Here is a 56963-nt window from a genome sequence, read left to right as displayed (position 1 = left end):
TATTGCCGATGACATTAGATGGCGTTTCTGTGCAAGAAATGAACAAACGCGTACAAGAAATCGCAGAGAAATTAAATATTACAGATATATTGAATAAAAGAACGTTTGAAATATCAGGAGGCCAAGCTCAAAGAACAGCAATTGCTCGTGCAATTGTTCATAAGCCGCAATTATTACTTGCAGATGAACCAACAGGGAATTTAGATTCTAAATCTTCAAATGATGTAATGGAGATGTTAGATACTCTAAATAAGGAAGAAAAAGCTACGATGATGTTAGTGACTCATGATCCGTATGCAGCGAGTTTTTGCAGCCGAGTAATTTTTATTAAAGATGGTCAACTATATAACGAAATTTATCGTGGTGAAAGCAGGCAAGCATTTTATCAAAAGATTATGGATGTCCTTTCTTTGTTAGGAGGGAAAAGGCATGACTTTTCGTCAATTCGCATTTAATAATATTTTTCGTAATAAGCGTACATATGCTGCCCATTTTTTAAGTAGTGCATTTTCTATAATGATTTTCTTTACGTATGCTCTTTTATTATTCCATCCTGATTTACAGGGGGAGTTGAAATCGACAAGTAAAACAATAAGTACATTTGGTACATTAGGATTTGAAGTTTCTCAAGGTTTGATTTTTGTCTTTTCATTCTTCTTCATTCTATATTCAGTGAGTTCGTTTTTAAAAACGCGTAAGAAAGAATTTGGCATTTTAATGATGCAAGGTATGTCAATGAGACAGCTTAAGAAGTTATTGTTAATTGAAAATATGTTAATTGGACTTGGTTCGATTTGTATTGGGATTCTTATCGGCCTCGTATTTTCTAAACTAGTTTTATTAATAAGTGCCAGTGTATTAATGATTGGTAACGGCTTACCTTTTTATATGCCAGTGAAGGCGGTATTATTAACTGGCATCACGTTTCTATTCTTATTTTTAATTGTTTCGCTAGTTACTTTTAAAATGATAAAAGTAACAGAACTTGTGGAACTTATTCAAGCAGGGGAAAAGCCAAAGCCTGAACCGAAATCGTCAATTTTATTATCAATTTTTTCTTTATTTAGTATAGGATATGGCTATATTTTAGTATTTCGCTTTATCCCAAGTTATAGTTTTATTACGCTCGGAATGGGTGTGCTCCTAGTAATTATAGGAACGTACTTTTTATATACACAGTGTAGTGTTTATATATTGCATCTTGTGAAAAGGAGTGAATCTTTCTTTTTAAAGAGAACCAATATATTAACATTTTCAGAATTAATATACCGTATGAAAGATAATGCAACAATGTTTTTTATAGTATCTATTATTTCAGCAGTTGCTTTTACAGCAATTGGCACGACAGCAGCTCTTGGAAACAAAGATTTGGTAAGGATGACAAACCCGTATACATTTCTGTATACAGCTCCTGATAAAAATAAAATAACGGATAAACATCTCTCGATTATAAAAAAACATCTTGCTGATTCTAATATTCCATATCGAATGGCTTCCACTTCAGATATTTATACAGAAAGTAATGTAAATGTAATGAAGTTAAGTGAATATAACGAACTTGCGAGAGCACTCGGGTACCAACAAGAAACGATAGAAAAAGAAGATGAAATGTTATTAATCCCTGGAGTCGTATCACAAAAACAAGAGTTTAAAAATGGTGATTATAAAAAGAATATTGAAGTCATTCAAGGCGATTGGACAAAGACATTTCATGTGAAAAAAACTGTAGATAATTTAGTTTTGCCACACGATACGGAAGGGATTAATATTGCGATTCAAGATCATGTGTATGATGAAATTCCGCTTAATAGTAATCTAGATTTTGAAAATATTATTCAATATCGAACTTATGGATTTGTTGTAGATGATTGGATAAAAACAAAAGAGATTTCAAACCAATTAAGTGACATATTCGATCAAGATCCTAGAGACATACATTTTGAATTTAGAGCACTAACTATAGAGTTGTTAAGTGCAAAACAAACGAATGGGTTATTACTTATGGCAAGTGTTTTAGTTGGAATCGTCTTCTTTACTTTCGCTGCTAGTTTTATTTATTTCCGGTTATATACTGATTTGGACCGCGATCAGCAGCAATATAAGATGATTTCGAAAATGGGATTAAGTAAACGAGAGTTGAAAAAAGTTGTAACAAGACAATTAGTATTAATGTTCTTCTTACCGATTATCGTTGCAGTGATTCATACTGTGGTCGCTTATATGGCATTACAACAATTAGTCGATTTTTCTATTATGAATAGCTCTATCATAATTTTAATTTCATTTATATGTATACAAGTTTTATATTTCTTTATAACTCGTTGGCGTTACTTACAAAAGCTTTATAAAACTATGGAACAGTAGAGAATATCAGCAAGTAAGATTGCAGAAAAGCATGTAAAAAAACAATTTGAGTTATGAAAGGAACTGTGATGAAAAAAACACTCTCTATTTTCATATTAAGTATATTAATTTTAATAAGTTTAAGTGCATGCTCTAAAAATGAAAACAGATTTCCAGCTAACGGCGTATTAATCATTGGAGATGAGAATCATACTTCAACAATTATGAATCGTTATAAGGAAAATACGAAAGAACATGAAGTTTTTTCGGTGAAAACAGGTAGATTTGACCAAAAAAGGGTTTTGATATTAAATGAATCTACTGCAAAAGCGATGATTAAAGCAAAAATTTTTCGTAAAAGAGATCATTCATCTCATTCTAAACCTTTAGATACGTTACCGAGTTTTCCAAAAGAAAGTTCACTATTATTTATAAATGAAGAAGAAAAGAATATAAAAAGTATTGAAATAGAAGGAAAAGTGATACCAGTTACATATGAAAGTGATGCTTGGCTTGGTAATAATCGAAACTATGGAACACTATGGTATGTAATTGTGGCGAAAAATAATGTGTATAAAGAAATAAAAGTAAATGAAACAAAAATGCAACTTCTTCATCTGAAAAAATCTTTAGGTGACGAAAAACCTAAAATGTCGACAGATAATACATTGACTAATGAATATGTAAAAGTAAGAAAGTTAATTAAAGATTTTGAGGAAGAAGTATCAGTTCAATTTGTCACGATTGGAGAAAAATCATAAAAAATAGTTCAAGGTTGATAGGGATTTTATCAGCCTTGAACTATTTTTAATTTTAGACCATTTAGATAACATAGTTTACATTACTTCATTTAATCGAGTCTCACTCGTTTCTTCAATCGCATTTGAATTTTGAACCGAATTGTTTTGGTCTTCTTTTTCTTTACGAGACTTTTGTAGCATTTCAAGGATGATCCATAAAGGAATACCTTTATCCTTTAACATCTTCCATAAATCTAATTCATTAAATTTATGCTCAGGTTGTTTCATTTCTTTTTCAGATGAACGAATATCAAACTTGATAGGATCATTTACTTTCTTACTTTCAAGTTTAGTAGAAGAGATAGTATTATGCTCAAGAGTAGATGGAGTTATGTTAGTAGGTTGAGATAATGTATGAATATTTGATCCGATTTTCATGCTTTTTCCTCCTTTTCAAGCAATGAGATTAGTTTTCTTATGGTTTTTAAATCTATTTAACATGAGGAAACTATATCTAATTATAAATTCAAATAATCAGATTTACAAGTTGTATTGTAAACAGTAAATGTTTACTTGAATTAATATTTATCAACATTTGTATATGTTTTCTATATATACAACGTATATAAAATACTTTACATTATGTTTAAGTTATTAAAGCATGCTGTGAATTTTTTAAAAGAAAAATGTAAACGTTTTATTAGGGGGGAAGTATGGGGAAGTTATTTTTAAAAATATGTTTTTTCGTATTAGTGACTGTATGTTCATTCGCAATGAAAATAACGTACGCTGAAGAGAGACAACAAAATAATTATCCTATCATATTGGTGAATGGATTTGCTGGATGGGGTAGAGAAGAAATGCTTGGCGTAAAATATTGGGGTGGTGTTCATGATATACAGGAAGATTTGAAACAAAGTGGTTATATGGTACATACCGCAGCTGTTGGACCTGTTTCTAGTAACTGGGATCGTGCATGTGAATTATATGCGCAAATTAACGGTGGTACAGTAGACTACGGTGCCGCACATGCTGAGAAACATGGACATAATCGTTTTGGTAGAACTTATAGTGGTTTTGCACCGAATTGGAGTGAAACAAATAAAGTTCATTTAGTTGGGCATAGTATGGGTGGACAAACGATTAGAACATTAGTACAGCTATTAAAAGAAGGTAGTTTTGAAGAAAAGAATTATGTGAAAAATCACCCAGACACCAAAATATCACCACTATTTGAAGGCGGAAAATCATATGTTCATAGTGTGACAACATTAGCAACCCCTCACAACGGTACAACACTTGCGGATGGTAGTCTTCTACTGCCGTTCGTTAAAGATTTACTCATTACAGCTGCAAGCTTTGGAGGAAACAATAATTTATCGTTATATGATTTTAAATTGGATCAATGGGGTATAAAGAAGAATGCTGGAGAGTCCTTTTTCCAATATAGTAATCGTATTCTAAATAGTTCAATTTGGAAAAATACAAAAGACATTAGTCAATGGGATTTAAGTACTGATGGTGCAAAGGAGTTAAATAATTGGGTAAAGACGCAACCGGATGTGTATTACTTATCTTATAGTGGACATGCATCACAAGCAGCACCTATAACAGGTTTACATTTACCTCATATAACGATGAATAAAGTGTTGATGGGGAATGCATTTTTCTTAGGTTCTTATGCGAGATATGAAGAAAACCGTCCGTTAGTTGATACTTCTTGGTGGCAAAATGATGGTGTAGTAAATACAAATTCTATGATTGCACCATCTTCTAATGTTGCTGTAAATAATAATGAGTCATTACAGGTTGGAAAATGGAATCATATCGAAACGAAAGCGAATTGGGACCATCTCGACATGGTAGGATTAAGTGTTTCAGATACGTTAGGTTTTTCTAGCATTCAAGAATTTTATAGAACAATTGCTGAAAAGCTATCACGTTTACCGAAATAGGTAATAATAAAGCGCTCTCGATGGAATTCGAGGGCGCTTTATATTATATTGAAAGAGGGATATGGTAGAAAAATATGGGGGGATATTATGAAAGTTCAAGTTGTATTATCAGGATATGGGACAGTAGGAAGAGAGTTTATAAAATTATTAAATGAAAAATATTTATATATAAATGAATCATATGGAATAGATTTAGTGGTAAGCGCTGTATTAGGTAGAAATGTTGCAATACATAATGAGGATGGATTATCTATTCATCACTTATTAACGTACGGTGGCGGTAGCGCTGCAATTGAAGAATACATTGAACATCATCCAGAGGAACGAGCAACAACTAGCATAAGTGGAACTGTATTAGTAGAATCAACAGTTACAAACCTTAAAGATGGAAATCCAGGAAAACAATATATAAAACAAGCGATTGAGAAACATATGGATATTGTCGCAATTTCAAAAGGCGCACTCGTTACAAACTGGAGAGAACTAAATGAAGCAGCAAAAATCGCAAATGTACGAATTCGATATAGTGGTGCAACTGCGGCCGCATTACCGACACTTGATATTGGTCACTTTAGTTTAGCTGGTTGCCATATTGAAAAAATAGAAGGAATATTAAACGGGACAACAAATTATATTCTTACGAAAATGAATGAGGAAGATATTACGTTTGAAGAAGCACTGAAAGAAGCGCAAAGTAAAGGGATTGCTGAAACGAACCCAATATTAGATGTAAGTGGTTCTGATAGTGCGTGTAAATTGTTAATTTTGACAAATAGTTTAATGGGAACAGAAAATACGCTTACTGATATACATATAAAAGGAATCGAACATGTTACAAAACAACAAATTCGAAATGCTAAAGAACAAAATAAATATATTAAATTAATAGCTTCAGCATATAAGGATAAGGACGGTAAAGTGGTTCTTCATGTGGAACCGTACGAAATAGATAAAGATCATCCGCTAGCAAAAGTAAATGGGACAGAAAAAGGAATTACGTTCTTTACAGATACGATGGGGCAAGTTACTACAATTGGTGGTGCTTCCAATCCACGCGGAGCCGCAGCAGCAGCTTTAAAAGATGTAATTAACTTATACCGCAAAGATTTATCCCTTAGTAATAGGCAGTAAAATGCCTGTTACTAAGGGATAATAATCAGTGGGTGATAATCAGCCCCATTGATTAAAGTTCCACTTTATAAGACCGTACCGCCCTTTATAAAAAATACATATGTAGTGGACCTTTTGAGAATGAAATAAATATGCAAAAATGATTGCAGGGGGTAAGGAATTGTTTAAAGATTTTAAAGTTGTGAAAGATCGTCCCGTTTATATTCAATTGAAAGATTATTTGAAAAAGATGATTATGAAAGGTCATTTGCTCGGGGATCAAAAAATCCCTTCAACTAGGGAACTAAGTGAATTACTAAGTGTGAGCAGAAATACTGTACTCGCTGCTTATGCGGATTTAGAGCAAGAAGGACTCATTTATGCAGTTAAAGGTAAAGGGAATTTTGTAGCGAAGGTTGATATATCGAACACTTCTTCTGTTGAAATAGATTGGAAAAATAAACTTAATACCGTTACCTTATTAGCGGATGAATTAGATTTAATGAAACATGGTGTTCGCTGGGAAAAAGGAATGATTGTTTTTAATAGCATTGCTCCGGACGAAAAGCTATTTGATGTGGAAAATTTCAAAAGAGCTTTTCTTACTCGTATGTCCATTGAAGGGGATGTCGTATTAAACTACGGATACGCAAAAGGTTATAGACCGTTAATGGATTATCTACTTCATTATATGGAAATGAAAGGTGTAGATATTTCGAACAAAGATATTTTAATTACAAATGGATTTACAGAAGGATTAGACATCGTGCTATCCTCGTTATCAAAGAAATCAGGGCGGGTTATTTGTGAGAATCCAACTCACCATGCTGCATTGAAGCTTTTCCGTTTACATGGACTTGAAGTTTACGGAATTAATATGAATGAAGATGGCATCGATACGAACGAAGTAGAAAAAAGTTTGCGTGAAAAAGAGTTTGATTTCGCATATTTAATTCCTTCCTATCATAATCCAACCGGTATTGTTACGAGTTCGGAGAAAAGAACGGAACTGATGAGATTATTCTCAAAATATAAGGTTCCTATTATAGAAGATGGATTTAATGAAGAGCTACGTTATTCAGGTTCACATTTAGCACCATTATTAACTTTTGCTGGCGCTGGTAATAATGTAATTTATATTAGTAGCTTTTCAAAGGTACTTTTCCCTGGCTTACGTGTAGGCTGGATCATCGCAGATAAAGAGCTGATTCATCATTTAGAAAGTGTAAAAAGAGCAAGAACGATTCACACATCTACGTTAGATCAAGCTGTTCTATTTCAATATTTACATGAAGGATATTTTGAAAAATATTTAAAAAAGGCAAGATCAGTTTATAAGAAAAAATATGAGTTAGCTGTTGGGGCGTGTAACGAGTACATTCCGTTTCAAAGAATGACCGGTGATGGTGGACTTCATTTATTTATAGAGTTAGAAGAAAAAATTCATGCCCGCACACTTTTACAAAAGTGTTATGAGCAAGGGGTTACATTTTCTCCTGGAGATGTTTTTTATTCTGATGGAGGAGGAGCGACTACTTTTCGATTAGGATTTTCACGTCTGAAAGAAGAAGAAATAGTTCGTGGAATCAAAATAATCGGTGATACAATAAAAAATGAAATTTGGAGTTGAGGAAATGAGAATTGGCGTTATTATGGGTGGAGTATCCTCTGAAAAACAAGTATCAATTATGACTGGAAATGAAATGATTGCAAATTTAGATAAAAATAAATATGAAATCGTACCAATTACGTTAAATGAAAAAATAGATTTAATCGAAAAAGCGAAAGACATTGATTTTGCGCTGCTCGCATTACACGGAAAATACGGAGAAGATGGGACGGTTCAAGGCACGCTTGAAAGTTTAGGTATTCCTTATAGCGGGAGCAATATGTTATCTAGCGGTATGTGTATGGACAAAAATATTTCGAAAAAGATTTTACGCTATGAAGGTATAGAAACACCCGATTGGATTGAACTTACAAAAATGGCGGATCTAAATCTTGATGAATTAGATAAGTTAGGATTTCCGTTAGTGGTAAAACCAAACTCTGGTGGATCAAGTGTTGGGGTAAAGATTGTATATGATAAAGATGAATTAATTTCAATGCTGGAAACTGTGTTTGAATGGGATTCTGAAGTAGTAATAGAGAAGTATATAAAAGGTGATGAGATTACATGTTCAATTTTTGATGGAAAACAGTTACCTATTATTTCAATCCGACATGCAGCTGAGTTCTTTGATTACAATGCAAAATATGATGATGTTAGTACAATTGAAGAAGTTATCGAGCTTCCAGCTGAATTGAAGGAACGTGTAAACAAAGCGTCACTGGCTTGTTATAAAGCATTGAAATGCAGCGTTTATGCAAGGGTGGATATGATGGTAAAGGACGGAATTCCATATGTAATGGAGGTTAATACATTACCAGGGATGACACAAGCAAGTTTACTACCGAAAAGTGCAGATGCAGCTGGTATTCATTATAGTAAACTATTAGATATGATTATTGACACTTCATTAAAAGTAAGAAAAGAAGAAGGGTTTTAAGTAGCAGTATCATGAATGTTTTTGACAGTAACATGAAGTATGTTATGATGAATACAATACGAAAATTAAATATTTATCCACTAGGGGGGCCTATTATAGGCTGAGATCAAACGAGAATTTGAGACTCTTAGTACCTGATCTGGTTAATACTAGCGTAGGGAAGTGGGAAGACATTACTATTTTATGAATAAATACTGTCACTTTCACTTTCTTTACGTTTGTAAAGAAAGTTTTTTTATTTTACAGATTTAATAACTGTGGGTAAATACTTAAATTTTATACTTTATTGGAGGGATTTAAATGAAATTTTCACAATCATTACGTCAAGAAGTAGATTCAATTTGGGAAGCAAGTTTTCATCACCCTTTTGTAAAGCAACTTGGTGAAGGAACGTTAGATTTAGCTAGTTTTCGCTATTATGTGCTTCAAGATTCATATTATTTGAGTCACTTTGCTAGAGTACAAACTTTAGGAGCTGCAAAAGCACTGGAATTAGAAACAACAGCTCGTATGGCACACCATGCTCAAAATACATACGAGGCGGAATTATCTTTACATGAGAACTTTGCGAAGAGACTAGGGATAACACAAGAAGAAAAAGATAATTTTATCCCTGCTCCAACTGCATACGCTTATACTTCACATATGTATCGTGCTGCGTATGAAGGACATTTAGGCGATATCATTGCAGCAATTTTACCTTGCTATTGGTTGTATTATGAAATTGGTGAGCGTTTAAAAGAGTATCAGCCAGAAGAGCCAATTTATAACGAATGGATTTCTGCTTATGGATCTGATTGGTTCCGTACGCTAGTTGAAGAGCAAATTACAAAATTAGATACTATCGCTGAAAACGTAACAGAGTCTGACCGTAAGCGAATGAAACAGCATTTCATTATTAGCAGTCAATATGAATATTCATTTTGGGAAATGGCTTATACTTTAGAAAAGTGGCCAGTGAATACAGAAGTAGAAGATGTCATTGGATAATGAGTAGGGGTATTGCTATACATAGGTATGGATAATACCTATGTATATGATTTCATAAAAGAAGTATCGCAAAAAGACGCATCAATCTAAGTGCGTCTTTTTTCAATTTATAAAAATGAGCCTATGGAAAAATAACCTAAAAATAGGTATATGAACAAGGTGCATTATCTAGTGATAGGTCATATTTTGTAGGGGTACGTATTGAACTTAGTTTATAGCGCTATTTCTACTTAGATTTAACGAACAGAAATATAGGAAAGCATTGAAAAGGTTGAAGTTTATAAACGGAGGTCATGAAAATGAATAAGTTTCAACAAGAACTACAAGCGTTAAGCCTTAATGATTACCAATCTGGAAATATTGTGTATTGGGACCAGCAAAACCAATATCCATATTACTATATTGAAGATGATGCTCGTCGCTGTGGCGGTTGTGGTCGTTGTGGTGGTTGTGGCGGTTGTGGCGGTTGTGGCGGTCGCTGTGGTGGATTTCGTTGTGGTGGATTCCGTTGTATTGGTTGCTTCGGTTGTTTTGGTTGTGGCGGTTGTGGTGGCTGTGGTAGTTGTGGTAGTTGTTCTAATTGTTTTAGTGGTTTTAATGGTACTACTGATACAACTGGTACTATTGTAACATATGAATATTGATTAGAGAAAAAAGGAATCCATTTGTGAAGTATTATACAATTTTTATAAAAAAATTTAATCAAAACACATGTAGCATCCTTTAATTTAAAGAAACAATTTATCCCACCTTTTTATAAACATTGTGACTTTATTTGAAATCAACAATCGAATGTCTTTTTTATGTTCTATACCATTTATGCGATCTTTGACTTTCGTAAGTAAATTTATTGCACCAGAACCAAAAAGAAGGGCTTCTATCAGCCCTTCTTTCTTTTTTCATATTTCTCATATAATTAAACTTAATCATAAAAAAATCTTACCACTTTATAAATTTTTACAACTATGTAACTATTTTTATTAAATGCACCGCTCTAGTATACAAAATTAAGAACTTGAGATAAGGCGCTTTGTTTCTGTAAGATGTTTTTGTTTTACTTTATATTACGATTTATAGACCTGAAACCATTTTATTGTGATATAATTTGTTTTTGTCATTATGAATGTATATATGTTAGGAGTTTTTTTATGGAAATCGGTTCTGAATTAAAAAATGGTCGCCACTCATTTTTTGATGGTGGATTATTCAGCTTTATTGGTTGGAGTATCCTTGGTGTACTTATTACAGTTTTTACCCTTGGTATTTGTTACCCTTGGGCTTTATGTATGGTTTATGGTTGGAAAATAAATCATACAGTAGTTAACGGGCACCGTATGAAATTCAATGGTTCTGCTGTAGGCTTGTTTGGTAATTGGATAAAATGGTTGCTCTTATCAATTATCACTCTAGGAATCTACTCATTCTGGGTTTTCATTAAACTTGAAGACTGGAAAGTAAAAAATACTACATTTATCAATTAAAAAACATTAGCTTTATAATACCAGTCTATAACGACTGGTATTTTTATTTATGGTATGAAAAACGAAAATATAGATAAATAGCCCATGCTCATTCAGTTAACAAATATGAATACCTCCAGAACAAAAATTCCATACATTTTGAAAGAAACCTTTTTATTTTTCGCTCTGAAGAATATCCGTTTCTTAAGTTAATGGTTTTGAAGTCATCCTTAAATGAAAATTTTCTGTCTCTACATTTAGTTATTTTGAGACTTTTCTTTTTCTTAAACTGTTGGATATGAGTACCTTCTAGTATAAATTTACCATTTAAAAAAGTGATTCTAACAACATTAGGATTGTATCATATAGCACAATGTAATTTGTGTTACATAGCAAGAAAAATAATCAAAATTTAAAGCCTGAAAAAGAAGCACCAAAGCAAATTACATTGGTGTTTCTTTTTTTGCGCTTTCGGGCACAGTGGTTCCTGCAGCACTATTATAAAAGCAATTTCGGATGTAAGGAATTTGTAAGTAATAGGTAAGGAAAAAGAGATTTTCATTGTATATGATAAAAATATAAAGTGGCGCGAAGGGGGAAAAGGGTACGACTTATATATGAAAAACAAACCAGTAACAAGAGTGTTTTAAAGAAAATAAGTAATTTCTAGAGTTAACATACATGTGGAAAAGAGAGCGAAGGCATTTTATATTGAAGTTTGTTTATAATAGTTTTTTAACCTGTTAGGGGGGATCGTAAAGTAGATTATTAATCGCCTTGAAAATATCTATGACCTTATAGTACTAGGCATGCTGTATTAAAAATTTTAATTTTGAAGGGAGAATTAATATATATGAGTACGAAAAAAAGAATGGGTAGTAAGTTATTACTTATCAGTGCAATTTGTGCGATAACTATTCCTTCGGTTTCATATGCGGAGGAAGTAATGTCACCTAAAAATTTTGAGGATTATTCAAACTTGTTTGAGGGACGGAATAAGGACGTATTGAAAAGAAGTTTATATCCAAATGCATATAATAATCCGTTTAGTCACCAAATTAAATCGACATTAAAGGAAACAAACACAAATATAAAAAAAATAGACAATATTGAAGAGGGAAATCCCGTTATATCTACTGCTTTTTCATTTGTCTGTTCTATGCATACTGAAGATTATAAATCTGCATTTGATTTAACTTCTCGATCATTACAGAAAATAATATCTGAAAAATGGTTGAAGAACTATTGGGAAGAACTTCCTACGCAATTACAAAAAGGTTCTTTTATAGAAATTGGAGAAGTTACACAAAAAGAGACAAATTCTGTTCATACAAATGTAGAGATTAACTTAGTTTTTGAACAAATTACTGTACCTTTACTAATAAAACTAGATCCATCTGGAAAAATAGATGATTTTCAACTCAGTATGCCGTTTAGTCCTGTTGCAGATCGGCCATCATATAGTAATCCTAAATCATTTGTTGATAAAGAAGTAGTAGTTGGAAGTGGTGCATTTCCATTACCAGGAACATTATCTGTTCCAAAGGGAAAGGGTCCTTTTCCAGCGGTTATTCTTGTTCATGGAGCTGGAGCAGCCGATCAGGATTCAGCAACGTATGCTTTAAAACCATTTCGTGATTTAGCTGAAGGTCTTGCCTCGAAAGGAATTGCTGTTCTTCGCTATAATAAACGAACCTATGAACATAGATTGAAAACAGAACTTAGTCCTTTTTATACAGTTGATAAAGAGACAACAGATGATGCACTTCTTGTGACTCATTTTCTTCAAAATGAACCTATGATAGATAAGAATCAAATTTATATTCTTGGTCATAGTCAAGGTGGAATGATGATTCCGAGGATAATTGAAAAAAATCAAAATCAAAATATTGCTGGGGCAATTGTGATGGGAGGAGCGGGCAAGGCATTCACAGACAATGTTTTAGATCAACTGGAGTATCGTCTTTCTATTGGAGAAATGAAACCAGAAGAATATAAATTTTACAAATCGCAGTTTGAATTATTAAAGGATCCTAATTTCTCTAGTCAGAATCCGCCAAAGGGTTTTTCTTTAGGACCACCAGTATATTGGGATTCTATCCGTAAAATTAAAGCAGCAGAAATGTCAAAAAAACAAAAAACACCGCTTCTTATTCTTCAAGGAGAAAGAGACTATCAAGTTCTATCAAAAATTGAAATTCCTTATTGGAAAGAACAATTAAAAGAGAGAGATAACATTGATTATCGACTATATCCAAAGTTAAATCACTTCTTTACAGAAGGAGATGGAGAATTAAGTAAACCGGATGAATATTATAGTCCCGCTAATATCCCTGAGTATGTTATAAATGATATTGCTACTTGGGTGCAAGGAAGATCGAACTGAAATTAGCAGCCATATTTTTAAATAGCTATTTTCAGTTCTTAAGGTAGAAATAATAATATATTATGATGTGAATAACTATAACGAACGGAGTAAAGTTTCTTATTCAAATACTTTAGATTCTCAAACCTTGGGGCATGATCTATGCCTAGCGTCTTAATATTTTGAAGTATATACAAATACTCTAAACGAAAAAACGGTATTCTTTCTATCTATGATGTAGAAGGACTATCGTTTAATAATCGCTTATATGTCATCTTCAATAATAGCCACTATCATTTAGAACACACTAATACCAAATAATCATAAAAACATTCTTAATATCAAGAGTTTAACCAATCAGATATTTTTTTACTATTGAGTCGAAACCGGGGCATGATATTGATTTCTACTCAATTTATGAATGTTTAAAAGAGCGTCAGCCAGAAGAGCCAATTTATAAAGAATGGATTTCTGCATCGGGTTGGTTCCGTACTTTAGTTGAAGAGCAAATTACACGATTAGATGCAATAGCTGAAAAAGTAACAGAGGCAGACCGAAATCGAATGAAACAGCATTTTATTATTAGCAGCCAATATGAATATTCATTTTGGGAAATGGCTTATACTTTAGAAAAGTGGCCAGTGAATACAGATGTAAAAGAAGTAATTGGATAAAAAAGGTATTGTTGAACATAGGAATGAACAATACCTTTTTTATCGTTATTTTTGTAAAGTTATTGTAAATTGCAAATACAATATACTATTTATATTGTATAATTCGAATGTATTGTATTTAATATTAGTAGGTGGTGATGTATATGTTGTGTTTTATAAAATATAGAAGATAAACAATTATTATTTTTATTTATAATGTATTATTTATATAAATGAATAACTATTAAATTATAAAGAACCGGGTTTTAATTGATTAGATTATGTAACGGTTTCTTCTAGTTTTTTGATGATCAAAGCAAATGAAGAAAGGAAGTATTCATTACATGGAAAAACTACGGTTATTAACATTTGAGAATATAGTAGAACCTCTTTTAAATGAAAGTGTATCATTTATATATTTTCCTATTGAATGGCTCGATATTGTAGAGATACATTATAAGACATTTTTATTAACGAGTAAGTTGAAACGATTGAATGAAAGGTTATATGATATGTTTTCTGATATATTATTTATTCAGCATAATCCATATGTATTAAATGAAAATACACCATGGATTGTATGTAAAGAACCTATTAGAAAAGAACAACTTGATTATATTTTCCAAAGTTGGTATGAAATTATTCATGATTGGAAACCTAATAAATTAATAGAACCACCAAAATATGAATGGCATTACGATTTAATTTCTAATGTAACAGTATTACATGATAATGAAATATATTCTAAGTGGGTGCCAGCATTAATTTCACATATTTTTTGTGAACGTCCTTTACAATTAGAAAACATACACGAAGAAGATATATATTTTTCTCCTCTAAGATCACAAAATATTTGTGAGGCTATGTCAGAGCCTATTAAAGACGAAAAAACACAAGATTATTTCGCTTATGTATATCGGTTCGAATATATAACGCGCGGAGGCGAGAATATTCCATTATTAAATGTTTCAATAGGAATTCGAAGATTTTATCAAGAATATAAGATGTTAAGTCAAACGAACCTTGATATAACAGCGTTTGTTTGACTTATTTTTATAAAATGCAAACATTTTGCAAACATAAGTTATCCAAAGATACTTTTACCGAAGTTTTTAACAGCTTCTTCTTGCATATTCGGTAAAACATGCGAATACACACTTAATGTCATTGAAATGTCTGTATGACCTAATCGCTCACTGATAATTTTAGGGTTAACCCCTTGTTTCAATAGTATAGTAGCGTGTGTATGTCTTAAATCATGGAATTTAATTTCTTTTATACCGGCTTTATGTGTCTCTCTAATGAAACATTTTCTGAAATGTGCTCTTTTTATAATTTTTCCAAACTCATTACAATTAATTAAATCTTGATCTTGATAAGCAGAACCAAACCTTAATTTCTCTTTATTAATTAAAATCTTATGTCTTTTTAAGGATTCTATAGTTTCTTTAGGTACAGGAATAGTACGCTTTGATGAATTTGTTTTTGCTGTTTTTTTGATTTTATTGTCATGGCCAGATGTTTGGTTTATCGTAACGGTGTGTTTTTCAAAATCAACGTCCTGCCATCGTAAGCCTAGAACTTCTCCCATACGCATACCTGTAGTTATTGCAAGTAGATACCCAATGTGATATCGTGATTCTTGTGAATGCAAAAGAAACTTTTTTACTTCTTCCTCTGTCCAAGTCTGGATAGAGGTTCTTTCTTTTTTCGGTATCTCTGCAAAAGCAGCTGGATTTCGAGAAATAATATTTTGTTTTACAGCTAGATTTAAAGCGCTCTTTAATATTCTATGCATAAGCAGAATAGAATTGTTTGCAATACCTTTATCTATCGCAGTTTTATAGCATTTTTGAATGTGCATAACATTTAATTTATGGAGTGCAACCATTCCTATACTAGGTATAACATGTTGGTTGATAAATGCCCTATAGCCGACAAAGGTACTCCTTTCTATACTCATACTTTTAATTTCTAACCAATGATTTAGATATTCCTTTAACGTAACTTTAGACGGTTCTATAAAAGTTCCTTCATTTAATTCTGTAATCTTCTTCGCAACATCAGCCTGTGCTTCTTTTTTTGTCTTATACCCAGAAAACCACTTCTGTCTTCTTTTTCCTGTCTCTGGATCAGGTCCAATGTCGACCACAATACAATATTTATTTCCTCTTTTTCGAATATGTCCTTTCACTTAAAACACTCCTTCATTTTGTTTTGAATCATGGTGTATAAGTCTAGTTGTAATTTTGCTGCTATGAAAATTACATAGTTGGACATATCAGCGATGGATACATTTTACCATATATGAACAAATACAGTTATAGGATATGATTGTCAGTCGATGTTAAATAATAGTAGAATATTAGTAGATTCAGATAAAAGGAGGAGAGAACATGGGAGAATGCACAAAGGACCCTGGTGGTCACAGAGTAACTGATCCAGGCGGTGGTGGCTGGAGACATAATGAAGAACCAGGTACAGGATGGAAAGAAATTTTCGGCCCAGGAACGGGTGTATAAGAAAGGGGATAACAAAATGAATTGCTACATAAAGGACCCTGGAGGATGGAAAGTAATTTCTGATCCAGGTGGCACAGGTGGAAGTCCGCTATCTTATGGTCCAGGCGGTGGAATGGGTATGTCTGATCCTGGTGTAGGTGGAGGATATATGAAAGACCCAGGAACGGGAATATAAAGAGTGAAAAAAGCACAGTGCTTAATGCTACTGTGCTTTTGATTTACAGAAATTTATTTTTCAATTTTTTTAAGTAACCAATCTTGAACTTCGTCTTTCAAATCAATACCTACAGTTATAACTCCTAAGACAACTCCCTTACCTATAATGTTAAGGTCTACGCTCATAGATGGCTTTATAGTGCTGATAGAATATGTAACGGTATCAATGTGGCGAACAGGAATACGAACCATATTGATTAGGCCCTTGCTCTGTAAATAACCGCTTTCTGTAATTTCAATTACATTGTCTTTCCAAGAAAAACTATTATCTGTAATAGTTTTTGGATTTTTTGTACCAAAAAGCCCCATACTATTTCCTCCGAATATCTCTATGCATTTTTTGATTTCTTTCAGAGCATACCAAATTTAAGTAAAGTTGTATATTGTAATTTATTAAAAAAATATGATTTTAGTGGGAATTATTTTGAAATAATCATTAAATAGATTGATATTGTGGTGTACTTTCAAATTGAAGTTGTGCTATCACTTCTTCGATTTGATAGGGATATAGAACTTACATTACTTATTAAGTGTCGGATCAAAATGTAATTCACACACTCATTTATATTTTGATTTTCCGCTTCGGGTGGTAATTTGTTTAGCTAATAATATAGCTGATAGTTCGGTTCGCTTTTTAATACCAGAGAAATTTTAGTAATTAGCTGTTTTCTATTGGTAAAAAACTTTCACATGTAGTGTAAGAAGATTAACTCATAGATTTTTTACAAATTGTAAATGGAAAATAATTGACGCTTACCGCCAGAGTATAGGCCACAATTAATATACTTGCTAATAGTTTTGGGGCATAGACTTTTCGAAAAAACTTTCTCAACATGAATTGACTGTAAGTGGAATGAAGATTCCGAATCTTGTGATAAACTGATTTTAAGAAATCAAACGGAACGAAAAAGACCCATAGCGTGTGTAATTGTGATGGGAACACGTTTACACCGTTTAACCCTAATATAAGTAGGGAAAACATTTGCCATGAGCCTTTCGGTTACGAGTTTACGTAACGTATACGGCTAGTATAACACAGCTTTTGGATGTAATTCATCATTAAGGTGCGTTTTCATGATAGGGAAGTGTGTCTTGTTCCAATAGAGGGGGACAAAACATGTGGAAAACTCTAGGTCAAATTGAAAAAGAATTATGTGTAGCTGGTATAAGAAAAAACAAACTAGCAGATCATTGGGGTGTTAAGCCAAGTACTGTTACAAAAGTATTTAAAGGTAACACAGATATTAGTTTTGGTTTTCTTTCTAAAACAATCATCCTATTAAATAAAGGCATACAGGTACAAGGGAATATGTTAAAGAATTATATCGATGTCACAAACCCGAAATCAGAGAATTTACGTGAAGCGATGGAGGACTTAGCTTTAAGAGGTAAGTTCAACCTTTTGATAGAAGTAATAAATAGTGAATTAAACTCTAAGGTGTCTGAAAATAAAGAATTCGCTGAAGTATATCAGATTATTTATAACCGATATACAGGTGAATTGAATGCCAAACAGTACCATAAAGCGTTGCATATAGAAAGTAAATCAGTGAAAACAATGGAGATGGAAGTGTTAACTGAAATTTTATTATGTCAAGCGCAATATCAAACAGGTAACTATACTGCTTTAAGCGAGCGGCTGAAGTCACTTGAAACAAAGATTGATAAAATTAGTAATAAATATCTTCGAGAGTGTTTCAAATTACGTTACAGAGAAGCAATTGCTGTTACTTCATTGCAAGGGGGAGAAGTAGTTGAAGCCAGAAGCGTTTGTATTAAATTAATAGATGATCTTGAGTGGGATAACTTTTTTTCTTTTCCAAAAGTAAATGCGTACTTAAAGCTAGGTGAATCGTACGTTTTCTCAGAAGGTGAATATGAGAACTCAAAATATTACCTAGAGAAAACTTTACAAGTGATTGGTGATAGAAAGGTTGAAGGTATAGAGAAGAAGAGAGAAATGGTGCAACATACATTATCGTTTTTAAAGATTCATCACGACAAAGAAATTAGCGATTCAGATGTTGTACATCCAAGTGAGATGGCATATTTAATGATTAAACAAGGTAATACAACAGGAGCAAGGGAAATGTTAAATCAAATAAAAATTTCTACTGGTGAATTAACAGACATACAGACCGCTTATTTAGCTTTAACATATGAGGGAGCTAAAAGGGAAGAGTTAATGAAGCAATCTCTTCTAATGTGTCAAAAGTCGGGGAATATATTTTATTCGAATTTACCGAAAATTCACTTGGGTTTAATTTGAATATTTGGTACAATTAACATTGGAAAGAGGTGAAAAGATGAAAAAATTAATTACAATTATTCCTGCACTATTATTAGCAGCTACACTAGTTGTTAACACTGATTCCGTGAAAGAAAAGCCTAGTACAAATGACTCAAAACCAGTAGTTCAGCAAATGATGGTTGATCCTGGTGGCGGTTGGTAAGATACGCAATTAAGGTTTACATATATATTTAAAATGACATCGTCTTAATTGACGATGTCATTTGTAGTTTTAGGGGAGATTTCCTTTTTAGGTTTACGAACAAAAAAGAAATTTATGTAAAAAAATTACAAAAATGATAAGGGGATAAGAGAAGATGAAGAGTAAAGATGGGAAAGTTAATCTGATTAAAGAAGCTCTATTACTACTACAAGAGGAAAATGATCCAAAAGAGACATTACTATCTATTTGTTTAAGTGAACCTAAAAGAGAAAAAGCAATGTAAAAAAAACTATCTAATCTTTGGATAGTCTTTTTTCGTTAAATATTCCCTTTTGCTTTTTCGTAATTCACAAACATTTCTAGTTGTTCTAATGCCTTTTTTCGTTGTTCTTCAGGTAGATCATTTATGATTTGAAGTATTTCTTGGGCTTCTGCTGTAAGTTGTAGATCTTGGTCTGCTGTTAAATCTGGCGAATCAGATAATCCTAATAGATAATCAGTAGTAACTTTTAAATGATTAGCTATTTTTTGAAGTGTACGTGTACCTGGTGATTTTTTTCCTTCGACGTAGTTATAAACAGAAACATGACTAACACCAATTGCATCAGCTAATTGTTGTTGGGTAATCCCTCTTTTTTCAATTAACAACTTTAACCTATCATGACTAAACATAATTAAAACACCTCAAGTTTATTTTATCTATTTTATTATGAAGTTATTTCTTCTTTATCACTGTTATAGTGTGACACACGGCACTATACTTCACTACACTATGCTACACTGTCATTATATATTAACTATCAGTTAAGTGGAAAGATAAAATTTTTGAAAAAATTTTTAAAAAATAATTGAACTTAACTTTAGGTTAAGTTATTATGTAATTAACAACAAAAACGGAAGAGAGGAGTTGCATATGAAAACTCTAAAACAGCTACGTGTAGAACAAGGATATACATGTAAGGAAGTAGCTGAAGCTATTGGTATTACAGAAGTTTACTATTGGTACATAGAAAATGGCAAACGCCGTCCTTATTATGACTTAATTGTAAAAATTGCTGATTTCTTAAAAGTGAAACTAGATGCAATTAAAATTTTTTGTCCGTAGCTTAACTAATGGTTAAGTTAAAGTTGGTTAAGTTAAATAGAGAGGAGCAAAACAAAATGGGATTAGATCAAATCATAAAAGAGTCAATCCGAGAAGTTGTTCGTGAAGAAATTCAAGCAGCATTAGCTTCATTCCAACTGCAAGCACAACCAAACAAAGTAATGAGAGTGAAAGAAGCGGCAGCTTACCTTAATATCGCAGTTTGCAGAATGTATGAGTTGGCAAATCATCCGCAGTTTCCGGTAATCCGAGAAGGACGCAAATTACTCTTCTTACAAAAAGATTTGGAAGCATGGCTAGAAGCCCAAAAGGAGGAACCAAACGTTGGTTGAAAGTACATTCAGCCTTTTGGTTACAGCAATAATTATCGTGTCATTCGTGGGTGGTGTAGCGCTATTTGATACATTTGAAAAACTTATCAACGAGAACGAGCAGCTCAAGCAAGAAAATCAGCAATTAAGGAAGGTGAAAAGAATATGAGAATTACAGCACTTGTTCTACAACAGGACATTCAAAAGAAACAAACGTTAGATTCATTTTTAAAACATTGCGAACAGAAGCAAATTGAAGCATTAAGAACACATGATGAAAAGTTATTGCGTGAGTGGGTAAAGGAAGCGCGCCTTGCAAGAAGGGAACTTGCAGCACTGTATCGAGCAAAAGAAAAGCACGATGTAGAACGTGAAAGAGATCGTAAAAACATTCTAAAGGTGATTAAGCGGTTAAGAAGTCAGGGAATTAATGCGGATTTGGTAGAAAGAGCGCATTATATAACTCTTTGCGAGGAGGTGATTTAGATGCTAGAAAACCAAATGGCAATGCACAACGGTTACGACAAAGCAGATCCGCAAGAACAAATGATAGACCATCCAATTGAGGATGCATTAGGTAATGAAATTCTACCAGGTGACGAAGTGGTTTTAAAGGACAACATCATGGACTACATGATTACGCAGCTTGGATTTGAGAAGAAAACCGCAGGGGAATAAAAAAGAACCCACGGCAATGGGTTCCCTTAAACAAATTTAATTAACAATATTTTATCACAAGGGGGATATAAAATGCACGTTCAGTTTAAATCTTTGTCTATTTTAAATTTCAAGAATCATTCGAATTTACAAATTTTATTTGGTGATATTACTTCCATTGCAGGTAGAAACGGTGCAGGTAAATCAACAATCGCTGAAACAATCACTTGGGTGTTATTCGGTACAGATCCATTTGGAACAAAACTTGATCCGAAGCCAATCGGCGATTCAGATGCAGAAACAGTAGTTGAGCTGTTAATCGATGTAGACGGGAAAGACATCTTAATCGGTCGCAAACAAAAGAAAACAGCCAAGTACTTTATCAATGAGGTACCAAAGAAAGCAAAAGAGTTCGAATCGTGGGTGGAAGCGTTAATTGATAAACAAGCATTCTTATCACTATTCAATCCCAACTATTTCAGTACACAACATTGGCAAACGCAGCGCGAACAGCTTCTCACATATGTAAGTGAACCGTTAAAAGCGGAAGTATTTGCTGCATTACCTAAATTGCAGGTGGAATTACTTGAACAGAAATTGAAAAAACATCCGCTGGAAGACTTACAGAAAGTGCATACAGAACGAAAAAGAATACATGAAAAATCATATGAACGTGCAAACGAGCGCGTTATTACCTTACAAGAACAACTGGATAAACAAAAAGAAGAACAGCCAGAAACGGATAAAGAAGTCGTTAAACAAAAGCTAGCGGAATTACAGGCGGAACGTTCCGCAATCGATGAAAAAGTTCGCACATCACAGAAACAACAATCTGCATATACACAAATGCAATATCAAATTGAAGGTGTTAAGCAAGAAATTGAAAAGCAAAAAGAAGTGGTTTTTGCAATCAAAGCGGAACAGGTGCAAGAGTCTTGCCACACATGCGGTCAAGCGTTACAAGGTGAAGCGCTAGATAAGGTAAAGCAAAATCGAATTGACCGTTTTGAACAAGCGAAACAACTCGGGAAAAGTATGGTAGCCAAACATAAAGAATTGGCGGAACAGTTCAAACAATTATCGCCAGTTGAAGTGGATGTAACGCAAACGAGCGAGTTAGATAGTCAAATCTTCTCATTAAACGCGACATTGAAACAAGTTCATAGCTTAGAGATTTTACAAAAAGAAATTGATGAAGCAACGGCAACGAAAGAACAAATTCGAAAAGAAAAAAATGAGTCCATTGTATTGCTGGATGCAATCAAAGATTTCCGTACAAAACGAAGTGAGTTAATGGTGAAAAAGATTCAAGCGTTATTTAAAACAATCGATGTACAACTGTACGAAACGCTGAAAAATGGCGAGGAACGTGCGACATTCGAAATCTTGATGGATGGCAAACCGTATAGCCGATTAAGTACAGCTGAAAAAATCAAAGCAGGTTTGGAAGTAATTGAAGTGTTAAGCAAGCAATCAGAGCTAATCGTTCCAACGTTCATTGATAACGCAGAGAGTATTTTACACTTTGAAAAACCAGTTGGCCAACTGATTGTGGCACAGGTTCAAGATACAGAATTTACAGTTCAAGCAAAAACAATTGAAAACAAGGAGGAAGTAATCAATGGCTAAAAATCAAGTAGCGGTTTCAAATACACAAGCGGTGGTAGGAAGTTTTACACAAAACGAACTGGATACAATCAAGGGAACCATCGCACTCGGAACATCAGATGAACAATTTGCGTTATTTGTTCAAACTTGTGTTAACTCAGGCTTAAATCCTTTCTTAAACCATATTTATTGCATCGTTTACAACACTAAAAACGGTCCGAAAATGAGTATTCAAATAGCAGTTGAGGGAGTGCTTGCTCTTGCAAGAAAAACAGATGGGTATAAAGGGGTAGACGCGCAACTTGTACATGAAAATGATGATTTTAAATATAACGCAACAACTAAAGAAATTATTCATTCTGTCGGTTTTCCGAGAGGTCGAGTAATTGGTGGGTATTCAGTAGCAAAGCGTGAAGGATTTGAAGATGTTGTAGTGCTAATGGAATCGAGTGAAGTTGAGCATATGACTAAAGGGCGCAATGCAGACATGTGGAAAGATTGGTTCAACGATATGTTCAAAAAGCATTTGTTAAAACGATCGGCTAAACTGCAGTACGGAATTGAAATTGGCGAAGACGAACCAGTTGCAAGTAAACCCGTTGAAGAGACGCCTTCTTATCAGCCGGGTGCTCGAGTAGATATTACACCAAACCAGCTGCAAGTTGAAGAAGGGGAAGTTATTGATCCGGATGAGGAAATCAAAAATCAGTGGTCTTCTATTAATGAAAAACTGCAGGGGTATGACATGACGAAAGATGATTTAAAAGCAATTATTAAAGAAAAATTCAACATGAAACCAAACGATTTATCGCTACAACAAATTACAGCCCTTTCTAAATTTATTGATTTAGAACATGCAAATCGTCAGAAAGAAGTAGTAATTGTTTCAGAGCAAAAAGAGCAGGAAGAATTCAACTTCGAAAATGAAGTGCTTTAATCCATGCAAAACGTTCCGTACAAAGTGCTTCTCCCCAGAGCATTCTGGAGAGAAGCAAAATCTAAAGATGAAATAAAAGAGCGGATAAAACAGTATTTTAGGACTTCTTATCCAGAATGTCAGATTAAAAAAGTCATTAAGAAGAACGGGTCTTACATTGCGATTTGTGAGAGGAAGTGAGTCATTTGAACAGCAAGGTGCTACAAATTGGACAAATGAACTTCCGTGGAAATGTGATAGATCATGGTTGGTTTAAAACGATCACATTAGACAACGGAAAGCCATATGTAATTGCCATTACCATCTTAGGGGAAGTTGTTTATTGGTATAAACCAACAGAAATAAGGGATGAAGAATCAAATCAAGTAAAGTACAAACAGAAATTCAAGGCGGATATGCTTCAGAAGAATTATCAACAGCTTGCAGATTCGTTTGGCTTTACTAAAAGACAAGTAAAAGATGCATGTGATTATTTGAAAGATAGAAACTTGCTTCGCATTGAATTTCGAACGGTATTTGTAAATGGTACTAGGTGTAATAACGTGATGTTTATTGAACCTGTTCCGGAAGAGATACAAAAAATATCAATCTTATATTGGGGAAATGGTACCCCTCCTACGCTGAAACGTAATAGCCCTCCTACGATAGAAAGTGATAGCCTATTACGTTCAAACGTACCACCCTTTTACGATAAAACGGAGGAGCCTCCTACGTTAGAACGTAAGACAAATACAGAGATTACTACAAATATTACTACAGAGAATGTAAGTAGTAGTAGCAGTCCTAATTGCTTCAATTTTTATGAAGAAAATTTCGGTATGATAAAGCCGTTTGTCGCAGAAGAAATTGGTCACTGGATTGATGATTTAAGCGAAGAAGTAGTTATCGCTGCTATGCAAAGAGCATTACGGAAAAACAAGCGGTGGAATTACGCAGTGGGTATTTTAGAAGATTGGGCTAATAACAACATTCGCACATTAGCTGATATTGAATCATCTGAAGAAGAATTTCGTCGTAACGCAAATAAACGGACAGGAAAAGTAAAGGGCGGTGGATCGAATGGGTCAGTTAAAACAAGTAAATCAAGTGAAGAGTTCTTCAGCAAATACGATTTCTCAAACAGCTAGGAAGAAAGCGGTGGAAATGTTTCAATTGTCACCGAATCGATGCCAGAACATTTTCGTTGTTGGTAAAAAGAACATAAAAGATTTGTGCAACAAGCGCATGCTTATCGATAAAGAAACAGGAAAAGAATTTTGTCCGCAATGTAAAACAGTTGAGAAGGAAGACCAGCAGCTAGCAACAGAAGCACTAGAAACGCATGTGAAAGAGAAAGTCCTCAAGTTATTTAGAGGGTTTGAGGATGGCAGCTTAATCAATCAAAAATTAAAAAAGGCAACATTTCAAAATTACGTGCCACCAAGTCAGCAACTTCATAACGCGAAAGAAGTATGTGAGCAGTATGTATTAACGTTTAATAAGAAAATCGGAAAAAATATCATGCTTGTCGGTGATTACGGAACAGGTAAAAGTCATTTAGCAGTATCGATGACAAAAGAGCTAATGAAGCGTGGTATAAGTGCATGTTTCATTACAGAAGAAAAGCTCTTTACCAAGCTAAAGTCCACGTATAACCGTAAAAGTGACATGACAGAAGACGAATTGCTTACCATGCTTTCTAGAATAGAGTGCTTGGTAATCGATGATCTTGGGGCTGAAAAGGAACCAGATGATGAGGAAGAGTTAAAAAAGCATAAATGGGCAAAGAAGAAAATGTTTGAAATTATCGATAGCCGAATTGGTAGGCACACGATTTATACAACAAATCATTCCGTACAAGCTTTGTTTGGGATATATGATGAACGAATTTTCAGCCGCATCTTTGATGATGAAACGGACGTTATTGAAATGAACGGTAACAATTATCGATTAAGAAGATTCGAAAAGGAGTGAAGAAAATGTGCATGACATGCAGTAACACTGGCGTAGTTCATACAGAAATTTATCCTGGAGTGGTAACAATTGAGGGTTGTACTTGTGAGGTAGCAAAGCAGCAAGAAGCAACGCAAAAAGAAAATTGGGATGCTTGGATACAAAAATTTGAAGGATGGAAAAGGGGGTTACTGCATGAGCATCGTGTCAGTTGAGAAAAAGCGTGAGTTTATTGAATGGTTCAAAGAGCATTACAAAATGAAATGGAGAGAGTGCCTTTGGATTCTGGAATATTTACTGAAAAATGAAGGGGCATTAAAAAGGGTTCATTTTGTAGAACGAGTTAAATTCGATAAACCAATTTCATTGTTTATGTCTACGCAATGCACAAAAACAGTACCATTTAAATTTTATAAAAACAATTTAGTTTCTGATGATCCAGACAAAGCTTTTGATCAGATCCGTTTTAATCAAAAAGAAGCAATTTTTATTGAATTAAACTTCGTTGATAAATTCAGATATCCATTATTCATTGAGGTATTAGAAGGTGAAGTATCTGATGAAACAGATCTACCTTTTACTGAAAGATTGGAACTAGCACAGGTAGTTAATGATTTAGAAAAACTCGTTAAAGCACAACTCATCGATCATGCGCTAGACACAAGAAACGAAGAATTGTTCCGTAAGTTGATTGCAAATTAAGGGGGAGGTGGAAGGATGGCGGTCCTTTACAAATTCAAACTCACAACCATTTTCGAACACTGGCCAAATGAAGAATTTGTAGTAGCAGAAACGGAAGGAAAAGCAAGGTTCCTATATTGGCAAAAGTTCAGAACAAAGTTTCTAACGATGCCGATGGTTGAATTTATGAAGTTTGTAAAGTGTGAGAACGAAGGTGTTTTTGACATCAAGCGTATGTATAGTGCAGAACAAGCTTTCAAGAAAATGCAGAATTACCGCAACCTCCATTTTGCTTACATGGGTATGCGAGTAAATGTAGCTGGCATGTGGGGTACGATCGTTGGAAACTGGAAAACTCATTTGTTCGTTTTGTTCGATGGAGAAATTGAGAAGCACAACTGCCATCCTTTTTGGGAAATTGCTTACTACGATGATGAGGGGAATGTGGTGCAAAACTACCAAAAAGGAGAGTATGCGGTATAAGTAAAAAAGGACGAGCAGTCGTACCTGCCGTCCTTTATAGGAGAAAAATTATTCTGGATTAGAACTACGAATAACCAGAAAACGCGCTTTAAAACAGTGTTGTCAAAGATGTAATAATCTATGCAACAAAAAAGCTTAGTCGGAATTCAAAACACCAAATGGCTTGCATTGGTAACAGGCTCAAAAGTAGTATATGTAAAATGAAAAATTCCATACAAAAAGCAGACAACATTTTCGGTTGTCTGCCAGTTAGTCGAATGATTTAGCTAATTGTGATAAATTGCTTTCCCATTACAAGAAGAGTAAAGCTGCTTGTTCAAACAGCTTATTGATAGTAACTTTGGTGTTCACAAAAAATATACAGTAAGAATTAGAGAAGTGATAAACCAATCTGCCTCTTACTGTAAAGAAGAAGGAAGTACCAGCCGTGGATTAAGCGGCTTGAAAATAGTATGTATTGATTTTTGAAAAATATTCAAGGGGTGAGGAAACATGGAATATTTGATAAATGGCGTTTACGAAATCACTTTACTGATCAGCACAGCGAAAGGAGGAAGAAAATAATGAATATCGCAAAATTACGTGGATTACAAAGGATACTTGATAATCGAATTATTAAACAACATGGTTTGGAAGGTCAAAACTTAGTTAGTAATTTAATCTTAGCGCTACAGGTTGAAATTGCTGAATTAGCAAATGAAACACGTTGTTTTAAACATTGGAGTAATAAAGGCCCGAGTGAAAGAGAAACCATTCTGACAGAGTTTGTGGATGGACTGCATTTTATTTTAAGCATAAGCAATCAGTTAGATGTGAAAATAGAGTTTCGTTGCGAGGATGAAAAAGAAAAAACAATCGTTGGAACATTTAACAAGCTATTTTATTACGTAGGAGAAACGTGGGATACAGCACATAATTATCCAGACAGTAAATTGCAATTAGCGGATGACGTTGAAACAATTTTTAACTTGTTTATGGAATTAGGAACAAAGCACCTCGGATTTACTTATGAAGATATAGAACAAGCATACCTGGAAAAGAACAAGGTAAACCATCAACGCCAGGATGATGGATATTGAGTAAGTATAACAACAAGAAAGTCAAACTAGATAATCATATTTTCGATAGCAAAGCAGAAGCAGATTATTACTCCGGATTAAAAATACGTCAAGCTGCAGGTGAAATCACGAGCTTTGAATTACAACCAAGATTTATGTTACAGCCAGCATTTACAAAGAACGGTAAGAAATTTAAGGCAATTACATATAGTGCAGACTTCATGATCTATTTGCCTAGTGGTGATGTGGAAGTCGTTGATATAAAGGGTATGGTAACCGAAACATTCGCGGTGAAAAAGAAGATGTTCGAATATAAATACCCACACTTACAACTCATTCTTTTAAAGCACGTTATTAAATACGGTGGCTTTATAACACTTGATGAGTACAACAAATTAAAACGTGAAGAGAGAAAACTAAAACAAGCAAAATAAAGGGAGCGGATCATATGTCATATATCGAATTTAAACCAACGTTAAAGAAAGTGAATCTTAAGCCGGATGGTAAGAAAGAAATCGTCTTGGAAGTAACGGATTCATCATTACGCGGTAAATTGGATGTACTTTCAGAAATGATTGATACAAAGGTATTTATCTCACTGGAATCCATGCAAGTTAATTTCAATGTTACTGTAAACGCGAAAACGAACGAACCATTAACACAGTATGAAGTTGATGATAAAGGTGTTGTGAAAGAAGTAAAGGCATCGTTTGAACAATTAGAAGCTGATTTCGATATTCCAGAAGAGAAAATTCCTACACGTGAAGAAAGAGAACAAGCGGATCGTGAAACCATTGATGCATTTATCATTAGTGGTCTTGCTCCAGGTTTAGATGATTTACCACATGATTTTGCTTACATCGTAAAACGAAAACTTGAGGGAGAGTCTTATCTGAAGTTAGCAAATGAGCTGAAAATTTCAAATGTGAAGCTGATTGAAATGATTGATGATTATCGTGCGCGTATTGCACCGATGGCGATTAAATGGCACGAATGGAAAGAGAACAAGCCGGATGTAGCAGAACAGCCAAAGGCAGAAGAGAAACCGAAGGAAGAAACAGAGACAGAAGAAACGGAAACAACAGAGGAAGAACGGGTACAAGAGGAAAAAACGCAATCTTCTGAAGTAATTGAAGTCACTGATGAGGACAAGCCTTTCGATGAAACATTAGAAGACTAATTTTAACAGGTTGGTAGTATGACAATTTCGTTGTACTACCTGCCTTTCAATCTCATATGGGGTGATGGATTGAGCAAAGCTGAGCAACGTCAAATCCGACTTAGGATTTTAAATATACAAGATGATAAATGCAAAGGTTGTACGAAGGTTCCGAAATATAGTGACATCTGTAAAAACCAGAAAACTTCTTGGTGTGCTGAGAATTGTGAAATCGGTAAAAATCTAAAAAGATTAGGCGAAAGCCTACTCGAGGGGAGAACGGAACATATGGCTGAACAAAAAAACTGGGATCAAATTTGTGCGACTGCTGAAAAATTACGTGCTTCTGATGAAAAGAAATGGACTTGGGGAAGTATTGCAGCAGAGTTTGGAGTAACAGAAGGAAATTTATATTATCACGTTTCAAAAAGACGTGAAGCAAACGGAACGCCTGATAAGCGTGTGGGCGCATCAAAGAATACTCAGAATACAAAACCATCACCACAACCTCAAAACGTTGAGAAAACGAAACCTGAACCATTAAATTTAAAGTCTATTGAGGCTGAGCATTTCGAGAAAACAGAGAAGTTAGATGTTTTCTCGAAAGGTCGATTAAATGGCATTCTTGATGAAAAAGATGCGATGCAAAAAGAGTTACGTGAAGTATCGAAACTGTATGAGGAATTAAAAGGTATAAAAGAAAAATTAGCGCAAGATGTTATTGCAGAAAAAAAGCTACGCTTTGAAACGGAAGATGCACTAAAGCTATCACAAGATCAGCTACAATCTCGTGATGAGGATTACAACACATTACTTAATGAATTTAATGCAATTACAGAAAAGAACCATGAATTACATCATGACCTTCAAAAAATGCATATCAATGTACGCGCTGCAGAAGAAACAGCTGCCAAAGAACGGGAACACCGTCTTGAACTGCAAGGCAGATCACAAGCGCTTGGTATGGCGCTCAAGTCAGTCTTGTAGGTGAGCGATATGAAACTAACAAAAGAAGAACGAAAAGAGCTCACATACCAAATTGGCGATATTATCGAGCAGAAATGCAGACGTTGTTATTATAATCGATCATCCAATGAAGGCTTTAGTGTTAATGAGTGTAAGGAATGCCCGACTGGTGATGAGTTACGCCAGTTGGGTAGGTATTTTGATACACAGCCTAAAAAGAATGGTGGACCTAGACGGGAAGCACCGAGTGGCTTAACACCTGAGGTTGTCAGGAATTTAAATATATAAGGTATACCGGATAAAGATATTGGTATTATTTATAATCTTAGCCCCTCGTATGTCTGGAAAAAGAAAAAACAATAGAAAACGTTGTATTTGGAGTAACAAAATTTAATTGAGATTATTAATTAAGATAGAAACAGTTAACCTTAATCAATCCGATATACTAGGAAAAGTACTTGTAGAAAAGTAAGTCTAATTGAGCGAACAAAAATTAATTAATAGAGAAGAATCTGTTATAAATAGATTCTTCTCTAAAATAAAGAGAAAATAATATGAGAATCTGAAATGCAAAAAGCAATTATAAATTAACGGCCATACCATATGAAATTTGTAGAAATACACATTTAAGGATTAATTCCAATAGAAACAGGGTTAGTTCCAACAAGTATTGTTGCAATGGGATTACCAAAAGGGTCTCCGACTTCAAGGGTGTTATTGCTAGAAGAGATAGTATAAATATTGTAAGTTATTGGATTAACTGCTATATCTGTTTGTGGAAAGGTAGTACCGATTGCTCCGATAAGGACGTTGGTAGCGCCGCTTATTGTAGCATAACCTGGAAAAGTAGGTCTAGCAGCAAAGATAGCATTTTCGGCTGTGTTAATTGCTAAGGCTATTGGATTTAAAGTAACAGGAATAGTAGTAATTATATTATTGGTAAAACCATTAATGACTGATACAGAATTATCTGTTGGACTAGTAACATAAATCCGATTAATTAGAGGATTTATAGCAACATCACTAGGATTAGATCCAACAGGAATAGATGTAATTACAGTGTTATTGAGGCCGTCAATAACAGCAACAGTTCCACTTACTGAATTTACAGTAGCATAAATAATATTAGTAGTGGGGTTAACAGCTATACTTGATATCAAAGATGAAAAAGCAAGAGTCGTAATAATACCATGATTGTATCCGGCAATTAAGATAATATTGTTATTATTGTCAGAAATATATATGACATTAGTTGATGTATTAATTGCTATCTGACGTGGACTAAATCCAACAGCAATGGTCGTGCTGACAGTATTAGTTAATGTATTAATTACAGTTATAGAATTACTGTTGCTATTTGTAACATAGGCCCTGTTAGTTAAGGGATTAACGGCTATACTAAGAGGTTGGCTTCCGACAGAAATAGTATTAGTTATTGTATTACTAAAACCATTGATGACCGAAACTGTATTACTTGTTTGATTTACCACATAAATTCGGTTTGCAGAGGCAGTCCCAGTGACACCAGTAGGCCCAGTGCTTCCGGTAGAGCCAGTAACGCCAGTAGGTCCAGTGCTTCCGGTAGATCCAGTAACGCCAGTGGGTCCAGTGCTTCCGGTAGATCCAGTGACACCAGTAGGCCCAGTGCTTCCGGTAGAGCCAGTAACGCCAGTGGGTCCAGTGCTTCCGGTAGATCCAGTAACGCCAGTGGGTCCAGTGCTTCCGGTAGATCCAGTGACACCAGTAGGCCCAGTGCTTCCGGTAGAGCCAGTAACGCCAGTGGGTCCAGTGCTTCCGGTAGAGCCAGTAACGCCAGTAGGTCCAGTAACGCCAGTAGGTCCAGTGACACCAGTAGGCCCAGTGCTTCCGGTAGAGCCAGTAACGCCAGTAGGTCCAGTGCTTCCGGTAGATCCAGTAACGCCAGTGGGTCCAGTGCTTCCGGTAGATCCAGTGACACCAGTAGGCCCAGTGCTTCCGGTAGAGCCAGTGATGCCAGTAGGTCCAGTGATACCAGTAGGCCCAGTGATGCCAGTAGGTCCAGTGATACCAGTAGGCCCAGTGATGCCGGTAGGTCCAGTCGGTATTGTAAATGTTGGAGTAGGTGGGAATGTAGGCCCAATCGAATTTGAATCTAATGCAGATCCATGTAAAAATTCATAAAAACTAAATTGACTATCTTTTGACATAATTCACCTCCAAAGGTTAACTCTTTATTAGTAAATGAAATATGTAGATGAAATATGAAATTCAAGAGGGAAATAATTGAAATGAAAATTAAAAACTTAATAAAATAATCCTTTGAATAGAAAGCGAGGTTTTGAAAATGGAAGATAACGTAAAGTTTTTAGGTGATGATGGGATGTTAGGGATGGAGTACAAGGAAAGACAAATTCATGTATTTAACACAGAGGGCAATGTGATGGAATTACTCTCTACAAAGGTGCAGACTCAAGAAGTTATCGATTTTCTTGAAGAATGTAAAAAAGGAAATGAAGTAAAAGTTCAATAGAATAGATCGAACGGAGGGGAACCGTATCGTATGAATCCATTGTCATTTTTTGAAAACATCGATGAAAAAGAGATGCGAAGACTTGTGGTGAAGGAGCTGAAAAACCACAAAGCATTGTGCGTCCGGATGCAGAATCAAGAAGAACAGGCTCAAGCTGAGTGTGTTGTTCTTTTTCCTAAAATGAAAGGTGACGATAAGAATCATGAGATACGCTATAAACAGATTGAACGGACGTTGAAAAATGCGCTTGATGAAGATGAACGTAGGATAATTGAAATGAAATACTTGGGGAATCGGAAAGTTAAAGATTCGTATGTGTACACCGAGTTGATGATGAAACGTGATTCGTTTTATCAGAAGAAAAAAAGTGCTATTAAGTTGATAGCTACGGCATTGGGGATTATATAAATGAGGTTTTGGAATGGTGAATATATTCTTTCGTGATGTTAATATAAACTGTTATATAATTCGATTCGTGTAACCAAATCAGCTTACATTCACTTTAGCTCGACTTTTCTTGAAAGCTTCTTTTATTTTTTGTATATGTTTTAATTGGCTAGATTATTGCATCTAATACCTATGAAATGATTTTTTAGGAGGTATATGATGAGAGATGAGGAATTAAATTTGTATGCTGCAGCAATTGATCCTAATTTAGTTGGCCCTACTTTTCCTACTATTCCCCCTTTCTTGATACCGACCGGTCCAACGGGAGCAACCGGTCCAACTGGGGAAACAGGTCCAACGGGAGCAACAGGCCCAACGGGAGCAACAGGCCCAACGGGAGTAACAGGTCCAACGGGGGAAACAGGCCCAACGGGAGCAACAGGCCCAACGGGAGTAACAGGTCCAACGGGGGAAACAGGCCCAACGGGAGCAACAGGCCCAACGGGGGAAACAGGCCCAACGGGGGAAACAGGCCCAACGGGGGAAACAGGCCCAACGGGAGCAACAGGTCCAATGGGAGCAACAGGTCCAACGGGAGCAACAGGCCCAACGGGAGCAACAGGCCCAACGGGAGTAACAGGCCCAACAGGGGAAACAGGCCCAACGGGAGTAACAGGCCCAACGGGAGCAACAGGCCCAACGGGAGTAACAGGCCCAACGGGAGAAACAGGCCCAACAGGGGAAACAGGCCCAACGGGAGCAACAGGCCCAACGGGAGAAACAGGCCCAACGGGAGAAACAGGCCCAACGGGAGAAACAGGCCCAACGGGAGCAACAGGCCCAACGGGGGAAACAGGCCCAACGGGAGCAACAGGCCCAACGGGAGTAACAGGCCCAACGGGAGCAACAGGCCCAACGGGAGCAACCGGTCCAACGGGTCCTAATCCACAATCGGCGTTTAGAGCGGAAAATAATACAGCACTACAAACTGGCATCATACCTGGAGGTACAGTTATTGTGAACTTTCCTAATGAAATATTCGACTTAAATGGTGAATATGCTGGGAATTTATTTACTCCTGTCCAATCGGGTGTATATTCTATCTGTGCTAATGTTAGTTTTTTGGCTAACAATACGAGTGTAAACCATGTAACAGTAATTTCTATACAAGTAAATGGGATAGCGGTTGTTGTATCGAGCAATGTTTTTGTAAGTGGATTATCCAGTACCGTTAGTTTAAATGTGGCTTCTACAATAGTGCGATTGAATGCTGGTGATGTTGTTCGAGTTACTTTTCTTCTTAATAACGGGGATGGTTCGGGAGGGTCTATACAAAATTCTGGGCAAGGAACGAACTTTTCAGCGGCAAGGTATCCTTCTCCATAGTATCGGCCGTAGCTACAAAATAGTTAGGTTTTCTAATTGAATACATTGGTTTTCATTTAATATTTTGGCAGAAACTTTTAATCGACAAATTTGGGGATGTTTTTGGGGATTTTTCAAAACAAAATAAATATTACGCTATACCTATACAGTTCTTTGAAAAAAGAATAGTGTGGGGATAGCGTAGCCCCTTTATCAAAACGTTACCGGAGAACGGGCATGGGCGGTAAGAATCCGCAAAAAAGGACGAAAAGACCAATTTAATTTATATATTCAGCCACGGTGCGTTTGTATCGTGGCTTTTGTGTTTCTTATTGAGTTTAGTATTTGAATTCTAGGTTCAAAAGGGATATAAAAATTAAAAATTGGTTATATGTTTCAATGGATATTTTTATATTAAATTAAAGGATATATAAACTTATTGTCGAAATAAATAGTAAATTGAGAGAGGGGGAAATACAATGAGTTCTAAGAAGTTAGAATTTGTAAACTATACAAATGGAAAACCGGACCAAGTGGATTTAGATATTGTTCCCGATAAGTGTCCAATTTGCTATGCTCATGGGGTACCGAAAAATGTATCAGCTATATATGGCGATTTAAATGGAGAAAGAAGGTTAGAATTTATATTTCAATGTCCTAGTCATACCTGCCAGAAGACTTACATAGCTGAGTATGGAGAACCATTTACTGGTACATATGTATGGAGGTATGTAACAAGCAAGCCTTCGGGATTTAAAGGCAAGGAATTCAATCCGGAAATTTATGATGTGTCAGAATCCTTTATTGAAATATACCATCAATCAGAACAAGCGGAATCAGAAGGGCTACAACATATAGCAGGTATGGGCTATAGAAAAGCATTGGAATTTTTAATAAAAGATTACTTAATTAAATTTAAATCACAGAATCAAAATGAGATTGAAAATAAGCCTTTAGGGCAATGTATTACTCAAAATGTGACTGATACTAATATTCAAGAAGTGGCAAAGAGAGCGATTTGGTTAGGTAATGATGAAACGCACTATGTTAGAAAATGGGCCAATCAAGATATTCAAAGTTTAAAGGCTTTAATTGATGTAACGGTTTATTGGATTTCAATGGAAAAAGTTCAAGCGAGAATGTTAGCAGAAATGCCTCAACCTTAATAAAAAACACCCATGAGGTGTTTTTTTTATTTTGCACAAAACAAACTCGAACGTGAGGTAATCGATATTCAAAATATACAATTCCAAAACCAAATAGCAGTAGCGAAAAGAGACTTAGAAATGACAGATGAGCAATTATCCCGTCATTTACGAGTCTCTTTTACTTATTACATGAAAATCGTGAAAGGTAAGGTGATTTTACCTGTGATAAATCGTAAAGAACTCCTTAAACGAATTGATGGATTATATAAGAAGTGTGGAATGAAATAAAATATTCTTCTTTGTTCAAAATGAGGTGGTGGTTGTGGCAAGGCAAAGAAGTCCAGACCGTGATAAAGCATTCGAAATATACAAAGCAAGTAAAGGGGAGAAGCCACTTGTTGAGATTGCGAAGGAATTAAACCTAAAGCCATCTCAAATCAGAAAGTGGAAATCACAAGATAAATGGGACGAACAATTAAAAGGTAACGTTACTATTGCGAAAAGGAGCGTTACTAATGTTAAAAATCCCAAGACAAAAGCCAAGTTAAAAAAGATGCTAGATGATGAAGAGCTGACGGAACAAGAACGGCTCTTTTGTTTGTATTACGTACAGTATTTTAACGGTACACAAGCTGCATTGAAAGCCTGTTATGCAAAGAGTAGTGCGCATGTTACGAGTAGCCGGTTATTACGAAGAGAACGTGTAGCATCATACATTCGAGAGATTAAAGGCGAAATGGTTGAGAATATCTTTGTGGAAGCGATGGATGTATTGAATGAGTACATCAAGATTGCGTTTGCAGATATTACGAATTACGTAACCTTTGGTCAAAGAGATGTAGAAGTAATGGGACCGTTTGGACCTGTAAAAGATGAAGACGGAAACCCAGTCATGAAAACCATTAGTTATGTTGATTTTAATGAATCTGATATGGTTGATGGTTCTATCATTGCGGAAGTAAAAAAGGGCAAAGAAGGCGTATCTATCAAGCTTGCTGACAAGATAAGAGCACTTGATAAACTGGCGTTGTACTTCGATTTAGTGCCTGATAATTTCAAACGAAAAATTGAAGAAGAGCGTCACAAGATGGAAAAAGAGATGCATGATGCGCAGATAAAGAAAGCTAACGCTGAAACAGAAAAGCTATCCGGCAAAGGAAAGAATGAACCAATCGAGATTAAAATCACCAGAAAGAGTGAGCGATCATGATTATTGAAAAAGAAGTGAATCCTCGTTTTGAAGACTTTCTGTTCGACTGGCATCATAAAAATTACTTTCTTGTTGGCGGTTATGGCTCATCAAAAAGTTATCATGTCGCGCTAAAAATCGTTTTAAAGCTTTTGGAAGAGAAGCGCAAATGTCTTGTGATACGTGAAGTATACGAGACCATTAAAGAGAGTTGCTTCGCTCTTTTTGTAGATATCATTGAAGATTTAGGGTTATCGGATTCTATTCGACCAACTGAATCACCAATGAAAATCAAATTCCCAAACGGAAGTGTAATCATTTTCCGCGGTATGGATAAGCCAGAAAAAATAAAGTCTGTTCATAATGTATCAATGGTGTGGCTAGAAGAAGCATCAGAAATCAAATATGATGGCTTTAAAGAAGTAAAGAAACGTATGCGTCATCCTTCGTTAAAACTACACATGATTCTCTCAACAAACCCTGTTAGCATCGATAACTGGGTTTATTTGCATTTCTTTAAAGATGAAGCGAATGAGCGGATTGTGTTAGATGATGAGGATCTTTATGAAAAGCATACAGTTGTTGTGAAAGATACGTATTACCATCACAGTACAGCAGATGATAATTTATTCTTACCTCAATCATACATCGAAGAACTGGATGAAACGAAAGAATACGACCCTGACCTGCACCGCGTTGCAAGATACGGTAAATTCGGTGTCAACGGCGTCAAAGTATTACCGCAGTTCGAAATGATGGATGCTGAAAAGATGGATGAAATCATAAAAAAACAGCGCAAATTGATGTTCCGCGTTGGCATGGACTTCGGTTTTGAAACATCATATAACGCTGTGGTACGTATGGCGATTGACCATGAGAAAAAGTATCTGTACTTGTATTGGGAGTACTATAAAAATAAGCAGACGGATCCACAAACTGCAAAAGATTTAATTGAATTTAAAGAGTCAGGCGAACAGATTAAAGCAGATAGTGCAGAGCCAAAAACAATTGCGTACTTCAGGCAAAAAGGTTTTGAAATGAGTGGAGCTAAGAAGTTCCAAGGCTCACGATTAGCAAATACCAAGAAGGTGAAGCGATTCAAAAAAATATTCTGTTCCACTGCTTGCCCGAATATGAGACGAGAACTGAAGAATTTAACATACAAAAAAGATAAAAACGGAAACATCATCTTGGATGAATTTAATATAGATCCACATACTTTCTCTGCTATCTGGTATGGCTTAGATGGCTATGAAGTATCTGATTTGAAAGAGTTGAGTCACGCGAGTGCATTTGACCGTGTATTCTAGGAGGTGCGTTATGTTTGAACGCTTAAAAGAGTGGTTCCGCACCCTTTTTAAACGAAAAGGAGGTGTGAGTGTGCAGGAGAATTATACAGAAAAGCTAAAACAAAAAGATTGGGAATTGCTGAATGAGATATTAAAAGAGCACGATAAACTTTTGCTAGATGTTGAAAAAAGGCAGAAGGTATTTGATGGCGACTTTAATATTTTAGAGCGAAAACCGAAACGAGCAGATGATCCAAACCATCGAATTGTAGTCAATTACTCCAAGCTGATATGTGGTATGCCTACTTCATACATGCTAGGGAAACCAGTAAGTTATGACGTACCAGATACAGTTATTGATAAGGGAGTAAGCAAAGAGGTAGTTGAACAATTTAGAGATGAATTAAAGTACGTACTAGAAGAAAATGATGACCATGCGGTTGATTATTTGAATACGAAACGCGGATTGATTGCAGGTGCTGCGACAGTCCTTTTTTATTTTGATTCAATGGGCGAGATTAAATATAAATCATATCCAATCAATGAATGCTTCCCTGTATTTGACCACAAAGGAGACATACTTGCTGCTATTCATCGTTACAAAACCAAAGTCGGCGATGAAGAAATTGAGCATGTGGAAGTGTATGATGATGCAACCGTTACGTATTTAATCAATGAGAACGGTACTTTTAAATTGAATAGTGATTATAAAATAAATCCAATGCCACATTCAATTCCGATTGTACCTGCTGCGTATTTTCAAAATGGGGAATTCGCTAAACCTAGAGGTGGAATGGTTCAATATGGCCCGAGTAATTTATCGGATGATATCATTTCGCAACTTGAGGAATTAGCACGATTGATATCGGATAATTCAAACCGTTTAGATGTATTCTGTGACCCATACTTATTGTTCAATGGGGTTAAAGTTGCCCCGGAAGAAGGAATGAAAATGCGGCAGGCCCGTGCGATTAGTATAAAAGGAGAACCAGGAGAACCAGTCGATGCAAAATATCTAATTGCTGATATGAAGAATGAGCCGATTGAATGGCAAGCAAAAACGATGATTGATTCAATATTTGAAACATCGCAGTTGCCTAAAATTTATAAACAAGAAGCGCTTGGTGATTTGTCAGGCGTGGCGATAGAGCAGCTATACGCTCCACTTGATTTGCAAGTCAATGAGAAAGAGATATACCTGCTACGATACATTAGGCGCAAGTTCATGATTATTACAATAATGCTCAATGCAAAGAAATTGATTGAGAGTGGTAATGAGAATCCAGCAGAAGTATTAAAAGAAACATTGAACCCACGAAACGAGAATAACGATTTATACAATCACAAGTGGATCTGGTGGGAAATCCATCGTAATAAACCGCAAAACGTAAAAGAAATTATAGAAATGCTTAACAAGTTGGTAGGGCATTTATCAGAGTTCACACTGCTTCAACTGAACCCACTTGTTGAGGATGTTCAAGAAGAACTGCAACGTTTAGAAAAAGAAGCAGCAGAGAAAAAAGAAGTGGATTTAACTAACATTGATGGGCACATTGCAAACCGTGATAAACGCATGCAGCAGAGCGATAAAACGGATGATGAGCTATGAATTATGAAGAGTTAAAGAAACTTCAGGAAATGGCAATAGAACAGCAGAGAAAGCTCATTCGATTTAAGGATGAGCGTATTCGTGTGCTACTTGAAGTTTATGCAGAGTTTCTACAAGACATAAATAAGGAGCTTTCCTACCTTTATACCAGAACAAGTTTAGGTTCACCAGAAGATAAATGGGATTGGGACGAAATCAGAAGAGGAAAAGATTTAGAAGCAATCCTAAGGCAAATGGAAATGAGTATAGATCGTATGAATGAAGAAGTAACGGGCATAATTACCAACTCTATAAAAACTGTAGGTGTGGTTGATTATGCATTTGCTTCTTATATCGCTGCTGCTCATATTCAAGGATACATTGTAGTTCCACCAGTAATACCGGAACGCGCTATCAAAACCCTGTTAGAAAAGGATTGGGGTCACGGCCACTTTTCGGATAATTTGTGGGGGCGCACAGATAATTTCAAAGAGGACTTGCGTAAAACGTTGGTCAACTCCATGAAACGTGGGGAAAGCTTCCGTACAACAACCATTGCATTGCAAGAAAGAATCGGTCAAGAAGCTTGGAAGAGTGAGCGTCTTGTACGTTCTGAAATCATTACGGCCAGCAATGAAGCGAAGAAAGAATACATGACTGATTTTGATAAGCGTAGTAATGAGATGGGCATGGACTTACTCAAAGCTATGAAGGTACTTGAAACACTGGATAATAGAACGTGCAAAAAATGCCAGGCGATAGATGGGAAAGAGTTTTCTGTGGAAGAAGCGAAGAGCATACCTGCCACAGAGCATCCAAATTGCAGAAGAACCTTTGTAGCAGTTATACGAGGGTTCAATAATGCAAACCGTCAACGTGCTGCAAGAAGCATGAGTACTGGTAAAACGTATCGTACGGATGCGAAGAATTTTGAAGAGTATGCTAAAGAACAAAAACTGCTATATTCTGATGAATATAAAAATGAAAATATGAATATATAAATAATTATGATGACTGAAAATGGTAAATATTACCTTTAATTAATTTAATCTAAAGATTTATAAGAATATCAATTTATGAATTTAATTTTTTACTGCATATAAATCTTTAGACCTGCCCATAATAGTTTTGATTTTCAATTAAAACTATAGGAGGTTTTTTTATGCCATGGAATGAGATTTGGAAAGCTGATATGGAAGATAGTGGTTTGTTACCGTTCATTAAGGGAAGAGAAGGAAATGGTGTTGAGGATTCACAAGGTTATTTACTTGTAGACTTAGAACCTTATGAGGAACCGAGTAGAGATCCAAGTGCACATAAAGAAATTAATGTTCTTACAGATGTTCATATAACGAAAAAAGAATCTTATGAATTAGTTGAGAAACTATTCAATAATTACATTGCTAAGGCTAATCAACAAGAAAAGTTTGATCCGCAAGAAATAAGTGAAATAGAAGATTTTTTAAGGTATGCGATAAATACTAAACCTATGAAAGTTGCAAGAAATTATTTAGAAGGACAATATGATACTGGTTCTTCCGATGATGAATGGGTAGAAAAATTATTTAATATCTGGTTCAAACCACGTAAACATGGTAGTACATCTGTATTTGAACATGTTTTTTTAGGCGAACAGTCTATGAGACGCCATGGTGTATTGGACGGGCATCATTTCTGGTATAACTATTATTTAAATGATGGACCTTATGAAGTTACAAAACATGAAGATCGAATCTATTTTCTTAAAACAGTACAAGTTCAGGCAACTGAATTAAGTAATTATGCAGAAGCAATTACAATAAGCTATAATTATTTGCTAAAAGATAATGATGATGATCGTGGTTTAGATTTGCATAAAAAAATTGGTGGTTTCTTTGTAGGTTTAAGTGCAGAGGGATTATTAGCTATGGGTACAGTAGGATACTTTATGACCCTTCCACAAAATAATGACAGATGTGGAGAATTCGTAAAGGACCTGCCTATGACTATAAATGGAGAAAAATATAATTTAAAAGTTGTGCTTCAATGTGGAGAGGGAGAAACATTCTATAGAACATTTTATCCTATGATTCCTCGTTAACATTAAAAATCCATAACTATATTTAATATATAATTGATTCATTTAAACAAAAGGCTAGCCGTTTAGGTTAGTCTTTTGTTTTTTGTATATTTTGATATAAGTAAATAAATATATATGTATATAGTATTTTAGGAGGTTGATTATTTTGAAAATGATTAATACTAATAAGTTTTTAAGATTGCATTTAGGCAATTTCCAGTTTTTTTCGGACCCGAATCCGCCAGCTGATCCACCACAAGACCCACCACCAACAGATCCGCCGAATGATCCACCTGTGACATATACGCAGGAACAACTGGATACGCAGCTTTCTGATGCAACGAAAGAAGCAAAAAGACAAGCGAAATTAGATGTGTATAAGCAATTAGGTGTTGAATCATTAAAGGATTTGCAAGATAAATTAGCTGCTGCAAAGGGTAAAGAAGAAGCAGATGCAACATTACGTACTACTAATGAAACACTGTCATCAGAAAACGGTAGCTTGAAAACAGAGCTTGCATTTGTAAAAGCCGCTTCTTCTTATAAACCGCATGATGCAGATATTCTATTTGCTACAGTGAAGCCGTTATTACAAACAGATCCTGATAGTGGCGAAATCACGAATATGAAAGAAGTACTGGAGCAAGTGAAGACAGATAAACCATTCTTATTTATGAGTGAGGAAGCAGCACCAGGCGGTCAAGGAGGTGGTTCACAAAGACCAGGAAGTACTGCACCAGGCGGTGGAAATCCACCTGCATCTAAAACAGACTACGATAAAGGTGCAGAATTAGCGAAACGTCGTAGTCAAACACAACAAAAATAAGGAGTGAAACAAATTGAATCTATATACACGTAAAGACACAGTTGTTGCTGGTAAAGAGATTCTGCGAGATATCGTTGGATTAAAAACAATTACAGTAACATTAGATTACACTGCATTTACATCAGGAATTATTCCCGCAGGTACATCATTAATCTTTGATGCAACAACAAAGAAAACACGTCCATTTGATAAAACGAAGGATGCTGCATCAAACGAGCAAGTTTCATTATTGTTCAGTGATATTCGCATCGATACAAATGATGTGCAAGCAGTAGGGCTTGTAGGTGGTTATGTAAAAGAATCAAAATGCCCTGCGATTACACCTGAATTTAAAGCAAAAGCAAGTATGTTAGACATTCGATAAGGAGAGTGAAGGATAATGAGTATTCTACAATTAGAAGAGTTTAAACGCGAAACCTTAATTGGTTACGTTGAAAATTTAACGGTACCATTTGAATCAAAAACATTACCATTCTTACCACGTGATAAAGATGTGTATAGTCTTACATTCGCGTACGATATCTATAGAAAAAATAATAACGTTGCAGCGAATTTACTAGAGTTCGGAGCACCTGCACCATTACGTGACAAACAAGGTTTAGAACGTGCGGTTGCTGAGGTAGCTAAGTTAGCACACCGTTACCGCTTCGATCAAAAAGACCAATTAACGATTATGAATACGAAGTTCGATAAAGAACGTCAACAAGTTATTGATCGAGTGTTCAACTATATTGATAGCTTAAAACTTGGTGTGGAAGAAACGGAAGAGTATTTCCGTACATCTGTATTGTACAAAGGGAAAATTAAGTATGATTTAGATGGTTTCTCTTTAGATTTAGCTTTCGATGTACCAAAAGCAATCAGTGCAACGAAAAAATGGAGCGATGTAGAGACCTCAAATCCAATTAAAGATCTTGTGGACTGGATTGAAAAGTTCAAGAAAGCAAATGCAGGTCGTCGCCCGTTAGCGATTCATATGTCTAATGCAGCTTACCTTGACATTCTACAATCAAAATCTACTATTTCTAACATTAAAGGTGTAGCTGGCGGTATGGTAACTCCTGACGAGTTAGCAACGTACTTATCACGTTGGAGCATCCCACCAATTACAACAAATGATTTAGAAATTACGTTTGAAGATGGTAAAACAGAACGTTATTTACCAGAGCGTCGCATAGTATTCCTGGGTATTGAAGGTAAAAACTCATTAGGTTCTACTGTACAAGGTCCAACAGTTGAAAAACAAGGACAACCTGGCATCTATACTCGTGCCTGGAATGAAGAGAACACTTTAAATGAATTTGTTGAAATCGGTAAAGCTGCATTCCCTGAACTTGCATATCCATCAGGCGTAATGCAAATCGATGTGTGATGAAAAGCTTAATAACAGCAGATGAAGCGAAAAACCTATTTGCTGAACTAAATAATGTGAGTGATCTGGAAGCCGCATTGTTACGAGCTTCTATTTTTGTGCGCTCAAAAGTAAAGAAAATAGATGAGCAAGTCCCTGATGATATCAAACTTGCTGTCTGTTATCTTGTGAAAGACGAGAAAGAGCCACAACAAGTGAAAAGTATTGAGCGTTCTGATTACAAAGAAACATTCGCTGACAAAGGTACATCCTATCGTGACCTTGCAATGGATTTACTGGAGCCATATATGCACACAGGGAACGGATTAGGGGTGTTTTTCTTTTGAGTAGATATGAATCGATACTATTTCACCGAATGACGGTTTCTCGTGTTGTTTCTGATGGGAGTGAATATGACAGTAAGCAAGGAATGAAAGAAATTGATACTGATCTTCCCTGCGCTCTTGTAAAGAAAAATCAAAGCAAAGTGAATGAAGTACTAGGGAGAGTCGAAATTGACAACGTCGTCTTCATTCACACGCTTTATCCTGGTGTAAAAGCAGGAGACACAATTGAGGTATACGACCCGAAGACAAAATATGTTTTAGGCCGTTATATCGCTTCACATCCATATCCGGTATTTGACCGAGAAGGCATTCATCATTTTGAGATTGACCTGAAAGGTGAGGTAACAGTATGAGTGGTGGTATGGAAGGTGGATTTGTTCTCGAGGGATTCGATGAATGGATGCGCCAAATGAAGAGCGTTATTCAAAGTAGATTGCCTAAAATGCTCGAATTGTGGGCAGAAGCACTAGCTCTACAATTAATGTCAATGGTGGCAGAGAAAACGCCAGTTGACCAAGGAGCTTTGCGAAACTCATTCCTTTCTGCTGGTGACGGTTCCGTTTTCTTGAAAGTTGGTATGGGAGAAGGAATTGAAATCGTTGTTGGTTCAAACTTATTCTATGCTGAGTATGTAGAAGCAGGGCATCGTACAAGACATAGTGGAATGAGTCGAGAATCAGCAAAACAAGCAGGAAAATGGGTGGAAGGCGCCCACATGTTAGAAGACTCTTGGCATGAATTTGAGCCGGAAGCGCTGCGATGGCTTGAGGATAGAGTAGGAGAGGTTATGAATGAACTTGGTTTCGTGTGATTTAACTAGTGTACTAAAATTCATTCAAGATACCACTGGAATAAAAGGATATACAACAAGAAGGAGGCAGGAAGCAACGCCTCCTTTTTTCTATCTGCAAACACCAGTAGGTAAACCGTACCAAGATTCAGTTGGGTTTCACAGATATCGTCCACTGATCCACGGTACATTGTTCCTGGATAAAGATACACCAGAAACACAAGCACTGCAATTTCAAGCGAAGTTGCAAGATGCATTAATGCGGCGTAAATATGATATTCCGCTAGTAGATGAAAAGTACAAACCAACAAGTGCCCGTTTGAAGGATGTTGAGTTTGAAATAAAAGAAACTGATGTTGATGTGTGGACCTTTTCTGTAAAAGGAGAGCGATTCATTGAGCTTGTTGAGCATCATGAAATCCTACGTAAAGTTCATAACAATGTCAGGTTAATAGAAAAGAAATGAGGTGGCTGGAATGGCAAGTAAAGAAGTGGAAGTAAAACAAACTACTTCAGCTGTTCGTTATCCAGTAGCAGAAGTAATTGAACAATCGGATACATTGTTTGGTGTTCCTAGTTATACCGCAGCAACTGCTCTACAAGGTATCGATGAAATAGATTTAGAGACTGCGGAAAAGAAAGTAAAAGCATTATTAAAGAGAGAGGTGAAGTAGTACCATGCCAAAAGCATTTAAAGAAGGTAGAAATGAAATCGAATCAGGTGTTTACTCCTTTACTGAGCTTGTTGTAAAAGGTGCAGTTAATAAGAATGCACGTGGCGTTCTTATTATGCCAATTAAGGCGGATTGGGGTAAAGAAAATACAGTAGTAGATTTAGATTCTTTAGAAGAAGCTAAGGCGAATTTTGTTGGCCAAACTGCTCATTTATTAGAACTTGCTTTTAAAGCACCTATTCAAAAATTAAAAGGAGTGCGCCTTGCTACAAAAGATGCTAAAAAGGCTTCATTAGATTTGCAAGCGATCAAAATTGAAGCTCTTTACACAGGAGCACGTGGAAATAACTTTAAAGTAACAATTCGTCCGAAAATCGGTGATGAAACTGCTAAACAACTAATTTTAGTAGAGAACAATATAGAGCTTGAGAGAATTACGTTTACTACAATCGATGAGTTAGTGTCTAAAACGAAAGATAGCTTGTATATAACTGTCACAAAGGTAGACGGGCTGAAAACAATTGAAGATATCAATAATGTCCCTCTTACTGGCGGCGTAAGTGGCGAAGCGGTAAAAGTAGAAGATTACGTTAATTTCTTCGCTTTAGCAAAAGATGAGGATTTCAATGGAATCTGTCTTGATGGGGTACAAGATAAAGCAGTAAAAACAATGCTGACTCAATTCGTACAATCAAGCCGTATTACTGGAAAGTTAATTGCAGGTAATACAGGCGGAGAAGAAGCAAAAGAAATTGATTATTATGCTGTTACAAATAACATTCAAAAAGCAAGTATTTATGACAAACAGTACACAGCTGAAGAAGTAGCAGTATATGCAGCTGCAGCGTTAATTTCATGCCCGTTAAATGAGAGTATGACGCAAAAAGAAACACCTTTCACTTCAGTAGAAAAACTATCTGTCACTGAAACGAAACGTAGATTGTCGGAGGGTAATTTACTATTCTTCCATGAGGGTAATACAGTACGTTTTAATACCGCAGTTAATACCATGACGACAATTAGAAATATGGATGAGGCAGTTGGTATTTCGAAAGAAGCAGATGAACGCGCCGCGATCCGCACGCTGCAAAAGGTAAAGGTAGTAGCTGCGATTGATTATATTACAAGCGCAGAAGAAAAAGTGTTTAATCGCTTTATGTCAAAAGCAAATACACAACCACGTAGAATTGCAGCTGCACAAGCGATTAAAGATGAGTTATTAGAACCGTTAGCAGTACAAGAAGTAATTGAGCTAGGTTCATTCAACTGCTACGAAGATCCACGCCATACAGAAAATCAAGGCAAGGTAGTTTACAAGGATGAAGCGTTCTTCATTACTGAATATCTTGTCATCGACGCGATTGAAAAAGTATACAACAAAAATAAGGTGTCCTAAGGAGGTCTGCTAAATGTCAATTTACGATAACAATTTACCTACTGTAAATCCTCGTGACATTGTTCGTGGTAAATACGGAGCAGTATACGATGATACTGGCGAACAATGGCCCGGGGTTACAGAATTTGAAGGGAAAATTAAATTTGATAAGAAGAAAATTGAACGTGCAAATGCATTTTTAGACGGTCATCGTATTATGGGAGGTTCTGGTTCAGGGAAAATGAAGATGTATCATACAGAAGATGCAAAAAATCTTGCAACACGCATCTTAAAAAATCCTGATGAAACCTTTACGATAATTGGTGATTATCATGACCCTGATGAAATGGCGCAAGGGGCAAATATGAAAGTTGCATTTAAAGGTGTCAGCTTTGACGAAGTTACTTTATTAGGGTTTAAAGTTAAGGATCTAGTAGATGCTGATTTCCCGTTCACATTCAATGATTATGAGTTTATCGCATAAAGAGAGGGACAACCTCTCTTTTTCTTATTCACATAAAATAACGTGTTAAAAACACTAGGAGGAATACTTATTATGGCAGAATTACAGAAAAAACAATTTGCAAGCTTAGAAGATTTATTTGGAGTTAATACAGACGACCGTGTTCGTGGTGAAAAGAAAGTACAAACAATTGATGGGAATTATATTGAGTTACCCCTAAAATCTATTGATGCTGATGTAGCGCAAAGTATTAAAAAAGCTTCAACGAGAAAAATCCCTCAAGGTAAAGGTGTTCCAATGTTGGAAGAACTGAATGAAGCTAAATATAATGCACTTATGATTGCAGCTGCAACGGATGAAACAAGAACAAATATTAACTGGAAATCACCTGAATTAGCACAAAAGGTAAAAGCACCTACACCAGCTCCTGAATTTGTAGTACCAAAGATTTTATCATTAGGTGGCATTGTAGCAGCTACGCAATACATTATTGAGTTATCTGGATTAGGTCAAGATTCAATGGAAGACGAGATTGATGCGGTAAAAAACTAATTAAAACCGACCCAATGGCTTCATGGGCCCACAGGCTTTTTCAACAAAAGAATATTGATCCAGAAGACTTTTTTCTTATGAAACGTGAGAAGAAAGTCTTTTTTATTGCGTCTTGTCTACATCAAGACGAACTTGATGAAAAAGCCGCAGCGGCCCAAGAATGAAGGGCGGTGACTTATGGGTGAAAAACAGGTAACAGGTAAGATTAGTTTAGTGGATGCGATGTCTTCGCCATTACGTCAAATGACGCAACACATGGAGCAGACGTCACGTGCAGCAAGAGAATTAGATACCGCATTACGGTTTCAAAGTGCTAATGTTGTACCGCTTCATCAAGCAACACAAAGCACATCACAGTTAGATCATAATGTTGTACAGTTAACCAACCATTTACACCAATCCGCACAAGGAACAACGCAGTTTGGTAATAATCTGCATCATCTTAATACTGATTTAAGCCAGTCTACACAACGGGTTAATCAACTTGAACATGAAATGCAGCAACTACGTCAAGAGTTCCAACAATCCGCACAGCAAGTAAATCAGTTAGAACAACACTTGCAGACGATGGAAAGGGACTTACAGCAGTCTGCTCAACGAATTAATCATTTGGAAACTCAGGTCGAGCAATTGACCAGGGAAATGCAACAAGCAACACAGCAGATAAACCAAATGAATACGGCGTTAAACCATAACGCCACTAGTGCACAACATGCAGGTAATAGCATGGCTGCATTACGTGATAGATATGGCGGTGTAAGCGAAAGACAGGCGACAATGCTCCATGGGCTAGAACAAGCAAATGGAGCATTATTCTCAACAGGTGCAGCCGCCACGATTGCCGGTGGAGCTATTGCGGTTGGATTAGGTTCAGCTGTAAATACCGCCGCTGATTTTGAGCAACAGATGGCAAAAGTAGGTGCGATTTCTGGTGCGACAGGAAATCAGATAGGCAGTTTGACAGAAACCGCTAAAGAATTAGGGGCATCAACCACCAAATCAGCCAGTGAAGTTGCAGTAGGTATGCAAAACTTAGCCGCTTCAGGCTTCGAAGTAAACGATATTATCGGGGCGATGCCTGGTATTATCGCTGCTTCCGAAGCTGCACAAGAAGATATGGCAATGACCTCTGAAACGGTAGCTGCTGCATTAAATGCATTTGGTATGGAAGCGAAAGAGTCCTCTCATATAGCGGATGTACTTTCTCAATCTGCCAACCAATCAGCAGCTGGTATTTTGGACATGCAATACAGCTTTAAATATGCTGCGCCAGTTGCGAAAATGCTTGGTATATCGTTAGAAGAATTATCTGCCGCGACTGGTATTATGGCTAAACAAAATTGGTCGGTTACTGAGAAATCAGTGGCATAAAACAGTGAGAGAATTCGGTGGAAATCTAAGGGTAATAATGGTATTTGAGGTATAATAGAATCATCAATTTTAGAAAGAGGATTTCTATTATGCGGAGAATATCTCATGAAGAATTTATTGATCGTGTGAAAACGGTTCAAGGTGATTCGTTTGAAATAATAGGGAAATACGTGAATAGAAGAACAAAAATAGAAGTGAAACATAAGTGTGGATTCGTTTATTATACTCTTCCTGAAACATTAACGAACGGTTACGGTTGTCCTAAATGCTCTGGAAATTTAAAGAAGACAACAGCTTTCTTTAAAAAAGAAGTTTTTGAATTAGTTGGAAGTGAGTACGAGGTATTAGGTGATTACACTACAACTCACGGGAAAATTGAATTCAAACATAATATTTGTGGTCATATTTTTCCTATGATGGCTAAGGCATTTGTTATCCAAAACCAAAGATGTCCGAATTGTAAGAAAAAGTTATTGAGTAAAAAATTCAAAAAAACAAATGCAGATTTTAAGAAAGAAGTTTTGGACATTGTTGGTGACGAATATGAACCCTTAGAAGTGTATCAAGGAAAAGGTGAGAAAATTAAATTCATTCATCATAAATGTGGAAATAAATTTAAAATGAGACCAAATCAGTTTTTATCTCATAATTGCCGATGTCCTTTTTGTTATCACTCAAAAGGTGAAGATACAATTTTTAAATACCTTAAAGAAAAAGGGATCAAATTTAAAACGCAATTCAAGATAAAAGAGTGTAAGAATAAACGTCCACTTCCTTTTGATTTTGCTATTTTTAATGTTGATAGCAACGAAATCATTTGTTTAATAGAATTTGATGGAAAACAACATTTCGAACCGGTTTTTGGATTAGAAACATTTAAAAAAACTAAAATAAATGATTCTATTAAAAATCAATTTTGTAAACACAAAGGTATTTTATTAATACGTATACCTTATACAGTTAATAATATTGAACACGAATTAGATAAACTATTCAGCCGTTATGCCTAAGATAATACCGAGCCGAGCCTATGTGGAAACACTAGGAAGGTGTAGAGACTAGATAAAGTATCCTACGTAAAAACACTCTGATTGAGTGTTTTTTATATGGAAAAATATCCACGAGAACTCACCACCTTAACGTATTAAAACGAAGGTGAAGATATAGTCCGAACTTGCGGGAAACCGTAAGAAGTGACGGATAAAGAGCTGTCATGTTAACAAATTGGATTCTGGAATAAAAGGGGAACAAGCAGGTACATCATTACGTGCTTCTTTACTACGTTTATCTGATCCACCTAAATCTGCTAGAACAGCACTTGCTGATTTGGGTATTACAATTCAAGATTCATCAGGGAAAATGCTTCCGTTCCACGACATTATCGGTCAAGTCGGTAAATCGACAAAAGACATGGGGAACGCTCAAAAAGCGGCCGCATTATCAGCAATCTTTGGTACAGAAGCAGTATCAGGAATGCTCGCGGTAGTTGAAGCAGGTCCAGATAAATTACAAAAGCTTACGAAAGGCTTACAAGATTCTGGTGGAGCAGCCGCGGATACAGCGAAGAAAATGCAAGATAACTTAAACGGATCGCTTAACCAGTTATCCGGTTCTTTTGAAACGCTACAAATTTCAATGGGGAATGCACTGATACCAGTGATTCGAGTAATTGCTGATGGGTTAGGCATGTTAACGGATGCGTTTAATGCTTTACCAGGACCTGTACAAACAGTATTAACAGTAATACTTGCTCTTACAGGGGTGTTTCTCTTATTAGCAGGTCCAGTACTTTTAATACTTGGATTTTTACCGGGTATTATCGAAGGATTTGCACTCTTAGCTGGCGCAATGGGAATGACCTCAGGGGCCTTGTTAGGGGTAATGGGAACCGCTTTAGGTGTAATTGGAATAGTCGCCGCAATAGGTATAGGAATCGCTTTTCTATGGTCACAATGTGAAACATTTAGGAATATAGTTTACGCTGCGTTTGACGGGGTAAAGGCTGCATTTGACTCCTTATTGGCGAAGGTCAACCAAATAAAAGGAGTACTAACAACAGCGTGGTCAGGAATCAAGGCAATCTTTTCTGGTAATGAAGGTAAAGGCGTTTCTATACTAACTAGTTTAGGAATGGGTCCTGAAGCTATGAGACCGCTTGTCACAATGACAAATGGTGTGAGAAATGCTGTAAATCAAATTAAACAACAAATCTCTACTTTAGGAAGCTTCTTTAAGGGAATGGGCGCGTTGTTTAGTGGAAATACCGGGAAAGGTGTTTCAATATTAAGTTCCATCGGGTTATCGCCACAAACAATCCGTAGTGCTATTACTATTATAAACGGTGTAAAAGGTGCAATTACTCAAGGTATGGCCGGAATCATGTCAACGGTACGAAATATCGGTTCTGGTATGAGTCGCTTCTGGTCACAACACGGTCAACAAATAGTTCAATATGCATCACAAGCATATAACAGAATGAAAACAATGGTAGGTACGGTATTAGCTGGAGTCGGTACCGTTGTCCGAAGTTATCTAACTGGAATAGCTAGCTTCTGGAATACTCACGGTACACAAATCATGCAGTATGCATCTATGGCGTGGCGCGGAATTTGGACGACGATCAGCACAGTAGCAAGCGTTTTATGGCAAATCGTGAGCACTTGCTTATCCGCAATGGCTTCATTTTGGAGCGCTCATGGTTCGAAAATTATGTCAATCGTGAGTACAGCGTTTTCTACAATAGCTGCGATTGTTGGTAATGTTCTATCATTTATGTCTGGACTTTTCCAAGCGATAATGCCACTAGTGTCTGGCGTAACACAGGTTGCGTTCGCTATAATCCAAACGGTGATTTCTGTAGCTGGTAGCGTTATATCTGGCGTAGTCCAAGTTGTATCAAATTTATTCCGCGGTGAGTGGCGCGCAGCTTTTGAAGCAGCAAAACAAACAGCAGTTGATATTTGGAATACAATAGTTAGTACATTTGAGGGAATCGACTTATTCCAAATTGGTAAAGACATTATCAATGGTTTGATTGATGGTATTTCCTCTATGGCTTCAGCTGCTTGGGATGCAGTAGGTAATATTGCAGGTGGTATTAAAGATGCTGTAACTGGATTCTTTGATATACACAGTCCATCTCGTTTAATGATCGAGCTAGGTGGTTTCATTACTGAGGGTCTTGGACTAGGTATGGAGAAAAATACAGATATGGCTGTTAATTCAGCAGTGAATGTTTCTGAAAAGACGCACGCACCGTTTGCTATGGCTGCTAAAAATGAAGAGCAGAACGTCCCGTTTGCTACAGAAGTAAAAGGAACTTCTCATAAATCGAATACAAATCAAACAACAAATGCGAGCAGTACAAAAAATGAGTTCCATATTCATATTTCTGGCGGTACTGCTAAAGACATGAGTGAAAATGAAGATACATTTACAGAAGTAGCTGAGAAGGTAATAAATTATCTAGCTGATAAACTAGATAATGCATCAACAGGGAAAACAAAAGTGAATCTAGGAGTGATGGAGTCATGATCTTTCTCCTTACAAAATGGGCAAAATACACCTTTCTCCACACTCCTAAAGGGGTCGGGCCAAAAGGTGGCGACGCCAAAATAGAAGAAGTAAACACATTGGGACAAGGAGTTGTTCCTTTTTTTGATGGGAAGGAACTGGAGGAGGTTACATTTACCTCCTTCTTTTCTTTTAATAGAGTATCTGGTGAAGAAGCAAGGCAGGAGCCACTTTCATCATGTCGTTTCCTTTCTGGTCTGAAAGATTCCGGGGAAGTCGTGCTATTAAACATTCCTGACATTAATTATAAGAGGGAAATGATAGTGAAGAACTTTGAATACTGGAAAGATGCACCTGGTTATATCGAATTTAATATCACCTTTAAAGAATATCGTGAAATTAAACTCGGATATAAAGATGGAGCAGGAAACATTAAAAGACCACCTTCCAATGATTTAAATAAATACGCATTAACTGATGGTAAAGTGTCTGGTACACATCTGTTAGCAGTTCGTGATGCACCGTCCCAAAGCGGTAAAATTATTGGGACATTAAAACAGGGAGCGAGTGTAACATTCGCTAGAAACAGTAAGACCCAATCTGGATGGATATACATTCAATCTGGAAGCTTACATGGTTATGCTGCTGCAAATTACATTAGATAGGAGGAAGAATGATGTTAGAAGTTATTATTGGGAACATGGTAGTAACAGATGCTATCGTTCCTCCTATCAAATTGGATGATGATTATCAGTCAGGACCCGTAAAAGCGGAAATGACTTTGAATTATAAAAAAGAATTTGATGAAATTGACGGGAAACCGATACAAATAATCGTAAACGGTTCAACTTGGTTTGCTGGGGTAGTGAGAGCATACAAAGATGAAAAAGGACGTAATATTGATGTTACTGCTTATGATCATCTTTTTAATCTAGTTAAGTCTAGTGATGAATTTGTATTTCAAAACCGCACAGCAAGTCAGATGATACAATCCATTTTAAATAGATATAATTATCCAATTAAAGAATTGGTGACAATCAATACGATATTCCCGCTTATGTACTTAGATAGTAATAGTGCTCAAAGTGTGTTTGAAATGTTGATTGTTATTTTATATGAAAGCAAAAAGGTAACAGGTAAGAAGTATTGGATCCGATTTGAACCTGAAGGACTACGAGTATTTGAGTGGAAACCAGCAAAATTCATACCGGTATTAGGTTCAGGATTAACAAACGTTGAAAAGACTGTTTCTACTGAAGAAGTAAAGAATAGAATCACTGTTGTAAACAAAGAAAAAAACATATTTGTATTTAGAGAAGATGGTGGATCTATTAGAAAATACGGTCCTCTTTCAACAATTGAGGAATTCAGTGGAGAAACGGAAGCAGCTGCAATTAGTTATGCTGATAGTTTGCTGAGAACAAGAACTTTACCGGAAGTTTCACGGCAAATCGAACATGTACACAGCATTGAAGAACCGCGGATATGGTCGGGTGACTTTATTTATTTAGATGACCCAACAAGTACAATTCTTGGTGGATACTATGTAAAAAAAGCCGCTTATCAAATCTATAAAAATAGGGTTATCTTTAGTGCTGATATTGCTCATTCAGCTGCTTTACCAGATAAAGAGTATGTTCCACCGCAACAAAATGATGAAGGGTAGGTGAGAAGGTGGAAAAGCGAGGAATAGAACGTATTTTACACCATATGCAAGGTCTGGATATAACAGAGGATTCATTTTCTTTAGGAAAAATCATAACAGAAGAACCGCACGTTACAATTCAAATACATGGATCCGACAAAGCTTTACCAAGTGCATTCTTTATTATGCCAAATGTAAAGTTTTCTAGAGGGGAAACAGTTTTAATACAACGTATATCAGGAGCTAGTGCTACTGATCGTCAGTTTGTAGTAAAACCACTGAATGAAATGGTTTCGCTATGCTGTTATACTGGTTCGGAATATGTATCGATAACAGATGAAAAAGTACGCTATCCTGCTTCAAAAACATTTTGTCCATGGAATATGAACCCTGGAACGAATGTGATGCTACTCCCTAATCGCTTCCCTTCATCAAATTCTTTATGGGTGGTGATTAATACGTATGCAATTTCCTAAATTACCGCGAGTTGAATGGGAACTTCCTGAAGTTAATAATTTTGAAAGCGAAGAGGTTGTCGGGTATATGACGCCTCTTTTTGATTTTTCAAAAGGTGAATTTGTTACGGATGCTAGTGGAGCGGTTGCGCTAGATGACGGACAAAAAGGAATAGCAAACCTGATTGAAAAAACACATCGTGCTCCAAGGGGTGTCTATCGGGTCTATACAGACGATTACGGTTCTGAAGTACGTAATGTATTACTAGATAGTGAACTTGGTGAAAAGGGACGTATTTCACGGGTGAAAGAAGCTATAAGAGATTCCTTGATTTATGACGAGAGAATCACAGATGTAAGTGAAATAGAAATCATAAAAGACGAAAAAGATGCTTATGTAGCTTCCTATACCGTCTATACAATATACGGTGATGTTCCGGTAAGAAGGGAAGTGAAAGTATGACAACTCCTGCATGGTGGAATGAAACGGAACAAGAAATTTTTAATCGTGTGTTAAATCAAGTAGATAAACGATGGGACAAACGCGAAGGTGGCTTTATATACGATGTTTTAAAGCCACTATCTATTGTTCGATCGGAACAACGTGAAGAATTTAAGAAGTGGTATCACACAAGGTTTGCTCAATATGCTACCAATGATGATTTGGCTGCAGTTGTAGAATCGAGAACCCCTCTGAAACGCTATCCCGCTAAAAAAGCAAAGGGTAAGGTCACTGTTTCAGGGAATGAGGGCACAAAGCTTGCCAAAGGTTCTGTGTACGTGGCAGTTCGATATGACTTGGATAATAAAATCATTGAATATACACAATTAGCTGATGCGATTATAGGCCCAAGTGGTAATACGATTGTAGAAATTGAAGCAGTGCTTCCTGGTTTAATTGGAAACACTTCTGAAAACACAATTGAACTAATTGAAGCGGTATTTGGCGTCTCGAATGTCACCAATGTAGAGAAAATCACTGGTGGAGAAGAAAAAGAAAGTGATGAGGATTTACGATCACGTTATTTTACATGGCTACGTGAATCTTCAAACTCTGGAAATATCGGTGATTACATTCGCTGGTCACTTAGTGTACCTGATGTAGGTGGTGTACTAGTTTTTCCTATTGCAAAAGGGAAAGGCACTGTTCAACTATCGGTATGTAATACAAGCTTTGCACCTGCGTCACTAGAATTGGTGAAAAAGGTACAGGATTATATTGCTCCTTCTAACGAAATGGGCGAAGGACAGGCACCAATTGGTGCCTCTGTATCCGTAATAGCAGCTGCACCAATCAAAGTTAACCTAGCTATATATGTTTCTTCAAAACAAGAAGCGGAAGCATTAAAGCAACAGTTAATTGAAGGTATAAATGAATACTTTAAATTTACCAATCGCCTTTATTGGCGCGAAAACGCTCGTAAACAATCCATATTAAAAGAGCCTTATCAAATCAGTTATTTAAAAGTAGGTTCTGTTGCAGTGGACGTAATGCAGCTAATTAAAGTAAATAAGCTATTGATGAACGATGAGCAGAAAGATGTCACTATTCAATCTGGTCAAATTGCAATACTTGGAGATGTGATTTTCTATGAAGGAACGTGATGCATTAGTAGAAGCGTTTCTCAATGATTCAATGAAGGAGTACCGGGATTCGGATTTATTTGTGAATCTCATGCAGATCAGCGCGAAAACGGCCATTGAAGAAAATCAGGAATTTGAAGATGTACGATTACAGTTTGATAACGATACAGCTACTTGGTCCATTGGCGATTGGGAATTTGAATTCGGTATACAGATTGATAGTAAAAAGC

Annotated in this window: 66 protein-coding genes, 3 pseudogenes and 1 riboswitch (2 of these 70 running past the window's edge); of the genes and pseudogenes, 64 read left to right on the top strand and 5 right to left on the bottom strand. The window is 36.0% G+C overall.

Features of this window, described 5'->3' with window-relative positions; all coding sequences use genetic code 11:
* The 3 genes from FS802_RS00915 to FS802_RS00905 form a co-directional block, all read left to right on the top strand.
* Positions 1 to 455, top strand: the 3' portion of a protein-coding gene (locus FS802_RS00915) for an ABC transporter ATP-binding protein (protein ID WP_098707733.1). Its footprint begins 316 nt before the window's first position; 455 of the gene's 771 nt are visible here — the last part of the coding sequence; its start codon lies off the left edge, out of view; its stop codon occupies positions 453 to 455.
* Entirely contained in the window at positions 430 to 2364 is a 1935-nt protein-coding gene (locus FS802_RS00910) for an ABC transporter permease (RefSeq protein WP_098707703.1), read from the top strand. The genes FS802_RS00915 and FS802_RS00910 overlap by 26 nt, the downstream gene beginning before the upstream one ends.
* A gap of 68 nt (positions 2365 to 2432) precedes the next feature.
* Positions 2433 to 3104, top strand: coding sequence for a lipoprotein BA_5634 family protein (locus tag FS802_RS00905; RefSeq protein ID WP_141545938.1), 672 nt, complete (start codon positions 2433 to 2435; stop codon positions 3102 to 3104).
* A 75-nt stretch (positions 3105 to 3179) separates the two neighbouring features.
* Here the strand turns inward: FS802_RS00905 and FS802_RS00900 are convergent, their stop codons facing one another.
* Entirely contained in the window at positions 3180 to 3521 is a 342-nt protein-coding gene (locus tag FS802_RS00900) for a DUF3914 domain-containing protein (protein ID WP_000690182.1), read from the bottom strand.
* 275 nt (positions 3522 to 3796) lie between these two features.
* Between FS802_RS00900 and FS802_RS00895 the strand changes: the two genes are divergently transcribed.
* From FS802_RS00895 to FS802_RS00850, 10 genes and pseudogenes are all read left to right on the top strand, one after another.
* Positions 3797 to 5038: an esterase/lipase family protein gene (locus FS802_RS00895; protein ID WP_000517081.1), complete on the top strand. Its 1242-nt coding sequence runs from the start codon at positions 3797 to 3799 to the stop codon at positions 5036 to 5038.
* Positions 5039 to 5125: 87 nt separating this feature from the next.
* Positions 5126 to 6169, top strand: a complete 1044-nt coding sequence (locus FS802_RS00890) for a homoserine dehydrogenase (protein ID WP_098654032.1) — start codon at positions 5126 to 5128, stop codon at positions 6167 to 6169.
* Between the two features lie 160 nt (positions 6170 to 6329).
* On the top strand, positions 6330 to 7778 hold the full coding sequence (pdxR, locus tag FS802_RS00885) for a MocR-like pyridoxine biosynthesis transcription factor PdxR (RefSeq protein WP_144524795.1): 1449 nt from the start codon (positions 6330 to 6332) through the stop codon (positions 7776 to 7778).
* 4 nt (positions 7779 to 7782) lie between these two features.
* Positions 7783 to 8697, top strand: coding sequence for a D-alanine--D-alanine ligase (gene ddlB / locus FS802_RS00880; protein ID WP_098654058.1), 915 nt, complete (start codon positions 7783 to 7785; stop codon positions 8695 to 8697).
* A 72-nt stretch (positions 8698 to 8769) separates the two neighbouring features.
* A riboswitch (TPP riboswitch) is annotated at positions 8770 to 8875 on the top strand.
* Positions 8876 to 8997: 122 nt separating this feature from the next.
* On the top strand, positions 8998 to 9687 hold the full coding sequence (gene tenA / locus FS802_RS00875) for a thiaminase II (protein WP_098654030.1): 690 nt from the start codon (positions 8998 to 9000) through the stop codon (positions 9685 to 9687).
* Between the two features lie 299 nt (positions 9688 to 9986).
* A complete protein-coding gene (locus FS802_RS00870; RefSeq protein ID WP_144524794.1) occupies positions 9987 to 10331 on the top strand; it encodes a heterocycloanthracin/sonorensin family bacteriocin in 345 nt (114 codons plus the stop codon).
* Positions 10332 to 10835: 504 nt separating this feature from the next.
* Positions 10836 to 11168, top strand: a complete 333-nt coding sequence (locus FS802_RS00865; protein ID WP_000402399.1) for a DUF898 family protein — start codon at positions 10836 to 10838, stop codon at positions 11166 to 11168.
* An 832-nt stretch (positions 11169 to 12000) separates the two neighbouring features.
* Entirely contained in the window at positions 12001 to 13533 is a 1533-nt protein-coding gene (locus FS802_RS00860; RefSeq protein WP_144524793.1) for an alpha/beta hydrolase, read from the top strand.
* A 383-nt stretch (positions 13534 to 13916) separates the two neighbouring features.
* Positions 13917 to 14186, top strand: a pseudogene (locus tag FS802_RS00855) (thiaminase II/PqqC family protein); the annotation flags it as partial.
* A gap of 323 nt (positions 14187 to 14509) precedes the next feature.
* A pseudogene (locus FS802_RS00850) lies at positions 14510 to 15166 on the top strand (pPIWI_RE module domain-containing protein); the annotation flags it as partial.
* An 83-nt stretch (positions 15167 to 15249) separates the two neighbouring features.
* Here FS802_RS00850 and FS802_RS00845 read toward each other — a convergent pair.
* Entirely contained in the window at positions 15250 to 16359 is a 1110-nt protein-coding gene (locus FS802_RS00845) for a site-specific integrase (protein WP_144524792.1), read from the bottom strand.
* A 202-nt stretch (positions 16360 to 16561) separates the two neighbouring features.
* Here FS802_RS00845 and FS802_RS31385 point away from each other — a divergent pair, with 202 nt between their 5' ends.
* Together FS802_RS31385 and FS802_RS30875 are read left to right on the top strand one after the other, a co-directional pair.
* The gene (locus tag FS802_RS31385) at positions 16562 to 16687 is read left to right on the top strand and encodes a hypothetical protein (protein WP_255258040.1); all 126 of its coding nucleotides are present in this window, start codon (positions 16562 to 16564) and stop codon (positions 16685 to 16687) included.
* Between the two features lie 16 nt (positions 16688 to 16703).
* On the top strand, positions 16704 to 16862 hold the full coding sequence (locus tag FS802_RS30875; protein ID WP_176505885.1) for a hypothetical protein: 159 nt from the start codon (positions 16704 to 16706) through the stop codon (positions 16860 to 16862).
* A gap of 53 nt (positions 16863 to 16915) precedes the next feature.
* Here the strand turns inward: FS802_RS30875 and FS802_RS00840 are convergent, their stop codons facing one another.
* On the bottom strand, positions 16916 to 17212 hold the full coding sequence (locus tag FS802_RS00840) for a hypothetical protein (protein ID WP_098116393.1): 297 nt from the start codon (positions 17210 to 17212) through the stop codon (positions 16916 to 16918).
* An 808-nt stretch (positions 17213 to 18020) separates the two neighbouring features.
* On the opposite strand from FS802_RS00840, the gene FS802_RS00835 reads away from it, so the two are divergent.
* The 3 genes from FS802_RS00835 (at position 18021) to FS802_RS31380 (ending at position 19639) form a co-directional block, all read left to right on the top strand.
* Positions 18021 to 19172, top strand: a complete 1152-nt coding sequence (locus FS802_RS00835) for an AimR family lysis-lysogeny pheromone receptor (RefSeq protein WP_144524791.1) — start codon at positions 18021 to 18023, stop codon at positions 19170 to 19172.
* A gap of 37 nt (positions 19173 to 19209) precedes the next feature.
* Positions 19210 to 19356, top strand: a complete 147-nt coding sequence (locus FS802_RS00830) for a complement C1q protein (protein WP_078183772.1) — start codon at positions 19210 to 19212, stop codon at positions 19354 to 19356.
* 154 nt (positions 19357 to 19510) lie between these two features.
* The gene (locus tag FS802_RS31380; RefSeq protein ID WP_255258039.1) at positions 19511 to 19639 is read left to right on the top strand and encodes a hypothetical protein; all 129 of its coding nucleotides are present in this window, start codon (positions 19511 to 19513) and stop codon (positions 19637 to 19639) included.
* Positions 19640 to 19674: 35 nt separating this feature from the next.
* Here the strand turns inward: FS802_RS31380 and FS802_RS00825 are convergent, their stop codons facing one another.
* On the bottom strand, positions 19675 to 20028 hold the full coding sequence (locus FS802_RS00825) for a helix-turn-helix domain-containing protein (RefSeq protein ID WP_078183771.1): 354 nt from the start codon (positions 20026 to 20028) through the stop codon (positions 19675 to 19677).
* Between the two features lie 241 nt (positions 20029 to 20269).
* Here FS802_RS00825 and FS802_RS00820 point away from each other — a divergent pair, with 241 nt between their 5' ends.
* The 17 genes and pseudogenes from FS802_RS00820 (at position 20270) to FS802_RS00745 (ending at position 30616) form a co-directional block, all read left to right on the top strand.
* Positions 20270 to 20461, top strand: coding sequence for a helix-turn-helix domain-containing protein (locus FS802_RS00820; protein WP_144524790.1), 192 nt, complete (start codon positions 20270 to 20272; stop codon positions 20459 to 20461).
* 56 nt (positions 20462 to 20517) lie between these two features.
* Complete coding sequence (locus FS802_RS00815; RefSeq protein ID WP_098116389.1) at positions 20518 to 20793, top strand: helix-turn-helix domain-containing protein; 276 nt, start codon at positions 20518 to 20520, stop codon at positions 20791 to 20793.
* Complete coding sequence (locus FS802_RS30870; RefSeq protein WP_176505884.1) at positions 20786 to 20941, top strand: hypothetical protein; 156 nt, start codon at positions 20786 to 20788, stop codon at positions 20939 to 20941. Before FS802_RS00815 ends, FS802_RS30870 begins: the two co-directional genes overlap by 8 nt.
* On the top strand, positions 20938 to 21258 hold the full coding sequence (locus FS802_RS00810; RefSeq protein ID WP_144524789.1) for a hypothetical protein: 321 nt from the start codon (positions 20938 to 20940) through the stop codon (positions 21256 to 21258). The genes FS802_RS30870 and FS802_RS00810 overlap by 4 nt, the downstream gene beginning before the upstream one ends.
* Entirely contained in the window at positions 21259 to 21450 is a 192-nt protein-coding gene (locus tag FS802_RS00805) for a YqaI family protein (protein ID WP_144524788.1), read from the top strand.
* 72 nt (positions 21451 to 21522) lie between these two features.
* Positions 21523 to 23058 (top strand): AAA family ATPase, encoded by a 1536-nt coding sequence (locus FS802_RS00800; protein WP_144524787.1) that lies wholly within the window; start codon positions 21523 to 21525, stop codon positions 23056 to 23058.
* Positions 23051 to 23974, top strand: a complete 924-nt coding sequence (locus FS802_RS00795; protein WP_098116385.1) for a RecT family recombinase — start codon at positions 23051 to 23053, stop codon at positions 23972 to 23974. Before FS802_RS00800 ends, FS802_RS00795 begins: the two co-directional genes overlap by 8 nt.
* 185 nt (positions 23975 to 24159) lie before the next feature.
* Positions 24160 to 25101: a DnaD domain-containing protein gene (locus FS802_RS00790; protein ID WP_144524786.1), complete on the top strand. Its 942-nt coding sequence runs from the start codon at positions 24160 to 24162 to the stop codon at positions 25099 to 25101.
* Positions 25034 to 25927 (top strand): ATP-binding protein, encoded by an 894-nt coding sequence (locus FS802_RS00785; RefSeq protein ID WP_483296228.1) that lies wholly within the window; start codon positions 25034 to 25036, stop codon positions 25925 to 25927. Before FS802_RS00790 ends, FS802_RS00785 begins: the two co-directional genes overlap by 68 nt.
* Before the next feature lie 5 nt (positions 25928 to 25932).
* Positions 25933 to 26121: a hypothetical protein gene (locus FS802_RS00780; protein ID WP_144524784.1), complete on the top strand. Its 189-nt coding sequence runs from the start codon at positions 25933 to 25935 to the stop codon at positions 26119 to 26121.
* On the top strand, positions 26102 to 26608 hold the full coding sequence (locus FS802_RS00775; protein ID WP_098098227.1) for a YpiB family protein: 507 nt from the start codon (positions 26102 to 26104) through the stop codon (positions 26606 to 26608). The genes FS802_RS00780 and FS802_RS00775 overlap by 20 nt, the downstream gene beginning before the upstream one ends.
* Before the next feature lie 15 nt (positions 26609 to 26623).
* Positions 26624 to 27070 (top strand): MFS transporter, encoded by a 447-nt coding sequence (locus FS802_RS00770; RefSeq protein ID WP_260989052.1) that lies wholly within the window; start codon positions 26624 to 26626, stop codon positions 27068 to 27070.
* 563 nt (positions 27071 to 27633) lie between these two features.
* Complete coding sequence (locus FS802_RS00765) at positions 27634 to 28149, top strand: dUTP diphosphatase (RefSeq protein WP_144524782.1); 516 nt, start codon at positions 27634 to 27636, stop codon at positions 28147 to 28149.
* Positions 28146 to 28562: a DUF1064 domain-containing protein gene (locus tag FS802_RS00760; RefSeq protein ID WP_144524781.1), complete on the top strand. Its 417-nt coding sequence runs from the start codon at positions 28146 to 28148 to the stop codon at positions 28560 to 28562. The genes FS802_RS00765 and FS802_RS00760 overlap by 4 nt, the downstream gene beginning before the upstream one ends.
* Before the next feature lie 14 nt (positions 28563 to 28576).
* Positions 28577 to 29308 carry a 2-methylcitrate dehydratase gene (locus tag FS802_RS00755; protein ID WP_144524779.1) on the top strand — a complete coding sequence of 244 codons (732 nt, stop codon included), beginning with the start codon at positions 28577 to 28579 and terminating at the stop codon, positions 29306 to 29308.
* Between the two features lie 267 nt (positions 29309 to 29575).
* A complete protein-coding gene (locus FS802_RS00750; RefSeq protein ID WP_260989064.1) occupies positions 29576 to 30274 on the top strand; it encodes a hypothetical protein in 699 nt (232 codons plus the stop codon).
* 9 nt (positions 30275 to 30283) lie between these two features.
* A pseudogene (locus tag FS802_RS00745) lies at positions 30284 to 30616 on the top strand (hypothetical protein).
* 263 nt (positions 30617 to 30879) lie between these two features.
* On the opposite strand, the gene FS802_RS00740 reads toward FS802_RS00745, so the two are convergent.
* Positions 30880 to 32439: an exosporium leader peptide-containing protein gene (locus FS802_RS00740; RefSeq protein WP_144524775.1), complete on the bottom strand. Its 1560-nt coding sequence runs from the start codon at positions 32437 to 32439 to the stop codon at positions 30880 to 30882.
* Positions 32440 to 32576: 137 nt separating this feature from the next.
* Here FS802_RS00740 and FS802_RS00735 point away from each other — a divergent pair, with 137 nt between their 5' ends.
* The 29 genes from FS802_RS00735 to FS802_RS00595 form a co-directional block, all read left to right on the top strand.
* Positions 32577 to 32762, top strand: a complete 186-nt coding sequence (locus FS802_RS00735; RefSeq protein ID WP_144524773.1) for a hypothetical protein — start codon at positions 32577 to 32579, stop codon at positions 32760 to 32762.
* Between the two features lie 30 nt (positions 32763 to 32792).
* The gene (locus tag FS802_RS00730) at positions 32793 to 33170 is read left to right on the top strand and encodes an ArpU family phage packaging/lysis transcriptional regulator (RefSeq protein WP_144524771.1); all 378 of its coding nucleotides are present in this window, start codon (positions 32793 to 32795) and stop codon (positions 33168 to 33170) included.
* Between the two features lie 198 nt (positions 33171 to 33368).
* Entirely contained in the window at positions 33369 to 34535 is a 1167-nt protein-coding gene (locus tag FS802_RS00725) for an exosporium leader peptide-containing protein (RefSeq protein ID WP_483296227.1), read from the top strand.
* A gap of 458 nt (positions 34536 to 34993) precedes the next feature.
* Entirely contained in the window at positions 34994 to 35680 is a 687-nt protein-coding gene (locus tag FS802_RS00720) for a DUF4145 domain-containing protein (protein ID WP_144524767.1), read from the top strand.
* Between the two features lie 304 nt (positions 35681 to 35984).
* A complete protein-coding gene (locus FS802_RS00715) occupies positions 35985 to 36872 on the top strand; it encodes a terminase small subunit (protein ID WP_144524765.1) in 888 nt (295 codons plus the stop codon).
* Positions 36872 to 38161 (top strand): PBSX family phage terminase large subunit, encoded by a 1290-nt coding sequence (locus FS802_RS00710; protein ID WP_144524990.1) that lies wholly within the window; start codon positions 36872 to 36874, stop codon positions 38159 to 38161. Before FS802_RS00715 ends, FS802_RS00710 begins: the two co-directional genes overlap by 1 nt.
* A 10-nt stretch (positions 38162 to 38171) precedes the next feature.
* Positions 38172 to 39749: a phage portal protein gene (locus tag FS802_RS00705; protein ID WP_144524763.1), complete on the top strand. Its 1578-nt coding sequence runs from the start codon at positions 38172 to 38174 to the stop codon at positions 39747 to 39749.
* The gene (locus FS802_RS00700) at positions 39746 to 40729 is read left to right on the top strand and encodes a minor capsid protein (protein WP_144524761.1); all 984 of its coding nucleotides are present in this window, start codon (positions 39746 to 39748) and stop codon (positions 40727 to 40729) included. Before FS802_RS00705 ends, FS802_RS00700 begins: the two co-directional genes overlap by 4 nt.
* A gap of 161 nt (positions 40730 to 40890) precedes the next feature.
* Positions 40891 to 41808, top strand: coding sequence for a hypothetical protein (locus FS802_RS00695; protein WP_144524760.1), 918 nt, complete (start codon positions 40891 to 40893; stop codon positions 41806 to 41808).
* Positions 41809 to 41959: 151 nt separating this feature from the next.
* Complete coding sequence (locus tag FS802_RS00690; RefSeq protein WP_483296236.1) at positions 41960 to 42613, top strand: phage scaffolding protein; 654 nt, start codon at positions 41960 to 41962, stop codon at positions 42611 to 42613.
* Positions 42614 to 42626: 13 nt separating this feature from the next.
* Positions 42627 to 42977 carry a hypothetical protein gene (locus FS802_RS00685; RefSeq protein ID WP_144524756.1) on the top strand — a complete coding sequence of 117 codons (351 nt, stop codon included), beginning with the start codon at positions 42627 to 42629 and terminating at the stop codon, positions 42975 to 42977.
* A 15-nt stretch (positions 42978 to 42992) separates the two neighbouring features.
* The gene (locus FS802_RS00680) at positions 42993 to 43985 is read left to right on the top strand and encodes a major capsid protein (protein ID WP_144524754.1); all 993 of its coding nucleotides are present in this window, start codon (positions 42993 to 42995) and stop codon (positions 43983 to 43985) included.
* A complete protein-coding gene (locus tag FS802_RS00675; RefSeq protein ID WP_144524753.1) occupies positions 43985 to 44311 on the top strand; it encodes a head-tail connector protein in 327 nt (108 codons plus the stop codon). Before FS802_RS00680 ends, FS802_RS00675 begins: the two co-directional genes overlap by 1 nt.
* Positions 44308 to 44664 carry a hypothetical protein gene (locus FS802_RS00670; RefSeq protein WP_144524751.1) on the top strand — a complete coding sequence of 119 codons (357 nt, stop codon included), beginning with the start codon at positions 44308 to 44310 and terminating at the stop codon, positions 44662 to 44664. Before FS802_RS00675 ends, FS802_RS00670 begins: the two co-directional genes overlap by 4 nt.
* Positions 44661 to 45122 (top strand): HK97 gp10 family phage protein, encoded by a 462-nt coding sequence (locus tag FS802_RS00665; RefSeq protein ID WP_144524749.1) that lies wholly within the window; start codon positions 44661 to 44663, stop codon positions 45120 to 45122. The genes FS802_RS00670 and FS802_RS00665 overlap by 4 nt, the downstream gene beginning before the upstream one ends.
* On the top strand, positions 45103 to 45567 hold the full coding sequence (locus FS802_RS00660; RefSeq protein ID WP_144524747.1) for a hypothetical protein: 465 nt from the start codon (positions 45103 to 45105) through the stop codon (positions 45565 to 45567). The genes FS802_RS00665 and FS802_RS00660 overlap by 20 nt, the downstream gene beginning before the upstream one ends.
* A 10-nt stretch (positions 45568 to 45577) precedes the next feature.
* On the top strand, positions 45578 to 45775 hold the full coding sequence (locus FS802_RS00655) for a YqzN/YkzM domain-containing protein (protein WP_144524745.1): 198 nt from the start codon (positions 45578 to 45580) through the stop codon (positions 45773 to 45775).
* A 4-nt stretch (positions 45776 to 45779) separates the two neighbouring features.
* Positions 45780 to 47171 (top strand): phage tail sheath N-terminal beta-sandwich domain-containing protein, encoded by a 1392-nt coding sequence (locus FS802_RS00650; RefSeq protein WP_144524743.1) that lies wholly within the window; start codon positions 45780 to 45782, stop codon positions 47169 to 47171.
* A gap of 13 nt (positions 47172 to 47184) precedes the next feature.
* Complete coding sequence (locus FS802_RS00645; protein ID WP_144524741.1) at positions 47185 to 47634, top strand: phage tail tube protein; 450 nt, start codon at positions 47185 to 47187, stop codon at positions 47632 to 47634.
* A gap of 72 nt (positions 47635 to 47706) precedes the next feature.
* Positions 47707 to 48165: a phage tail assembly chaperone gene (locus FS802_RS00640; protein ID WP_074585874.1), complete on the top strand. Its 459-nt coding sequence runs from the start codon at positions 47707 to 47709 to the stop codon at positions 48163 to 48165.
* Between the two features lie 672 nt (positions 48166 to 48837).
* Positions 48838 to 49536: a phage tail tape measure protein gene (locus tag FS802_RS00635; RefSeq protein WP_222129162.1), complete on the top strand. Its 699-nt coding sequence runs from the start codon at positions 48838 to 48840 to the stop codon at positions 49534 to 49536.
* Between the two features lie 89 nt (positions 49537 to 49625).
* A complete protein-coding gene (locus FS802_RS00630) occupies positions 49626 to 50546 on the top strand; it encodes a DUF2726 domain-containing protein (RefSeq protein WP_260989051.1) in 921 nt (306 codons plus the stop codon).
* A gap of 214 nt (positions 50547 to 50760) precedes the next feature.
* Positions 50761 to 53070, top strand: coding sequence for a phage tail tape measure protein (locus tag FS802_RS00625; RefSeq protein ID WP_186367206.1), 2310 nt, complete (start codon positions 50761 to 50763; stop codon positions 53068 to 53070).
* Positions 53067 to 53714, top strand: a complete 648-nt coding sequence (locus tag FS802_RS00620) for an SH3 domain-containing protein (RefSeq protein ID WP_144524737.1) — start codon at positions 53067 to 53069, stop codon at positions 53712 to 53714. The genes FS802_RS00625 and FS802_RS00620 overlap by 4 nt, the downstream gene beginning before the upstream one ends.
* Positions 53715 to 53725: 11 nt before the next feature.
* Positions 53726 to 54715 carry an XkdQ/YqbQ family protein gene (locus tag FS802_RS00615; protein WP_144524735.1) on the top strand — a complete coding sequence of 330 codons (990 nt, stop codon included), beginning with the start codon at positions 53726 to 53728 and terminating at the stop codon, positions 54713 to 54715.
* 8 nt (positions 54716 to 54723) lie between these two features.
* Complete coding sequence (locus tag FS802_RS00610) at positions 54724 to 55170, top strand: hypothetical protein (RefSeq protein WP_144524733.1); 447 nt, start codon at positions 54724 to 54726, stop codon at positions 55168 to 55170.
* Complete coding sequence (locus tag FS802_RS00605) at positions 55157 to 55612, top strand: DUF2634 domain-containing protein (RefSeq protein WP_144524732.1); 456 nt, start codon at positions 55157 to 55159, stop codon at positions 55610 to 55612. The genes FS802_RS00610 and FS802_RS00605 overlap by 14 nt, the downstream gene beginning before the upstream one ends.
* Positions 55609 to 56754 (top strand): baseplate J/gp47 family protein, encoded by a 1146-nt coding sequence (locus FS802_RS00600; protein WP_144524730.1) that lies wholly within the window; start codon positions 55609 to 55611, stop codon positions 56752 to 56754. The genes FS802_RS00605 and FS802_RS00600 overlap by 4 nt, the downstream gene beginning before the upstream one ends.
* Positions 56741 to 56963, top strand: the start of a protein-coding gene (locus tag FS802_RS00595; RefSeq protein WP_144524728.1) for a putative phage tail protein. 350 nt of this gene lie beyond the right edge of the window; 223 of the gene's 573 nt are visible here — the first part of the coding sequence; the start codon lies at positions 56741 to 56743; its stop codon lies beyond the right edge, outside the window. Before FS802_RS00600 ends, FS802_RS00595 begins: the two co-directional genes overlap by 14 nt.

It is taken from the genome of Bacillus sp. DE0042 (assembly GCF_007680225.1).
Classification (GTDB): domain Bacteria; phylum Bacillota; class Bacilli; order Bacillales; family Bacillaceae_G; genus Bacillus_A; species Bacillus_A wiedmannii.
This window is presented reverse-complemented; position numbering and strand designations above follow the sequence as displayed.

Excerpts from the sequence above, each read along its gene's own strand:
- FS802_RS00910 (WP_098707703.1), top strand. The coding sequence starts at position 430 with ATGACTTTTCGTCAATTCGCATTTAATAATATTTTTCGTAATAAGCGT.
- FS802_RS00905 (WP_141545938.1), top strand. The coding sequence starts at position 2,433 with ATGAAAAAAACACTCTCTATTTTCATATTAAGTATATTAATTTTAATA.
- FS802_RS00900 (WP_000690182.1), bottom strand. The coding sequence starts at position 3,521 with ATGAAAATCGGATCAAATATTCATACATTATCTCAACCTACTAACATA.
- FS802_RS00895 (WP_000517081.1), top strand. The coding sequence starts at position 3,797 with ATGGGGAAGTTATTTTTAAAAATATGTTTTTTCGTATTAGTGACTGTA.
- FS802_RS00890 (WP_098654032.1), top strand. The coding sequence starts at position 5,126 with ATGAAAGTTCAAGTTGTATTATCAGGATATGGGACAGTAGGAAGAGAG.
- ddlB (WP_098654058.1), top strand. The coding sequence starts at position 7,783 with ATGAGAATTGGCGTTATTATGGGTGGAGTATCCTCTGAAAAACAAGTA.
- tenA (WP_098654030.1), top strand. The coding sequence starts at position 8,998 with ATGAAATTTTCACAATCATTACGTCAAGAAGTAGATTCAATTTGGGAA.
- FS802_RS00870 (WP_144524794.1), top strand. The coding sequence starts at position 9,987 with ATGAATAAGTTTCAACAAGAACTACAAGCGTTAAGCCTTAATGATTAC.
- FS802_RS00865 (WP_000402399.1), top strand. The coding sequence starts at position 10,836 with ATGGAAATCGGTTCTGAATTAAAAAATGGTCGCCACTCATTTTTTGAT.
- FS802_RS00860 (WP_144524793.1), top strand. The coding sequence starts at position 12,001 with ATGAGTACGAAAAAAAGAATGGGTAGTAAGTTATTACTTATCAGTGCA.
- FS802_RS31385 (WP_255258040.1), top strand. The coding sequence starts at position 16,562 with ATGGGAGAATGCACAAAGGACCCTGGTGGTCACAGAGTAACTGATCCA.
- FS802_RS30875 (WP_176505885.1), top strand. The coding sequence starts at position 16,704 with ATGAATTGCTACATAAAGGACCCTGGAGGATGGAAAGTAATTTCTGAT.
- FS802_RS00840 (WP_098116393.1), bottom strand. The coding sequence starts at position 17,212 with ATGGGGCTTTTTGGTACAAAAAATCCAAAAACTATTACAGATAATAGT.
- FS802_RS00835 (WP_144524791.1), top strand. The coding sequence starts at position 18,021 with ATGTGGAAAACTCTAGGTCAAATTGAAAAAGAATTATGTGTAGCTGGT.
- FS802_RS00830 (WP_078183772.1), top strand. The coding sequence starts at position 19,210 with ATGAAAAAATTAATTACAATTATTCCTGCACTATTATTAGCAGCTACA.
- FS802_RS31380 (WP_255258039.1), top strand. The coding sequence starts at position 19,511 with ATGAAGAGTAAAGATGGGAAAGTTAATCTGATTAAAGAAGCTCTATTA.
- FS802_RS00825 (WP_078183771.1), bottom strand. The coding sequence starts at position 20,028 with ATGTTTAGTCATGATAGGTTAAAGTTGTTAATTGAAAAAAGAGGGATT.
- FS802_RS00820 (WP_144524790.1), top strand. The coding sequence starts at position 20,270 with ATGAAAACTCTAAAACAGCTACGTGTAGAACAAGGATATACATGTAAG.
- FS802_RS00815 (WP_098116389.1), top strand. The coding sequence starts at position 20,518 with ATGGGATTAGATCAAATCATAAAAGAGTCAATCCGAGAAGTTGTTCGT.
- FS802_RS00810 (WP_144524789.1), top strand. The coding sequence starts at position 20,938 with ATGAGAATTACAGCACTTGTTCTACAACAGGACATTCAAAAGAAACAA.
- FS802_RS00805 (WP_144524788.1), top strand. The coding sequence starts at position 21,259 with ATGCTAGAAAACCAAATGGCAATGCACAACGGTTACGACAAAGCAGAT.
- FS802_RS00800 (WP_144524787.1), top strand. The coding sequence starts at position 21,523 with ATGCACGTTCAGTTTAAATCTTTGTCTATTTTAAATTTCAAGAATCAT.
- FS802_RS00795 (WP_098116385.1), top strand. The coding sequence starts at position 23,051 with ATGGCTAAAAATCAAGTAGCGGTTTCAAATACACAAGCGGTGGTAGGA.
- FS802_RS00785 (WP_483296228.1), top strand. The coding sequence starts at position 25,034 with ATGGGTCAGTTAAAACAAGTAAATCAAGTGAAGAGTTCTTCAGCAAAT.
- FS802_RS00780 (WP_144524784.1), top strand. The coding sequence starts at position 25,933 with ATGTGCATGACATGCAGTAACACTGGCGTAGTTCATACAGAAATTTAT.
- FS802_RS00775 (WP_098098227.1), top strand. The coding sequence starts at position 26,102 with ATGAGCATCGTGTCAGTTGAGAAAAAGCGTGAGTTTATTGAATGGTTC.
- FS802_RS00770 (WP_260989052.1), top strand. The coding sequence starts at position 26,624 with ATGGCGGTCCTTTACAAATTCAAACTCACAACCATTTTCGAACACTGG.
- FS802_RS00765 (WP_144524782.1), top strand. The coding sequence starts at position 27,634 with ATGAATATCGCAAAATTACGTGGATTACAAAGGATACTTGATAATCGA.
- FS802_RS00755 (WP_144524779.1), top strand. The coding sequence starts at position 28,577 with ATGTCATATATCGAATTTAAACCAACGTTAAAGAAAGTGAATCTTAAG.
- FS802_RS00750 (WP_260989064.1), top strand. The coding sequence starts at position 29,576 with ATGGCTGAACAAAAAAACTGGGATCAAATTTGTGCGACTGCTGAAAAA.
- FS802_RS00740 (WP_144524775.1), bottom strand. The coding sequence starts at position 32,439 with ATGTCAAAAGATAGTCAATTTAGTTTTTATGAATTTTTACATGGATCT.
- FS802_RS00735 (WP_144524773.1), top strand. The coding sequence starts at position 32,577 with ATGGAAGATAACGTAAAGTTTTTAGGTGATGATGGGATGTTAGGGATG.
- FS802_RS00730 (WP_144524771.1), top strand. The coding sequence starts at position 32,793 with ATGAATCCATTGTCATTTTTTGAAAACATCGATGAAAAAGAGATGCGA.
- FS802_RS00725 (WP_483296227.1), top strand. The coding sequence starts at position 33,369 with ATGAGAGATGAGGAATTAAATTTGTATGCTGCAGCAATTGATCCTAAT.
- FS802_RS00720 (WP_144524767.1), top strand. The coding sequence starts at position 34,994 with ATGAGTTCTAAGAAGTTAGAATTTGTAAACTATACAAATGGAAAACCG.
- FS802_RS00705 (WP_144524763.1), top strand. The coding sequence starts at position 38,172 with ATGTTTGAACGCTTAAAAGAGTGGTTCCGCACCCTTTTTAAACGAAAA.
- FS802_RS00700 (WP_144524761.1), top strand. The coding sequence starts at position 39,746 with ATGAATTATGAAGAGTTAAAGAAACTTCAGGAAATGGCAATAGAACAG.
- FS802_RS00695 (WP_144524760.1), top strand. The coding sequence starts at position 40,891 with ATGCCATGGAATGAGATTTGGAAAGCTGATATGGAAGATAGTGGTTTG.
- FS802_RS00690 (WP_483296236.1), top strand. The coding sequence starts at position 41,960 with ATGATTAATACTAATAAGTTTTTAAGATTGCATTTAGGCAATTTCCAG.
- FS802_RS00680 (WP_144524754.1), top strand. The coding sequence starts at position 42,993 with ATGAGTATTCTACAATTAGAAGAGTTTAAACGCGAAACCTTAATTGGT.
- FS802_RS00675 (WP_144524753.1), top strand. The coding sequence starts at position 43,985 with ATGAAAAGCTTAATAACAGCAGATGAAGCGAAAAACCTATTTGCTGAA.
- FS802_RS00665 (WP_144524749.1), top strand. The coding sequence starts at position 44,661 with ATGAGTGGTGGTATGGAAGGTGGATTTGTTCTCGAGGGATTCGATGAA.
- FS802_RS00660 (WP_144524747.1), top strand. The coding sequence starts at position 45,103 with ATGAACTTGGTTTCGTGTGATTTAACTAGTGTACTAAAATTCATTCAA.
- FS802_RS00655 (WP_144524745.1), top strand. The coding sequence starts at position 45,578 with ATGGCAAGTAAAGAAGTGGAAGTAAAACAAACTACTTCAGCTGTTCGT.
- FS802_RS00650 (WP_144524743.1), top strand. The coding sequence starts at position 45,780 with ATGCCAAAAGCATTTAAAGAAGGTAGAAATGAAATCGAATCAGGTGTT.
- FS802_RS00645 (WP_144524741.1), top strand. The coding sequence starts at position 47,185 with ATGTCAATTTACGATAACAATTTACCTACTGTAAATCCTCGTGACATT.
- FS802_RS00640 (WP_074585874.1), top strand. The coding sequence starts at position 47,707 with ATGGCAGAATTACAGAAAAAACAATTTGCAAGCTTAGAAGATTTATTT.
- FS802_RS00635 (WP_222129162.1), top strand. The coding sequence starts at position 48,838 with ATGAATACGGCGTTAAACCATAACGCCACTAGTGCACAACATGCAGGT.
- FS802_RS00630 (WP_260989051.1), top strand. The coding sequence starts at position 49,626 with ATGCGGAGAATATCTCATGAAGAATTTATTGATCGTGTGAAAACGGTT.
- FS802_RS00620 (WP_144524737.1), top strand. The coding sequence starts at position 53,067 with ATGATCTTTCTCCTTACAAAATGGGCAAAATACACCTTTCTCCACACT.
- FS802_RS00615 (WP_144524735.1), top strand. The coding sequence starts at position 53,726 with ATGTTAGAAGTTATTATTGGGAACATGGTAGTAACAGATGCTATCGTT.
- FS802_RS00605 (WP_144524732.1), top strand. The coding sequence starts at position 55,157 with ATGCAATTTCCTAAATTACCGCGAGTTGAATGGGAACTTCCTGAAGTT.
- FS802_RS00600 (WP_144524730.1), top strand. The coding sequence starts at position 55,609 with ATGACAACTCCTGCATGGTGGAATGAAACGGAACAAGAAATTTTTAAT.